At 57.1% G+C, this 55,045-nt stretch carries 60 protein-coding genes, 1 other RNA gene and 1 other annotated feature (2 of these 62 cut by a window edge); of the genes, 36 read left to right on the forward strand and 25 right to left on the reverse strand.

All coding sequences use genetic code 11. The annotated features are described in order from the left end of the window. A protein-coding gene (pfkB, locus tag SOM40_RS09310) for a 6-phosphofructokinase II (protein ID WP_320457009.1) crosses the window boundary here: on the reverse strand, positions 1–415 show its start. 518 nt of this gene lie to the left of the window's left edge; the window shows 415 of its 933 coding nt (coding positions 1–415); it begins with the start codon at positions 413–415; its stop codon lies beyond the left edge, outside the window. Positions 416–708: 293 nt separating this feature from the next. Between pfkB and SOM40_RS09315 the strand changes: the two genes are divergently transcribed. Together SOM40_RS09315 and SOM40_RS09320 are read left to right on the forward strand one after the other, a co-directional pair. Further along, positions 709–1,467 carry a DUF481 domain-containing protein gene (locus SOM40_RS09315; RefSeq protein WP_106993631.1) on the forward strand — a complete coding sequence of 253 codons (759 nt, stop codon included), beginning with the start codon at positions 709–711 and terminating at the stop codon, positions 1,465–1,467. Between the two features lie 256 nt (positions 1,468–1,723). Continuing rightward, positions 1,724–1,957, forward strand: a complete 234-nt coding sequence (locus SOM40_RS09320) for a hypothetical protein (RefSeq protein WP_106993632.1) — start codon at positions 1,724–1,726, stop codon at positions 1,955–1,957. A gap of 185 nt (positions 1,958–2,142) precedes the next feature. Here SOM40_RS09320 and yniD read toward each other — a convergent pair whose 3' ends face one another. Further along, positions 2,143–2,250, reverse strand: a complete 108-nt coding sequence (gene yniD / locus SOM40_RS09325) for a small membrane protein YniD (protein ID WP_225759002.1) — start codon at positions 2,248–2,250, stop codon at positions 2,143–2,145. Positions 2,251–2,350: 100 nt separating this feature from the next. Continuing rightward, complete coding sequence (yncL, locus tag SOM40_RS09330; protein WP_312078419.1) at positions 2,351–2,536, reverse strand: stress response membrane protein YncL; 186 nt, start codon at positions 2,534–2,536, stop codon at positions 2,351–2,353. Between the two features lie 233 nt (positions 2,537–2,769). On the opposite strand from yncL, the gene thrS reads away from it, so the two are divergent. The 14 genes from thrS to selO all read left to right on the forward strand — a co-directional run bounded on the left by thrS (position 2,770) and on the right by selO (position 15,384). Continuing rightward, on the forward strand, positions 2,770–4,698 hold the full coding sequence (gene thrS / locus SOM40_RS09335; protein ID WP_106993633.1) for a threonine--tRNA ligase: 1,929 nt from the start codon (positions 2,770–2,772) through the stop codon (positions 4,696–4,698). A gap of 3 nt (positions 4,699–4,701) precedes the next feature. Beyond that, positions 4,702–5,244 (forward strand): translation initiation factor IF-3, encoded by a 543-nt coding sequence (infC, locus tag SOM40_RS09340; RefSeq protein ID WP_106993634.1) that lies wholly within the window; start codon positions 4,702–4,704, stop codon positions 5,242–5,244. A gap of 95 nt (positions 5,245–5,339) precedes the next feature. Next, positions 5,340–5,537 carry a 50S ribosomal protein L35 gene (rpmI, locus tag SOM40_RS09345; protein WP_003030583.1) on the forward strand — a complete coding sequence of 66 codons (198 nt, stop codon included), beginning with the start codon at positions 5,340–5,342 and terminating at the stop codon, positions 5,535–5,537. A gap of 51 nt (positions 5,538–5,588) precedes the next feature. Continuing rightward, positions 5,589–5,945, forward strand: a complete 357-nt coding sequence (gene rplT / locus SOM40_RS09350) for a 50S ribosomal protein L20 (RefSeq protein ID WP_012017122.1) — start codon at positions 5,589–5,591, stop codon at positions 5,943–5,945. A gap of 116 nt (positions 5,946–6,061) precedes the next feature. Next, positions 6,062–6,185 (forward strand) — a sequence feature (Phe leader region). Further along, on the forward strand, positions 6,067–6,111 hold the full coding sequence (gene pheM, locus SOM40_RS09355) for a pheST operon leader peptide PheM (RefSeq protein ID WP_001386830.1): 45 nt from the start codon (positions 6,067–6,069) through the stop codon (positions 6,109–6,111). (Overlaps the previous feature by 45 nt.) Positions 6,186–6,225: 40 nt before the next feature. Beyond that, positions 6,226–7,209, forward strand: a complete 984-nt coding sequence (pheS, locus tag SOM40_RS09360) for a phenylalanine--tRNA ligase subunit alpha (protein ID WP_106993635.1) — start codon at positions 6,226–6,228, stop codon at positions 7,207–7,209. 15 nt (positions 7,210–7,224) lie between these two features. Then, positions 7,225–9,612, forward strand: a complete 2,388-nt coding sequence (gene pheT / locus SOM40_RS09365; protein ID WP_320457008.1) for a phenylalanine--tRNA ligase subunit beta — start codon at positions 7,225–7,227, stop codon at positions 9,610–9,612. 4 nt (positions 9,613–9,616) lie between these two features. Then, a complete protein-coding gene (gene ihfA, locus SOM40_RS09370; RefSeq protein ID WP_006820203.1) occupies positions 9,617–9,916 on the forward strand; it encodes an integration host factor subunit alpha in 300 nt (99 codons plus the stop codon). 101 nt (positions 9,917–10,017) lie between these two features. Beyond that, the gene (gene btuC / locus SOM40_RS09375; protein ID WP_313824573.1) at positions 10,018–10,998 is read left to right on the forward strand and encodes a vitamin B12 ABC transporter permease BtuC; all 981 of its coding nucleotides are present in this window, start codon (positions 10,018–10,020) and stop codon (positions 10,996–10,998) included. 36 nt (positions 10,999–11,034) lie between these two features. Continuing rightward, a complete protein-coding gene (locus SOM40_RS09380; protein WP_106993638.1) occupies positions 11,035–11,586 on the forward strand; it encodes a glutathione peroxidase in 552 nt (183 codons plus the stop codon). Further along, complete coding sequence (btuD, locus tag SOM40_RS09385) at positions 11,586–12,341, forward strand: vitamin B12 ABC transporter ATP-binding protein BtuD (protein ID WP_166182235.1); 756 nt, start codon at positions 11,586–11,588, stop codon at positions 12,339–12,341. Before SOM40_RS09380 ends, btuD begins: the two co-directional genes overlap by 1 nt. Before the next feature lie 72 nt (positions 12,342–12,413). Next, positions 12,414–12,878, forward strand: a complete 465-nt coding sequence (locus SOM40_RS09390) for an NlpC/P60 family protein (protein WP_106993640.1) — start codon at positions 12,414–12,416, stop codon at positions 12,876–12,878. A 288-nt stretch (positions 12,879–13,166) separates the two neighbouring features. Then, positions 13,167–13,880 (forward strand): EAL domain-containing protein, encoded by a 714-nt coding sequence (locus SOM40_RS09395; protein ID WP_166182236.1) that lies wholly within the window; start codon positions 13,167–13,169, stop codon positions 13,878–13,880. 61 nt (positions 13,881–13,941) lie between these two features. Further along, positions 13,942–15,384, forward strand: coding sequence for a protein adenylyltransferase SelO (selO, locus tag SOM40_RS09400; protein ID WP_320457007.1), 1,443 nt, complete (start codon positions 13,942–13,944; stop codon positions 15,382–15,384). On the opposite strand, the gene SOM40_RS09405 is transcribed toward selO, so the two are convergent. The 8 genes from SOM40_RS09405 to ppsR all read right to left on the reverse strand — a co-directional run bounded on the left by SOM40_RS09405 (position 15,381) and on the right by ppsR (position 23,476). Next, a complete protein-coding gene (locus SOM40_RS09405) occupies positions 15,381–16,160 on the reverse strand; it encodes a heme ABC transporter ATP-binding protein (protein ID WP_320457006.1) in 780 nt (259 codons plus the stop codon). The genes selO and SOM40_RS09405 overlap by 4 nt on opposite strands. After that, entirely contained in the window at positions 16,153–17,145 is a 993-nt protein-coding gene (locus SOM40_RS09410) for a FecCD family ABC transporter permease (protein ID WP_320457005.1), read from the reverse strand. Before SOM40_RS09410 ends, SOM40_RS09405 begins: the two co-directional genes overlap by 8 nt. Continuing rightward, on the reverse strand, positions 17,145–17,966 hold the full coding sequence (locus tag SOM40_RS09415) for a heme/hemin ABC transporter substrate-binding protein (RefSeq protein WP_166182240.1): 822 nt from the start codon (positions 17,964–17,966) through the stop codon (positions 17,145–17,147). The genes SOM40_RS09410 and SOM40_RS09415 overlap by 1 nt, the downstream gene beginning before the upstream one ends. Continuing rightward, entirely contained in the window at positions 17,963–18,991 is a 1,029-nt protein-coding gene (gene chuS / locus SOM40_RS09420; protein WP_320457004.1) for a hematinate-forming heme oxygenase ChuS, read from the reverse strand. The genes SOM40_RS09415 and chuS overlap by 4 nt, the downstream gene beginning before the upstream one ends. Before the next feature lie 48 nt (positions 18,992–19,039). Beyond that, a complete protein-coding gene (locus tag SOM40_RS09425) occupies positions 19,040–21,025 on the reverse strand; it encodes a TonB-dependent hemoglobin/transferrin/lactoferrin family receptor (RefSeq protein ID WP_320457003.1) in 1,986 nt (661 codons plus the stop codon). Between the two features lie 70 nt (positions 21,026–21,095). Continuing rightward, a complete protein-coding gene (gene hemP, locus SOM40_RS09430) occupies positions 21,096–21,332 on the reverse strand; it encodes a hemin uptake protein HemP (protein ID WP_320457002.1) in 237 nt (78 codons plus the stop codon). Between the two features lie 110 nt (positions 21,333–21,442). Further along, complete coding sequence (gene aroH, locus SOM40_RS09435; RefSeq protein WP_320457001.1) at positions 21,443–22,489, reverse strand: 3-deoxy-7-phosphoheptulonate synthase AroH; 1,047 nt, start codon at positions 22,487–22,489, stop codon at positions 21,443–21,445. A 153-nt stretch (positions 22,490–22,642) separates the two neighbouring features. Next, a complete protein-coding gene (ppsR, locus tag SOM40_RS09440; RefSeq protein WP_106993648.1) occupies positions 22,643–23,476 on the reverse strand; it encodes a posphoenolpyruvate synthetase regulatory kinase/phosphorylase PpsR in 834 nt (277 codons plus the stop codon). A gap of 338 nt (positions 23,477–23,814) precedes the next feature. Here ppsR and ppsA point away from each other — a divergent pair, with 338 nt between their 5' ends. Beyond that, on the forward strand, positions 23,815–26,193 hold the full coding sequence (ppsA, locus tag SOM40_RS09445; RefSeq protein WP_225758992.1) for a phosphoenolpyruvate synthase: 2,379 nt from the start codon (positions 23,815–23,817) through the stop codon (positions 26,191–26,193). A 112-nt stretch (positions 26,194–26,305) separates the two neighbouring features. Here ppsA and rprA read toward each other — a convergent pair. Both rprA and ydiK read right to left on the reverse strand, forming a co-directional pair. After that, positions 26,306–26,416, reverse strand: an RNA gene (gene rprA, locus SOM40_RS09450) — antisense sRNA RprA. A 188-nt stretch (positions 26,417–26,604) separates the two neighbouring features. After that, the gene (ydiK, locus tag SOM40_RS09455; protein WP_225758991.1) at positions 26,605–27,717 is read right to left on the reverse strand and encodes an AI-2E family transporter YdiK; all 1,113 of its coding nucleotides are present in this window, start codon (positions 27,715–27,717) and stop codon (positions 26,605–26,607) included. A gap of 207 nt (positions 27,718–27,924) precedes the next feature. Here ydiK and ydiJ point away from each other — a divergent pair, with 207 nt between their 5' ends. The 9 genes from ydiJ (at position 27,925) to ldtE (ending at position 38,731) form a co-directional block, all read left to right on the forward strand. Next, positions 27,925–30,981, forward strand: coding sequence for a D-2-hydroxyglutarate dehydrogenase YdiJ (gene ydiJ, locus SOM40_RS09460; protein WP_320457000.1), 3,057 nt, complete (start codon positions 27,925–27,927; stop codon positions 30,979–30,981). After that, on the forward strand, positions 30,978–31,388 hold the full coding sequence (gene menI, locus SOM40_RS09465) for a 1,4-dihydroxy-2-naphthoyl-CoA hydrolase (RefSeq protein ID WP_106993653.1): 411 nt from the start codon (positions 30,978–30,980) through the stop codon (positions 31,386–31,388). Before ydiJ ends, menI begins: the two co-directional genes overlap by 4 nt. A gap of 723 nt (positions 31,389–32,111) precedes the next feature. Beyond that, the gene (gene sufA, locus SOM40_RS09470) at positions 32,112–32,480 is read left to right on the forward strand and encodes a Fe-S cluster assembly scaffold SufA (protein ID WP_106993654.1); all 369 of its coding nucleotides are present in this window, start codon (positions 32,112–32,114) and stop codon (positions 32,478–32,480) included. Positions 32,481–32,488: 8 nt separating this feature from the next. Beyond that, entirely contained in the window at positions 32,489–33,976 is a 1,488-nt protein-coding gene (gene sufB, locus SOM40_RS09475; protein ID WP_106993655.1) for a Fe-S cluster assembly protein SufB, read from the forward strand. Positions 33,977–33,992: 16 nt separating this feature from the next. Next, on the forward strand, positions 33,993–34,739 hold the full coding sequence (sufC, locus tag SOM40_RS09480) for a Fe-S cluster assembly ATPase SufC (protein ID WP_106993656.1): 747 nt from the start codon (positions 33,993–33,995) through the stop codon (positions 34,737–34,739). Continuing rightward, positions 34,714–35,985 carry a Fe-S cluster assembly protein SufD gene (gene sufD / locus SOM40_RS09485; protein ID WP_312077683.1) on the forward strand — a complete coding sequence of 424 codons (1,272 nt, stop codon included), beginning with the start codon at positions 34,714–34,716 and terminating at the stop codon, positions 35,983–35,985. Before sufC ends, sufD begins: the two co-directional genes overlap by 26 nt. Next, positions 35,982–37,202, forward strand: a complete 1,221-nt coding sequence (sufS, locus tag SOM40_RS09490; RefSeq protein ID WP_320456999.1) for a cysteine desulfurase SufS — start codon at positions 35,982–35,984, stop codon at positions 37,200–37,202. The genes sufD and sufS overlap by 4 nt, the downstream gene beginning before the upstream one ends. 13 nt (positions 37,203–37,215) lie before the next feature. Next, positions 37,216–37,632 (forward strand): cysteine desulfuration protein SufE, encoded by a 417-nt coding sequence (sufE, locus tag SOM40_RS09495; RefSeq protein ID WP_166182252.1) that lies wholly within the window; start codon positions 37,216–37,218, stop codon positions 37,630–37,632. 97 nt (positions 37,633–37,729) lie between these two features. Then, on the forward strand, positions 37,730–38,731 hold the full coding sequence (ldtE, locus tag SOM40_RS09500; protein ID WP_320456998.1) for a L,D-transpeptidase LdtE: 1,002 nt from the start codon (positions 37,730–37,732) through the stop codon (positions 38,729–38,731). A 63-nt stretch (positions 38,732–38,794) separates the two neighbouring features. Here ldtE and SOM40_RS09505 read toward each other — a convergent pair whose 3' ends face one another. The 3 genes from SOM40_RS09505 to ynhH all read right to left on the reverse strand — a co-directional run bounded on the left by SOM40_RS09505 (position 38,795) and on the right by ynhH (position 41,067). Beyond that, entirely contained in the window at positions 38,795–39,031 is a 237-nt protein-coding gene (locus SOM40_RS09505) for a major outer membrane lipoprotein (protein WP_012017161.1), read from the reverse strand. A 310-nt stretch (positions 39,032–39,341) separates the two neighbouring features. Next, positions 39,342–40,763 (reverse strand): pyruvate kinase PykF, encoded by a 1,422-nt coding sequence (gene pykF, locus SOM40_RS09510; RefSeq protein ID WP_320456997.1) that lies wholly within the window; start codon positions 40,761–40,763, stop codon positions 39,342–39,344. 7 nt (positions 40,764–40,770) lie between these two features. Next, a complete protein-coding gene (ynhH, locus tag SOM40_RS09515) occupies positions 40,771–41,067 on the reverse strand; it encodes a protein YnhH (protein WP_422655539.1) in 297 nt (98 codons plus the stop codon). A gap of 281 nt (positions 41,068–41,348) precedes the next feature. On the opposite strand from ynhH, the gene SOM40_RS09520 reads away from it, so the two are divergent. From SOM40_RS09520 to fumD, 4 genes are all read left to right on the forward strand, one after another. Further along, on the forward strand, positions 41,349–42,371 hold the full coding sequence (locus SOM40_RS09520) for a methionine ABC transporter ATP-binding protein (RefSeq protein WP_312191285.1): 1,023 nt from the start codon (positions 41,349–41,351) through the stop codon (positions 42,369–42,371). Beyond that, entirely contained in the window at positions 42,364–43,032 is a 669-nt protein-coding gene (locus SOM40_RS09525) for a methionine ABC transporter permease (protein WP_032617773.1), read from the forward strand. Before SOM40_RS09520 ends, SOM40_RS09525 begins: the two co-directional genes overlap by 8 nt. Positions 43,033–43,060: 28 nt before the next feature. Then, positions 43,061–43,873 (forward strand): MetQ/NlpA family ABC transporter substrate-binding protein, encoded by an 813-nt coding sequence (locus SOM40_RS09530; protein ID WP_261643011.1) that lies wholly within the window; start codon positions 43,061–43,063, stop codon positions 43,871–43,873. A gap of 110 nt (positions 43,874–43,983) precedes the next feature. Continuing rightward, complete coding sequence (fumD, locus tag SOM40_RS09535; RefSeq protein ID WP_032617775.1) at positions 43,984–44,193, forward strand: fumarate hydratase FumD; 210 nt, start codon at positions 43,984–43,986, stop codon at positions 44,191–44,193. Here the strand turns inward: fumD and SOM40_RS09540 are convergent. Genes SOM40_RS09540 through SOM40_RS09555 form a run of 4 tightly spaced genes read right to left on the reverse strand, consistent with a single transcriptional unit; the run spans position 44,174 to position 47,253 of the window. Next, positions 44,174–44,860 (reverse strand): amino acid ABC transporter permease, encoded by a 687-nt coding sequence (locus SOM40_RS09540; RefSeq protein ID WP_106993664.1) that lies wholly within the window; start codon positions 44,858–44,860, stop codon positions 44,174–44,176. The two genes, fumD and SOM40_RS09540, sit on opposite strands and share 20 nt — an antisense overlap. Next, positions 44,845–45,621, reverse strand: coding sequence for an amino acid ABC transporter permease (locus SOM40_RS09545; protein ID WP_225758982.1), 777 nt, complete (start codon positions 45,619–45,621; stop codon positions 44,845–44,847). The genes SOM40_RS09540 and SOM40_RS09545 overlap by 16 nt, the downstream gene beginning before the upstream one ends. After that, positions 45,621–46,433, reverse strand: coding sequence for an amino acid ABC transporter ATP-binding protein (locus tag SOM40_RS09550; RefSeq protein WP_320456996.1), 813 nt, complete (start codon positions 46,431–46,433; stop codon positions 45,621–45,623). Before SOM40_RS09550 ends, SOM40_RS09545 begins: the two co-directional genes overlap by 1 nt. Position 46,434: 1 nt before the next feature. Beyond that, a complete protein-coding gene (locus SOM40_RS09555) occupies positions 46,435–47,253 on the reverse strand; it encodes an ABC transporter substrate-binding protein (RefSeq protein WP_320456995.1) in 819 nt (272 codons plus the stop codon). Between the two features lie 163 nt (positions 47,254–47,416). Between SOM40_RS09555 and SOM40_RS09560 the strand changes: the two genes are divergently transcribed. The 4 genes from SOM40_RS09560 to SOM40_RS09575 all read left to right on the forward strand — a co-directional run bounded on the left by SOM40_RS09560 (position 47,417) and on the right by SOM40_RS09575 (position 50,242). Next, a complete protein-coding gene (locus tag SOM40_RS09560) occupies positions 47,417–47,578 on the forward strand; it encodes a hypothetical protein (RefSeq protein WP_312077677.1) in 162 nt (53 codons plus the stop codon). A 159-nt stretch (positions 47,579–47,737) separates the two neighbouring features. After that, on the forward strand, positions 47,738–49,066 hold the full coding sequence (locus tag SOM40_RS09565; RefSeq protein ID WP_320456994.1) for a sensor histidine kinase: 1,329 nt from the start codon (positions 47,738–47,740) through the stop codon (positions 49,064–49,066). Then, a complete protein-coding gene (locus tag SOM40_RS09570; RefSeq protein WP_262673315.1) occupies positions 49,059–49,682 on the forward strand; it encodes a response regulator transcription factor in 624 nt (207 codons plus the stop codon). The genes SOM40_RS09565 and SOM40_RS09570 overlap by 8 nt, the downstream gene beginning before the upstream one ends. A gap of 77 nt (positions 49,683–49,759) precedes the next feature. Continuing rightward, positions 49,760–50,242 carry a GlcG/HbpS family heme-binding protein gene (locus tag SOM40_RS09575; RefSeq protein WP_320456993.1) on the forward strand — a complete coding sequence of 161 codons (483 nt, stop codon included), beginning with the start codon at positions 49,760–49,762 and terminating at the stop codon, positions 50,240–50,242. Positions 50,243–50,304: 62 nt separating this feature from the next. On the opposite strand, the gene SOM40_RS09580 is transcribed toward SOM40_RS09575, so the two are convergent. Further along, positions 50,305–50,445, reverse strand: a complete 141-nt coding sequence (locus SOM40_RS09580) for a hypothetical protein (RefSeq protein WP_032617828.1) — start codon at positions 50,443–50,445, stop codon at positions 50,305–50,307. Between the two features lie 127 nt (positions 50,446–50,572). Between SOM40_RS09580 and SOM40_RS09585 the strand changes: the two genes are divergently transcribed. Beyond that, a complete protein-coding gene (locus SOM40_RS09585) occupies positions 50,573–51,385 on the forward strand; it encodes an MBL fold metallo-hydrolase (RefSeq protein WP_320456992.1) in 813 nt (270 codons plus the stop codon). Positions 51,386–51,428: 43 nt separating this feature from the next. Next, positions 51,429–52,064 carry a carbonic anhydrase gene (locus tag SOM40_RS09590; protein WP_106993672.1) on the forward strand — a complete coding sequence of 212 codons (636 nt, stop codon included), beginning with the start codon at positions 51,429–51,431 and terminating at the stop codon, positions 52,062–52,064. A 40-nt stretch (positions 52,065–52,104) separates the two neighbouring features. Here the strand turns inward: SOM40_RS09590 and SOM40_RS09595 are convergent, their stop codons facing one another. The 4 genes in view from SOM40_RS09595 to SOM40_RS09610 are tightly spaced (at most 12 nt apart) and all read right to left on the reverse strand, a layout consistent with a single transcriptional unit that may run on beyond the window. Next, positions 52,105–53,271 carry a cupin domain-containing protein gene (locus SOM40_RS09595; protein WP_320456991.1) on the reverse strand — a complete coding sequence of 389 codons (1,167 nt, stop codon included), beginning with the start codon at positions 53,269–53,271 and terminating at the stop codon, positions 52,105–52,107. 12 nt (positions 53,272–53,283) lie between these two features. Then, entirely contained in the window at positions 53,284–54,072 is a 789-nt protein-coding gene (locus tag SOM40_RS09600) for an HpcH/HpaI aldolase family protein (RefSeq protein ID WP_320456990.1), read from the reverse strand. Further along, positions 54,065–54,787 carry an alpha/beta fold hydrolase gene (locus tag SOM40_RS09605; RefSeq protein ID WP_320456989.1) on the reverse strand — a complete coding sequence of 241 codons (723 nt, stop codon included), beginning with the start codon at positions 54,785–54,787 and terminating at the stop codon, positions 54,065–54,067. Before SOM40_RS09605 ends, SOM40_RS09600 begins: the two co-directional genes overlap by 8 nt. An 8-nt stretch (positions 54,788–54,795) precedes the next feature. Next, positions 54,796–55,045 carry the end of an SDR family NAD(P)-dependent oxidoreductase gene (locus tag SOM40_RS09610; protein ID WP_166182270.1) on the reverse strand. It continues 515 nt past the right edge of the window, so only the last 250 of its 765 coding nucleotides appear in the window; its start codon lies beyond the right edge, outside the window; it ends in the stop codon at positions 54,796–54,798.

Genomic DNA, 55,045 nt, shown 5'->3' on the forward strand with positions numbered 1-55,045 from the left:
TGCCGCTGATAACCAGCAGTGCGCCGCTCTCGATGGCCAGCACTTTCTCTTCCAGCTGGCGAAACTCATCATCGCTCAGCGTCGCACCGGGCATCACAAAGCGGTACTGCTCGTGGGTGGATTCAACATGCACGTGCAGGTTTTGCCGGGTCCAGTCGTGGGACTCAATCGTGTCCACGGCGACTTGCTCATCAGCCAGAAGCGAGACCAGATGCTCGCCTGTGGCGCCGCCCGCGGGAAAAATGGCAGTGGCTTTTCCGCCGAGGTGCACAATGGCGCGCGCCACGTTAATCCCACCGCCGCCGGGTTCAAATACCGGCGCGCTGCAGCGGAGTTTACCTTCAGGATAGAGTTGTGCCGTCAGGGTTGCGCTGTCCAGAGAAGGGGAGAGCGTCAACGTAAAGATACGATCCATGCTGATCTCCTTTGAATGAGGATAGCCTTAAGCCTGGCACCTAACCCGCGGAAGGGAAAGTAAATAACAATATGATTTTAAATATGAATATCGTTACGTACCCTGACGTTTATTTATAAATAACCGGCTGGTTTAAGATCGTTCTTATTCCAAAAATGAAACAAGAAATCATTGCTATGTTATTTGAGCCTTTTTATAATTTGTTACCTTTCGTGGGATCTCATGGCATTGATCCGCAAGAAAGTTTCCGGGACCGTAATGGTCTCTTTTTTTGTTGTACGGACTCTTTATAAATGAAGCTTTTAAAGACAGTACCCGCTGCAATGATGGTAGCGGGAGGCCTGTTTGCGTCAATGCATGCAACAGCCGATGATTCCGTTTTTACTGTCATGGACGATCCCTCCACTGCACAGAAACCTTTTGAAGGCAACCTGAACGCAGGTTATCTGGCGCAATCAGGCAATACCAAAAGCTCCTCCCTGACCGCTGACACCACTATGACCTGGTACGGCACCAGCACCGCCTGGTCGCTGTGGGGTAACGCCAGCAATACCTCATCTAACGATGAGCGCTCTTCCGAGAAATATGCGGTGGGTGGGCGTAGCCGTTACAACATGACTGACGTTGACTACCTCTTCGGCCAGGCAAGCTGGTTGACCGACCGCTACAACGGCTATCGCCAGCGTGATGTAGCAACGGCCGGTTATGGTCGTCAGTTCCTGAACGGCCCGGTACACAGCTTCCGCTTTGAATTTGGTCCGGGTGTACGTTACGACGAATATACCGACGGCGACACCGAAACCCAGCCGCTGGGCTATGCGTCCGGGACCTATGCCTGGCAGATGACCGATAACGCCAAATTTACCCAGGGCGTCTCTGTCTTTGGCGCTGACGACACTACCGTCAACTCTGAGACTGCGCTGAACGTGGCGATTAACGCCCATTTCGGGCTGAAGGTTGCCTACAATGTGACCTGGAACTCTGAGCCACCCGCCTCTGCACCGGAACATACCGATCGCAGAACTACCGTCTCTCTGGGCTACAAGATGTAATCGCAGCGGGCCAATAATATATTGGCCCGTTTTTTAATTTTTGTGCTGATAAATAACAAACAGTGTTTTAAAATATAGCCGCAGCCGATATCTCCATATTTTCTCCATAATTCCCCGCTTTGTTAACATTCAGTTTATTTGACACGAATTGATAAATATTTTGACTATGCAAAAGTGTGATCTAGATCTAAACTATGAGGACAAGTTAGATATTGCTCTAAGTTGGTCTGTATTAATTCAGTAAGAGAAAAACATCATGAATAAAATCACAACTGCTTCTGCAGCAATAGTGCTTTCTGCACTGTCGTTCGGCGCATTTGCCGCTGATTCTGCATATAACTCTGCCAGTGACACGTCTACACAAATTGGCATCACGAAAGCCTCTGATGTAGAAGCCGGATCGAACATCGCCCCGGGCTCGCAATCTACCGGGCAATCCATGGATGACGCGTTCGACGTGCATAAACTGGTTGCCGGTGAATGGTCCTGATTGATTCGTCAAACACGATAAATTCATTTGCTGGTTGTTATTGCCGCTAAAAAAAACCGGATTCTGATGTACCGGTTTTTTTATTTCTGTATTTTGTGTAAAGATAATTAAAACGTAAGTTTATATTCGTTGGGATTACGCAAAAAAGCGTAACAACGTTAACTTACAGAAGAGGGAAGATGAGATTAACCCCAAAGCATGGCTGCCCAACGGAATAACATCAGGGCAGCACAAAGGGTGATTAACACAATCACCATCTTCCAGTATTTTTTTGAAAAGCGTTTCGTCGGCATCAAATCATCCTTGTTCTTTGGTGGCGGTAGTTTACCAAAGAGCAAAAATAATTGCGCTTCGCCGGGATGTCAAAGCGTCAGGCGCTTGCAACTATGAGCTTCAAAACCAGTGAAACTTATCTGCCAGAATCACGAGTAATGCGGTGGCAGAAAGAATGTTGAGGATAACGACTGTTCTGCTGGATACGTTCATAATATGCCCCATAGCGTGTTGAAGGACCTGTTCAAGAATAGCCCAGCCCCCCGGTATTGCGAGAAGCTGTTTGAATTTCAACGTTAAACTCATGCAAAAGTACTAACGCGTTCAATCTGCCCGTAAGGGTGTTTTCACCCTGGCGTTAGTGTTACCATCAACAGGCTGATCGTAAATTGCCATTTTTCTGATTTCGATCCTGTGCATGATTGCGGGCCAATTTGACGATTGTTGGTCAGATGGCTTTGCAATTCACTGTAAATTAAAGATTATTTTCTTTGCATATGCTCTTATGTGTGGGGCATCACTGCAAATAAGGACATAAAATGCCTGTAATTACTCTTCCTGATGGCAGCCAACGCCATTTCGACCGCGCCGTCAGCCCAATGGATGTTGCGCTGGATATCGGCCCGGGTCTGGCGAAAGCCACTATTGCTGGCCGCGTAGACGGTGCGCTGGTTGATGCTTCCGATTTAATTGAAAACGATGCGAAGCTGTCGATCATCACCGCGAAAGACGAAGAAGGTCTGGAGATCATTCGTCACTCGTGCGCTCACCTGCTCGGTCATGCGATCAAGCAGCTGTGGCCTAACACCAAAATGGCTATCGGCCCGGTTATCGACAACGGTTTCTACTATGACGTTGACCTTGACCACACGCTGACCCAGGAAGATATCGAAGCCCTCGAAAAGCGTATGCACGAGCTGGCTGAGAGCAACTACGACGTCATCAAGAAGACCGTCAGCTGGCACGAAGCGCGTGAAACCTTCGTGAAGCGTGGCGAAAACTACAAAGTCACTATTCTTGACGAGAACATTGCTCATGATGACAAGCCTGGCTTGTATCATCACGAAGAATACATCGACATGTGCCGTGGACCGCACGTGCCGAACATGCGCTTCTGCCATCACTTCAAACTGATGAAAACCGCAGGCGCTTACTGGCGTGGCGACAGCAACAATAAAATGTTGCAGCGTATCTACGGTACCGCCTGGGCTGACAAAAAAGCCCTGAACGCGTATCTGCAGCGCCTGGAAGAAGCGGCGAAGCGTGACCACCGTAAAATCGGTAAACAGCTCGACCTGTATCACATGCAGGAAGAGGCGCCGGGTATGGTCTTCTGGCACAACGATGGCTGGACTATCTTCCGCGAACTGGAAACTTTTGTGCGTTCCAAGCTGAAAGCGTACCAGTATCAGGAAGTGAAAGGCCCGTTCATGATGGACCGTGTGCTGTGGGAAAAAACCGGCCACTGGGACAACTACAAAGATGCGATGTTCACCACCTCCTCTGAGAACCGTGAATACTGCATCAAGCCAATGAACTGCCCGGGGCACGTTCAGATCTTTAACCAGGGTCTGAAATCCTATCGCGATCTGCCGCTGCGTATGGCAGAGTTCGGTAGCTGCCACCGTAATGAACCATCAGGCGCACTGCATGGTCTGATGCGTGTGCGTGGCTTTACGCAAGATGATGCGCATATCTTCTGTACTGAAGATCAGGTACGTGATGAAGTTAACGCCTGTATTCGTATGGTCTACGATATGTATAGCACCTTTGGCTTCGAGAAGATCGTGGTCAAACTCTCAACGCGCCCGGAAAAACGTATCGGTAGCGATGAGACCTGGGATCGTGCTGAGGCGGATCTCGCCGTGGCGCTGGAAGAGAACGGTATCCCGTTCGAATACCAGCTGGGCGAGGGCGCATTCTACGGTCCGAAAATTGAATTTACCCTGTATGACTGTCTCGATCGTGCATGGCAGTGCGGTACTGTACAGCTGGACTTCTCCCTGCCGCAGCGTTTAAGCGCCTCTTATGTTGGCGAAGATAACGAGCGTCAGGTGCCGGTAATGATTCACCGTGCTATCCTCGGTTCACTGGAGCGCTTCATCGGCATCCTGACCGAAGAGTTCGCGGGCTTCTTCCCAACCTGGCTTGCGCCAGTGCAGGTGGTAGTGATGAACATTACTGATTCTCAGGCTGATTACGTTAAAGAATTGACGCAGAAACTACAAAATGCGGGCATTCGCGTAAAAGCAGACTTGAGAAATGAGAAGATTGGCTTTAAAATCCGCGAGCACACTTTACGTCGTGTCCCGTATATGTTGGTCTGTGGTGATAAAGAGGTGGAAGCAGGCAAAGTTGCCGTTCGCACCCGCCGTGGTAAAGACCTGGGCAGCCTGGACGTAAATGAAGTGATTGAGAAGCTGCAACAAGAGATTCGCAGCCGCAGTCTTCAACAACTGGAGGAATAAGGTATTAAAGGCGGAAAACGAGTTCAAACGGCACGTCCGAATCGTATCAATGGCGAGATTCGCGCCCAGGAAGTTCGCTTAACAGATCTGGAAGGTGAGCCACTGGGGATTGTGAGTCTGAGAGAAGCGATCGAAAAGGCTGAAGAAGCTGGAGTAGATTTAGTTGAAATCAGCCCTAACGCCGAACCGCCAGTTTGTCGTATCATGGACTACGGCAAGTTCCTTTATGAAAAGAGTAAGTCTTCTAAGGAACAGAAGAAGAAACAAAAAGTTATCCAGGTTAAGGAAATCAAATTCCGTCCTGGTACCGACGATGGCGATTATCAGGTAAAACTCCGCAGCCTGATACGCTTTCTCGAAGAGGGCGATAAGGCCAAGATCACACTGCGTTTCCGCGGTCGTGAGATGGCCCACCAACAGATCGGCATGGAAGTGCTTAACCGCGTCCGCGACGATCTGAGTGAACTGGCTGTAGTCGAATCCTTCCCTACGAAGATCGAAGGCCGCCAGATGATCATGGTGCTTGCTCCTAAGAAGAAACAGTAGGCCTTCAAGTAGCAATTTCTGTGGAGCCGAAAGGCTTCACAGATTTTGTTCGCCTTTGTTTCGTTTATTAACAATGCGAAGTGGAAGTTATTAAAATGCCAAAAATTAAGACCGTACGCGGTGCTGCTAAGCGCTTCAAAAAAACCGGTGGTGGTGGATTTAAGCGTAAGCACGCAAACCTGCGTCATATTCTGACCAAAAAATCTACTAAGCGTAAACGTCACCTGCGTCCAAAAGGCCTTGTTTCTAAAGGCGATCTGGGCCTGGTAATCGCGTGCCTTCCGTACGCATAAGTCGTTAACGTTTTTTAACTTTTTAATTAGAATAGATACAGGAGAGCACATATGGCTCGCGTAAAACGTGGTGTAGTTGCCCGTGCACGTCACAAGAAAATTTTGAAACAAGCCAAAGGCTACTACGGTGCGCGTTCACGCGTATACCGCGTTGCCTTCCAGGCAGTTATCAAAGCTGGTCAGTACGCTTACCGTGACCGTCGTCAACGTAAACGTCAGTTCCGTCAACTGTGGATTGCGCGTATCAACGCAGCAGCACGTCAGAACGGTATTTCTTACAGCAAATTCATCAACGGCCTGAAAAAAGCCTCTGTTGAAATCGACCGTAAGATCCTGGCTGACATCGCAGTATTCGACAAGTTAGCGTTCACCGCGCTGGTCGAAAAAGCGAAAGCAGCTCTGGCATAAGCCAGTTGAAGAGGGAGCTCTGCTCCCTCTTTTCGTTTCAACAGCATCAAAACGTTGACAATTTTTCGCCGACCCTTTTCAATAAGGCGTTAGGTCCCTTACCATACAAGGTAATGCAAGCATGAATGCTGCTATTTTCCGCTTCTTCTTTTACTTTAGCACCTGATATCAGGGGGCTAGCGCGTGAAAGACGAAACGGAAAACAGCGCCAGAAAGCCTCCTGATGGAGGCTTTTTTCGTATCTGCCGCTTGTAAATATCGCTACATAACGAGGAAAACCATGTCACATCTCGCAGAGCTGGTTGCCAGTGCAACGGCCGCCATTAACCAGGCCTCAGATGTTGCCGCGTTAGACAACGTCCGCGTCGAATATCTGGGCAAGAAAGGGCACCTGACCCTTCAAATGACTACCCTGCGTGAGTTGCCGCCAGAAGAGCGCCCGGCTGCAGGTGCGGTGATTAACGAAGCCAAAGAGCAGGTTCAGCAGGTACTGAACGAGCGTAAAAACGCGCTGGAAAGCGCCGCGCTGAACGCACGTCTCGCTGCCGAAACCATCGATGTCTCCCTGCCAGGGCGTCGTATTGAGAACGGTGGTCTGCACCCGGTCACCCGCACTATCGACCGTATTGAAAGTTTCTTCGGTGAGCTCGGCTTTACCGTGGCGACTGGCCCGGAAATCGAAGACGATTACCATAACTTCGATGCCCTGAATATCCCAGGCCACCACCCGGCACGTGCTGACCACGACACTTTCTGGTTTGATGCTACCCGCCTGCTGCGTACCCAGACCTCTGGCGTGCAGATCCGTACCATGAAGGAGCAGGAGCCGCCGATCCGCATCATCGCCCCGGGCCGTGTCTATCGTAACGACTACGATCAGACCCACACCCCAATGTTCCATCAGATGGAAGGCCTGATCGTTGATAAAAACATCAGCTTCACCAACCTGAAGGGCACGCTGCACGATTTCCTGAACAACTTCTTTGAGGAAGATCTGCAGGTTCGTTTCCGCCCGTCCTATTTCCCGTTCACCGAACCGTCCGCAGAAGTTGACGTGATGGGTAAAAACGGCAAATGGCTGGAAGTGCTGGGCTGCGGCATGGTGCACCCGAACGTCCTGCGTAACGTTGGCATTGACCCGGAAGTGTACTCCGGCTTTGCGTTCGGTATGGGGATGGAGCGTCTGACCATGCTGCGTTATGGCGTGACCGACTTACGCGCTTTCTTCGAAAACGATCTGCGTTTCCTCAAACAGTTTAAATAAGGGCAGGACAGAACAATGAAATTCAGTGAACTGTGGTTACGCGAATGGGTGAACACCGAGCTCGACAGCGAGGCGCTCTCTAACCAGATCACCATGGCAGGCCTGGAAGTGGACGGCGTTGAGCCGGTTGCCGGCGCCTTTAACGGCGTGGTTGTCGGTGAAGTCGTGGAGTGCGGTCAGCACCCGAACGCAGACAAACTGCGTGTCACCAAAGTTAACGTGGGCGGCGAACGCCTGCTGGATATCGTCTGCGGGGCGGCAAACTGCCGTCAGGGCCTGAAAGTGGCCGTGGCCACCGTTGGTGCGGTGTTGCCGGGCGATTTCAAAATCAAAGCGGCAAAACTGCGTGGCGAGCCGTCTGAAGGCATGCTGTGCTCCTTCTCCGAGCTGGGTATTTCCGACGATCACTCCGGCATCATTGAGCTGCCAGCGGATGCGCCAATTGGCACCGACCTGCGCGAATACCTGAAGCTCGACGACAATACTATCGAGATCAGCGTCACCCCGAACCGTGCCGACTGCTTAGGCATTATCGGTGTGGCCCGCGACGTAGCGGTACTGAACCAGACCGCACTGAACGCGCCTGAGATCGCCCCTGTTGCGTCCACTATCACCGACACCCTGCCAATTCAGGTTGAAGCTGCTGACGCCTGTCCGCGCTACCTGGGCCGTGTAGTGAAAGGTATCAACGTTAAGGCGCCAACGCCGCTGTGGATGAAAGAGAAGCTGCGCCGCTGCGGCATCCGTTCTATCGATGCGGTGGTTGACGTAACCAACTACGTCCTGCTGGAGCTGGGTCAGCCGATGCACGCGTTCGATAAAGATCGTATCGAAGGCGGGATCGTCGTGCGCATGGCGAAAGAGGGTGAAACGCTGGTCCTGCTGGACGGCAGCGAAGCCAAACTGAATGCCGACACCCTGGTCATTGCCGATCACGGCAAAGCCCTGGCGATGGGCGGTATCTTCGGCGGCGACCACTCCGGCGTGAATGATGAAACCCAGAACGTACTGCTGGAGTGTGCCTTCTTCAGCCCGCTGTCTATTACCGGCCGCGCACGCCGTCATGGTCTGCACACCGATGCGTCACACCGCTATGAGCGTGGCGTGGATCCGGCCCTGCAGTACAAAGCGATGGAACGTGCCACCCGCCTGCTGATCGACATCTGCGGCGGCGAAGCCGGTCCGGTGATCGATGTCACCAGCGAAGCCCATCTGCCGAAGCCTGCGACCATCACCCTGCGTCGCAGCAAGCTGGATCGCCTGATTGGTCATCACATTGCCGATGCGCAGGTGAGCGACATTCTGCGCCGTCTGGGCTGTGAAGTGACCGAAGGACAGGACCAGTGGACCGCCGTGGCACCGAGCTGGCGTTTCGATATGGAGATCGAAGAAGATCTGGTGGAAGAAGTGGCCCGCGTTTACGGCTACAACAACATTCCTGATGAGCCGGTGCAGGCTGGCCTGGTGATGGGTTCACATCGTGAAGCCGACCTCTCTCTGAAGCGTGTGAAAACCATGCTGAACGACAAAGGCTATCAGGAAGTGATCACTTACAGCTTCGTTGATCCAAAGGTGCAGCAGCTGATCCACCCGGGCCAGGAAGCCTTGATCCTGCCAAGCCCAATCTCCAGCGAAATGTCCGCCATGCGTCTGTCCCTGCTGACCGGCCTGCTGAACACCATCGTCTACAACCAGAACCGTCAGCAGAGCCGCGTGCGCATCTTCGAAAGCGGTCTGCGCTTTGTGCCGGACACCCAGGCTAACCTCGGCATCCGTCAGGATCTGATGCTGGCAGGCGCTATCTGCGGCAACCGCTATGAAGAGCACTGGGATCTGAGCAAAAACAGCGTTGATTTTTATGACCTGAAGGGCGATCTGGAATCGGTGCTCGATCTGACCGGTAAATTGTCTGAAATTGAGTTCCGTGCTGAAGCTATTCCAGCCCTGCATCCGGGCCAGAGCGCCGCGATTTATCTGAAAGGTGAACGCGTTGGTTTCATTGGTGTTGTGCACCCGGAGCTGGAGCGCAAGCTGGATCTTAATGGCCGTACGCTGGCGTTCGAACTGGAGTGGAACAAGGTCGCAGACCGCGTCATTCCTCAGGCTCAGGACATTTCTCGCTTCCCGGCGAACCGTCGTGATATCGCCGTTGTAGTGGCCGAAAATGTGCCTGCCGCAGATATTTTGGCCGAATGTAAGAAAGTTGGCGTAAATCAGGTAGTTGGCGTAAACTTATTTGACGTGTACCGCGGCAAGGGCGTAGCAGAGGGCTTTAAGAGCCTGGCTATCAGCCTGATCCTTCAGGATACCAGCCGTACACTCGAAGAAGAGGAGATTGCCGCTACCGTCGCCAAATGTGTAGAGGCATTAAAAGAGCGATTCCAGGCATCATTGAGGGATTGAACCTATGGCGCTTACAAAAGCTGAAATGTCCGAATATCTGTTTGATAAGCTTGGGCTTAGCAAACGGGATGCCAAAGAGCTGGTTGAGCTGTTTTTCGAAGAGATCCGTCGCGCTCTGGAAAATGGTGAGCAGGTAAAACTCTCCGGCTTTGGTAACTTTGATTTGCGCGACAAGAATCAACGTCCGGGTCGTAACCCGAAGACGGGTGAGGATATTCCCATTACAGCCCGCCGCGTGGTGACCTTCAGACCCGGCCAGAAGTTAAAAAGCCGTGTCGAAAACGCTTCACCCAAAGCAGAGTGATATGATCTAACCAAAAAGGCCGCTGATGCGGCCTTTTTTCTTTGCGCTGCCGTAAACCCGCCGTAAAATCAATTACATCATTCACCCGCAAAATGACTCCGATGCCCGAATTTGCCCGTCAGCAGTACCGCTCCGATCTGCGTAAATTGCTCTTTCTGTCACTGGCGCTGGTGATCGCGCTGGGCGTGAGCCTGTGCGCCGGCGATCGGTGGATCGGGCCTGAGGCATGGTTTACTCCCCGGGGGGAGCTGTTTATCTGGCAAATCCGCCTCCCGCGTACCCTGGCCGTGGTGCTGGTAGGCGCGGCGCTGGCGCTTAGCGGAACCATCATGCAGGCCCTGTTCGATAATCCGCTGGCAGAGCCAGGATTATTAGGCGTCTCGAACGGCGCCGGGGTCGGGCTGATTGCCGCCGTGATGCTCGGTGGCGGGGCACTATCGGGCTGGAGTTTAAGCCTCTGCGCTATCGCCGGGGCGCTGATTATTACCCTTATTTTGCTGCGTTTTGCCCGTCGTCATCTCTCCGTGAGCCGCCTGCTGCTTGCCGGGGTGGCGCTGGGGATCATCTGTAGCGCCCTGATGACCTGGGCGGTCTATTTCTCCACCGCCTTCGATCTCCGTCAGCTGATGTACTGGATGATGGGCGGCTTCGGCGGCGTGGACTGGGGGCAGGGCTGGCTGATGCTGCTGCTGGCACCGGCTATCGTCTGGGCCTGCTTTCAGGCCGCGCCGCTGAACATTCTGGTGCTGGGGGAGATTTCCGCCCGCCAGCTCGGCCTGCCGCTCACCTTCTGGCGCAACACGCTGGTGGTCGCCATCGGCTGGATGGTGGGGGTGAGCGTGGCCCTGGCTGGCGCGATTGGATTTATTGGTCTTGTCATCCCCCATATGCTGCGTTTGTGTGGTATTACCGATCACCGGCTGTTGCTGCCCGCTGCGGCGGTGACAGGGGGCGCAACGCTGCTTTGCGCTGATATTATCGCGCGCCTGGCACTCAACGCCGCGGAGCTGCCCATTGGGGTAGTGACCGCAACGCTGGGCGCACCCGTGTTTATCTGGCTACTCTTAAAAGCCGGACGTTAAGTACAGCCCATCTGAACCACAACCTGAGAGAATGCTATGCCGAACGATATTCTGAACACTGAAGTAACGACCATTGATGGCAAAACCACCACCCTGGAAGAGTTCAAAGGCCAGGTACTGCTGGTAGTGAACGTGGCATCGAAATGTGGCCTGACGCCGCAGTATGAGCAGCTCGAAAACATCCACAAAGCCTGGGCAAAGGATGGCTTTACCGTGCTCGGTTTCCCGTGCAACCAGTTCCTCGGCCAGGAGCCAGGTAGCGAAGAGGAGATCAAAACCTTCTGCAGCACCACCTATGGCATCACCTTCCCGATGTTCAGCAAAGTCGAGGTCAACGGCGAAGCGCGCCATCCGCTGTATCAAAAATTGATTGCCGCCGCACCGGTGGCTGTCGCGCCTGAAAGCAGCGGTTTTTATGAGCGTCTGGCGAGCAAAGGTCGCGCGCCGCTCTATCCGGATGACATCTTATGGAATTTCGAAAAATTCCTGATTGGTCGCGATGGGGAAGTGGTGCAGCGTTTTGCGCCGGATATGACGCCTGAAGACCCGATCCTGATGGAAGCGATTAAGCTGGCACTCGCGAAGTAATGTCGATTCTGATGCAGCTCAATGGCGTGGCGGAACACGGGCGTCTGCAGCCGCTTTCCGCCCAGGTGAATGCGGGGGAGATCCTGCACCTGGTCGGCCCGAACGGAGCAGGCAAAAGCACATTGCTTTCGCGTATGGCCGGGCTGAGCGCCGGGCAGGGCGAAATCCTGTTGCAGGGGGAATCCCTTTCCCGGTGGTCCTCCGCGTCGCTGGCCAGCCGCAGGGCCTATCTGGCGCAGCAGCAAACTGCGCCCTTTGCCATGCCGGTCTGGCACTATCTGACGCTGCATCAGTACGACAGTCAGCAAAAAACGCTGTTAAGCGAGGTAGCAGCGGCGCTGGGGATTGAGGATAAGCTGTCGCGACACGTCAGCCAGCTCTCCGGCGGGGAGTGGCAGCGCGTGCGGCTGGCTGCGGTGATCCTGCAAATTCACCCCAGCGGCAACCCGCACGGCCAGCTGTTGCTACTGGACGAGCCGATGAACAGTCTCGACGTCGCCCAGCAGGTGGCGCTCGACCGGCTGTTAAGCGCGCTGTCCCGCCAGGGCATTGCGGTGGTGATGAGCAGCCACGATCTGAACCACACGCTGCGCCACGCCCATCGTGTCTGGCTGCTGAAGCGGGGTCAGCTGATCGCCAGCGGCACGCGCGACAGCGTGTTGACGCCGCCGAATCTGGCCAAAGCCTACGACATGTCCTTCCGTCGGCTGGATATCGAAGGTCACAGAATGATCATTTCGACGTCGCAGGAATAGCCGCTTGTTGCAGAGCGACATATTCACAGGCTAAATTACAGAAAGCACAAAAAACCAGAGGATTCGTCAGGAATGCGATTCTGTTTTCTCCTTGTGGCCGCGCTATTTCTTGCAGGATGCAGCAGCCATCGCGCACCGCCGCCGAATGCGCGGCTGTCTGATTCTATTGCCGTGATTGCAGGCCTGAACGATCAGCTGCATAACTGGGGCGGCACCCCTTATCGCTACGGCGGCATGTCGCGTGGTGGAATTGATTGTTCGGGTTTTGTGCTGCTGACTTTCCGCGATCGGTTTGCGCTCAAGCTGCCGCGCGAAACGCGCCAACAGGCAACTATCGGCACCGAAATTGATAAAGACGACCTGCTCCCGGGCGACCTGGTATTCTTTAAAACCGGTTCCGGCGAAAGCGGGCTGCACGTCGGGATTTACGACACCGATAACCAGTTTATTCATGCCTCCACCAGCCGGGGAGTGATGCGTTCCTCTCTTAATAACGTCTACTGGCGCAAAAATTTCTGGCAAGCCCGACGTATTTAGTCCTGTCGCGCTTCCTGGCGCGACATTTTCTTTCATCTGAAAATGAAATTCATTAGCCGGCCTTAATTGTGGAGAAATAGTTAGTCGCTGAATTAATTTGATGCAATTCTTATTGTTAGCGACAACTGGCTATTAAGCAGTATCCAGGATAAGATTATTTCAGGACTAAGGAAAATCCGAATATTTAATGGAACGAATGAAATTAATCTTATTAAAATCCATAAAGTTGAATTGCTTCAGCATATGTTTCAGGATGTCTTGTATCGTTTTTAAACCGGGTCGGACGCCATGATTGTGATGCTGGATATTGCTTATCAGTCTGAATTGTTATTACTCCCTGCGCGACATGATTCTGGGGCGCTTACCGGCCTTGAAATAGTCGTGAACTTTGTCGGAGTAGATAATCAGGTCCGTATTCCGACGGAGCTGGTGCGCCCGTACCTGTCTCCCGCGCAAGAGCTGACGCTGTTTCAGGAACAACTGGCAATGCTCGACAGCTGCAAACTCTTTTTTATTCAGCAACAGCTGACGGCATGGATAAATATCTCTCCGGTCATTGTTGAATACCTGTTAACGGAAGAAAACGGGGTTGCAATAGGTGAGCAACATCCGTGGCTGGAGTTCTGCATTAATGAGAATTATCCGGATCTGAATAAAGGCAATATGAATACGGCTCTGATGGACTTTGCTCTGCGTTTTCCTCTGGTACTGGGCAATTTTGGCGCCGGGGATGCCTCCACTAAAGCCATTTTTGATGGCATGTTTAAACGTGTGGCGCTGGATAAAAACTTCATTCAACAGCATTTAAATGATAATACATTCGAACTGTTATTACGGGCGATCATGACTCAGGTTTCGCCTTACTGTCAGTCGTTGATGGTGGCGGGCGTGGACGATGAGCTTGTCCTGCAGCGCCTGTCGGCATTTGGCTTTAGCGCCATGCAGGGCGGGTTATGGCCTGCCGTTCCCCTTGAACGCATTACCACCCTGGTGCAGGGATAACCCTTTTCTTGCCTGGTGTTTAACATCTGATAAACCCACTACACTAAAAGCAGGAGGACCTATGACCCTGTCTTTTACCGCGCACTGGCATGACGAATTACCCGGTTTTTATACGGCTCTGAAACCCACTCCCCTGAATAATGCTCGCCTGATCTGGCATAACACAGCGCTGGCCGCCGAACTGGCGATCCCGGACTCGCTGTTTAGCCCCGAGCAGGGCGCTGGCGTCTTTGGCGGCGAAACCCTGCTGCCGGGCATGCAGCCGCTGGCACAGGTCTACAGCGGCCATCAGTTCGGCGTCTGGGCCGGACAGTTGGGGGACGGGCGGGGGATCCTGCTCGGCGAACAGCAGCTGGCCAACGGGCAAACGATGGACTGGCACCTTAAAGGGGCCGGACTAACCCCTTATTCACGGATGGGCGACGGGCGCGCCGTGCTGCGCTCAACCATCCGCGAAAGCCTGGCCTCAGAAGCCATGCACTATCTCGGGATCCCCACCACCCGCGCGCTGTCGATCGTCACCAGCGACACGCCGGTGGCGCGTGAGACTATGGAGCAGGGGGCGATGCTGATCCGCACCGCTCAGAGCCACGCCCGCTTCGGTCATTTCGAGCACTTCTACTATCGCCGCGAGCCGGAGAAAGTTCGCCAACTGGCGGATTTTGTCATCAAGCATCACTGGCCGCAGTTGCAGGACGACGCCGATAAATACATCCTCTGGTTCCGGGATGTGGTGGCGCGGACCGCCGCGCTGATCGCCAGCTGGCAGACGGTCGGCTTTGCTCACGGGGTGATGAACACCGATAACATGTCGATCCTCGGTCTGACGATGGATTACGGCCCGTACGGTTTCCTTGACGACTACCAGCCGGGCTATATCTGTAACCACTCCGACTATCAGGGCCGCTACAGCTTTGATAACCAGCCGGCAGTGGGTATCTGGAACCTGCAGCGTCTGGCGCAGTCCCTGTCACCGTTTATCGATGTTGACGCTCTCAACGATGCGCTGGATGGCTATCAGGAGGTCCTGCTGCAGCAGTACGGCAAACTGATGCGCCGCAAGCTGGGGCTGATGACTCAGGAGAAGGGCGACAACGAGCTTCTGAATACCCTGTTTGCGCTGATGGCGCGGGAAGGCAGCGACTACACCCGCACCTTCCGTATGCTGGGGCAAACCGAGCAGCACAGCGCTGCCTCACCGTTACGTGACGAGTTTATCGACCGGCAGGCCTTTGATGACTGGTTTGCGACTTATCGCACGCGTCTCCAGCAGGAGAACATCGCCGATGATGAGCGTCAGGCGCAGATGAATGCCGTTAATCCGGCAATGGTGCTGCGCAACTGGCTGGCGCAGCGGGCGATTGAGCAGGCGGAGAAAGGGGATTACGCCGAGCTGCACCGGTTACACGAAGCCCTCCGGACACCGTTTGCCGATCGCAGCGATGATTATGTCAGCCGCCCACCCGACTGGGGTAAGCGGCTGGAAGTGAGTTGCTCGAGTTAGGGCGCGAGAAACACCTGGGGGGTAGCGTTCAACGGATGCTGCCCCACATGCACCTGCGCCCCGTACCAGCGTGCCAGGTCATCAGCCTGCAGCACCGCTGGCGGCGTTCCCTGAGAGACAATTCGCCCCTCATGCAGGAGCACAATCCGGTCGGCCCATAAGGCGGCCAGATTGAGATCGTGCAGCACTACGCAGACGTGCAAATTCCTTTGCGCAGTCAACGCCTTCAGCAGCCGCAGCAGATGCTGCTGGTGGTAAAGATCCAATGCCGAGGTCGGCTCATCGAGAAACAACCAGCCCCGCGGTGCGCCGTGGCACCACAGCTGTGCCAGCGCCCGGGCGAGCTGAACGCGCTGCTGCTCTCCCCCCGACAGGGCCCCATACTGACGACCGGCCAGCGGCTCACAGCCGGTAAGCTGCATCACCTCGCTGACGATCTGCGGCTCAGGCTGACTCGTCCAGGGAGAACGTCCCATCCCGATCACCGCTTCTACCGGCCAGTCAAAGCCCAACTGAGTTTGCTGGCGCATCACCGCCCGCTGGCGCGATAGCGCCTGGGTGCTCCACCCCGTCAGCGGCTTTCCGTCCAGCAGACAGCGCCCGGCATCCGGCTTAAGAAAGCCGGTTAACAGGCGTAGCAGGGTCGATTTCCCCGCGCCGTTGGGACCGATAAGCGCTAGCAGCTCGCCCCGGGCGAGCGACAGCGTGACGTCACGCACTACCGCCCGGTCTGCCACGCGATAAGACAAGCCTTTAGCAATAAAGGATTCACCCATGCTGACCTCCACGGCTGAAAATTAGCCACAGGAACCAGGGGGCACCAAGAATGCTGGTCAGTAATCCTACCGGCATCTCCGCCGGGGCGACCAGCGTCCGCGCGGCGGTATCAGCGATCAGCAGCAGAAACGCCCCCGCCAGCACCGAACCGGGGATCACCGCCCGGTGATCGGAGCCCAGCCACATCCGCATCAGGTGCGGTACCACCAGGCCAATAAAACCGATCACTCCGCTGACCGCCACCGCAGCGGCCACCAGCAGGGCGCTGCACAGAAGCAACACACGCTGAACGAGCCGCACGTCAATACCCAGATAGTGCGCTTCCTCCTCGCCCAGTTGCAGCAGATTAAGGGCCGATGCCAGCCGCCAGATCACCAGCACGGTGGGGATCATCAGCGAGGTGACCGCCAGCAGAGTGGACCACTGGGCCTGGCCGAGGCTGCCCATTCCCCACAGTGAGAGCTGGCGCAGCTGGGCGTCGTTACTGACCCAGGAGAGCACGCCCACCGCCGCGCCGCACAGGGCGTTGATGGCGATCCCCACCAGCAGCAGCCGCGAGAGCGAACTCTCCCGCTGCTGGCTGAGCAGGAAGATCACGATTGTTGCCGCCAGCGCGCCGAGAAAGGCCGCCAGCATCGGGGCGTAAAGCATCAGCAGGGCGGGGAGGGTTATTGGCAACACCACCCACAGGGCGACGGCGCAGGCGGCACCGCTGCTGATCCCCAGCAATCCAGGATCGGCGAGCGGATTGCGGAACAGCCCCTGCATCACACAGCCCGCCAGCGCCAGCGAGCCGCCAATCACCAGCGCCAGCAGCACCCGGGGCAGGCGAATGGTGAGCCAGATCTGGCGCAGCGCCTCGTCACTGTTGCTCCACAGCAGGGATACCGGCAGGCGCAACGCGCCAAAACCGGTGGCCAGCAGCGTCATCACCGCCAGCGCCATTGCCAGTCCCCACAGGGAATAGCCGATCCGGCGAGGCATCAGGGCAACTGCCCGGCTTTGCTGCGCAGCTGCCCGATGGCCTGCGGGGTGCGCACGCTAAACCCGAGCAGCGCCATATCGTCAATCTGCAACACCTGTTTATTACGCCCGGCCGGGGTTTGCGCCAGACCTGGCAGCTTCCACAGATTCGCCTCTCCGCCCATCGCCTTTACGCCATCCTGTGAAATCACCACCAGATCGGGCTGGCTGGCAATCACCCCTTCCTGGGAGAGCGGCTGATAGCGGGAGAACCCCTGCATGGCGTTTTGCAGACCGGCCGCGCGGATCGCCGCATCAGCACCGGTATCCTGCCCGGCGGCCATAGCGGTCATCCCACCATGGTTGAGGATAAACAGCACCCGCTTATTGATCGGTGAGGTGGGCAGTGCGGCCAGCTCCTGCTGCAGGCGCTGGCGCAGGGCTTCCCCTTGTGCAACGCGGTGCGTCGCCTGGGCCACCACCCGCACTTTCTCGTCGATTACGCTGAGGGCGTTACTGCCCGGCACCGTCACCACATTAACCTGACTCTGCCCGACCTGTTTCAGGGCCAGAGACGGCTGCGCCTGGGCGCTGGCTAACACCAGCGTAGGGCGCATCGCCAGGATCCCCTCGGCATTGAGCTGGCGCAGGTAGCCCACGTCCGGCAGGGCGGTGACCTGCTCCGGCCACTGGCTGGTGCTGTCGCGCGCCACCAGCGAACCTTCGGCCCCCAGGGCGTAGACAATCTCCGTCACGTCGCCGCCAAGGGCAACGATCTTCTCCTGCGCGGCGCCAAAGGCGGCCAGCGGGAGCGCGACAAGGACGGCGAGCAGTTTTCTCATGCGGCCAGCCCTTTTACCGTCAGGGCGTCGATCTGCGAACGCCACTGGCTCTGCTCAGGCTCGCCTTCCGTGCGCTGACCGTACAGCTGGGCGATCTGGGTTCCGTCGGCGGCAAAGAGTTCGAGGCTGGTGACATGGCCATCGGCGGTGGGTTTGCGCGTCACCCAGCTTTCGGCGATGGTCTCCTCCAGCAGATGCAGGGTAAAAGCCGGGTTGAAGATATTCAGCCAGCCCTTCATCGGCACCACTTTCTCGACCGCGCCGGTGAAGATCTGTACGCAACCGCGGTTGCCGACGAAAATCATGATTTCGTTGCCATCCTCACGGGCGCTGTTCAGCAGCCGGGACAGGGCGCTGTTATCCACCTGACAGGCCAGATCGTCACCCACCAGACGGAACGCCTGCTGACGGGTCAGGCTGTGGCGCTTCAGCAGGCCAAAGAACTGGTGCACGTCGGTCATGGCGCGCCACTCGCTGTCTACCGTTGGCGCATCAGCGCTGGCCACGTTGACTGCCGGATCGGTAGCTTTCAGCGCCAGCGGCGGGTTATCGGCAAAGATAAAGCGCGACAGCACGTCGCCCCAGGCGGAGACGTCGGTGTTATCGGTGGTGTAGACCTTCAGCAGGGCGTCGCCCTGATGGTCGAAAAACTGGATACTCTGACGTTCGCCACGGGCGGTGGTCTCGGTGATATGAAACGCGCTGGCCCACTGGTGGAGGAACAGACGCAGATCCAGGGCGCGCGGGTTGAGTACCAGTCCGGCGTGGCCATTCAGGTGCTGATGGGTAAAGGTGCCTACCTGCTCGTGGACCGCGTATTGGTTACGGCAGATGCATTTGGTTTCACCCACGGCTTCCAGCGCGCCGAGGATCTCGCGGATTTCGCCGTGCAGACGCCACGCATCGTGGCCTACCCGGGCCCAGGTCAGTTCGGCTTCACTGATGTTCATCAGGGCAGCGATATCACGCGCGTATTTCCCGGGATTCTGTTCTTTTAGTTCAAGCCAGCGTGTGTAGTGATTCATTGTCTCTTCCTTCGGGATAAATGCCCCGGCCGAACCGGGGCAGGGTAATTACCACTGATAACTCACGAAAATCTTGCCGTTGCGGCCATCCTGCGGGATGCCCTGCGGAGACCAGTACTCTTTGTCGAAAGCGTTGCCGAGCACCAGGGTGGTGGTCACACCTTTCAGCGCCTGCTGCCCCTGATAGCTGACGTAGAAATCATTCACCGCGTAGCCCGGCTGGTGGCTGTAGCTGCTGCTCACGTGGGTGGAACGATCGGCGAAGGTGCCGATCCAGCCGACGCTAAAGCCGCTCTGCGCCAGCGGGACATCCAGCTTGCTGGAGACGGTGTCCGGGCTGATGCTGGAGATGTACTCGCCGGTGTCGCTGTCTTTGCCGCGGGTGCGGTTATAGGCCAGGTCGAGGTTGAACAGGCTGGCGGAGTATTTCGCCATCAGGTCCCAGCCCCAGATTTTGGCGTTCGGCACGTTGTACGACATGGTGGTCGCAGCGGCAAAATCGACGGTGGTGGAGATGTAATCTTTGGCATGGGTATCAAAGTAGCTGGCTTTAAACTCCAGTGCATCGTTTGCCAACAGTAGATCGTCAAAGCGCAGACCAAACCCGTACTCCTGGGTTTCGTTAGTTTCCGGGCGCAGGTTCGGGTTCGGCACCCAGTAGTTGGTGTAGAACCGGCCAATGGAGAAATGTTTGGCGTCGTTATACATTTCGCCCATCGTCGGGGCGCGGAAGGCCTGGGCATAAGAGCCGAACAGCATCAGCCAGTCCGCGGGGGAGACGGTGATCCCGGCGCGCGAGGACCATTTATCGGCGTCCACATCGTCATAGCCATCGCTGCTGCCGCGGTAGTTATCGTAGCGGGTACCGCCCAGCAGGGTGATCGGCAGATCGCGCAGGGTGATCTCATCCTGGATCCAGCCTGAGCTGAAATCGATGCTCGCATCCGGGAAGCCGGTGGTGGCACCGGACGGCTCCTGCTCCTGACGGTAATACTCCCCGCCGTAGGTCAGCAGGTGCGAGGCGAAGGAGTCGGTGAACAGGCGGGTGCGGTTCTCCACTTTGCCGCCTTTGGTGGTCTGCTGGCGGAATTCGCCGCTGCCGTCGATATTCTGGGCATTGATACGCGCTTCAGACCAGTAAAGGCGGGCATCGGCGTTCAGCCAGTCGTTGCCTGCCGGGGCTAGGTGATACCCGAGCTGCACGTCCCGCTGAATGGTGGAGCGGTCGGTCATCGGATTGCTATTGTCGTCCGCCTCGATGGTCTGCGGGTTTTTCGGCTCCTGCGCGGCGTTGTTGTAGTAACGCAGCGAGCCGCTCAGGGACTGGGCCTGATCCATCTGCCAGCTGCCTTTCGCCAGCATATTGTTGATCGATTCGTCATTCGGCGCGGTACCGCCGCCACCCTGGCGGATATCTCCGCGATCCCGGCTCGACCAGGCCACCAGACCGTCGAGGGTGTCGGTACGGCCAAAGGCGCTGGCCCCCATGCCGAGGCTGTGATCGCCGGTGGCGGCGGTACCAAATACGCGGTAGCCGCTGGTTTGTCCGGCCTGGAGCAGATCTTTCGCGTCGGCGGTGTCATAGGCGATCACCCCGCCCATCGCGCCGCTGCCGTACAGCAGCGCCGAGGGTCCGCGCACGATCTCGATACGCTTGATCAGCGCCGGGTCGAGGAAGGTACTGTTCAGGTGACCGGTATCGGTGCCCTGACGCACGCCGTCCACCAGCACCAGTACGCCGCGACGATCGTATCCGCGCAGATTGACGTCCTGGCCGTTGGTGCGCCCGGTGCCGTCCAGAGTCAGGCCGGGCACGTGGCGCAGCAGATCGGCGGCGGAGCTGGCGGTTTGATTTTCCGGGTCGGTAGCATCAATGACGCTGACCATCATCGGGGCTTCAAAGGCGCTGCGGGCATTGCCGGTGGCGGTAACGGTCATGTCGTCGGTGGCGGCAACCGCCGCTCCCGGCAGGGCACTGACAATCGCCAGCGCCAGCAGCGACGGGCGTAAAGACGCGGTATTCAGGTATGGCATGAGCCACTCTCCATTTAAAAGTGAAAAGCGCTGGCTGCCTGGGGGAACCTGGGTGGCTGGCGGGGGGAACTTATTTTGTGAGGATCAATTTTCCGGCATGTGTCTGACGCAGCAGGTAGTGCTGGCCGTCATGCTCAATTATGACGCGGCCTTCCTCGCCCAACAGCTGTTTACTGTTGATGCGACGGTCGGTTGCGCCTGGGGCAGGCTGTGTTTTGTCTTCAGGACGAGTGAGCGTTGCTGCAGTGTTATCCATACGTGACATAATGTTTTTCAAAATAGCAATCAATGTAACAATGATAATCATTATCAACAAATCGATTTTGACGGCAAGCGTTTTATGAAAAAACAGTGAGGTGGGAATGGTGCGGCCTGGGAAAAAGCCGGGTAAGGCGAAGCCGCCACCCGGCAGGGTTTTTAAAAACGACTATCAACTGCAGAGGCAAGTTTATCCAGCAACACCTCGGTATCTTCCCAGCTCAGGCAAGGGTCGGTAATTGACTGACCGTAGGTGATGGGCTGACCGACCACCACTTTTTGCGTGCCTTCGCGCAGGAAGCTTTCGGCCATGATCCCGGCGATAGCGGTTGAGCCGTTGCGGATCTGCTGGCAAATCTCATCGCAGACGTCCAGCTGACGGCGGTGCTGTTTCTGGCAGTTGCCGTGGCTGAAATCCACCACTAGCTGCTCGGGCAGGTCGAACTCACGCAGGGTATCGCAGGCTTCCGCCAGATCCTGAGAGTGATAATTCGGCTGTTTGCCGCCGCGCATGATGATGTGCCCGTACGGGTTGCCGCTGGTCTGATAGATAGTCATCTGACCGGTCTTGTCCGGAGACAGGAACATATGGCTGGCCCGCGCGGCGCGGATGGCGTCCACCGCGATACGGGTATTACCGTCGGTACCGTTTTTAAAGCCCACCGGGCAGGAGAGCGCCGAGGCCATTTCACGGTGGATCTGGCTTTCGGTGGTGCGGGCGCCAATGGCCCCCCAGCTAATCAGATCGGCGATAAACTGTCCGGTCACCATATCGAGGAATTCGGTGGCGGTAGGCACGCCCAGCTCGTTGACCTGCAGCAGCAGCTTGCGCGCCAGCTGAATGCCGTGATTCACCCGGTAGCTGCCGTTCAGATCGGGATCGGAGATCAGCCCTTTCCAGCCCACAACGGTGCGCGGCTTCTCAAAGTAAGTGCGCATCACGATTTCCAGACGGGAGTGGTGTTTATCCCGCAGTTCTTTCAGGCGCTGGGCATAGTCCATTGCGGCATCAAGGTCGTGAATAGAGCAGGGGCCAACAATCACCAGCAGGCGGCGATCTTCCCCGTTAAGGATTTTTTCAATACGTTTGCGTGACGTTGTCACGTTTTCTGCCACTGCCGCAGAAACAGGGTACCGCTGGGCCAGTTCAGCTGGCGTGACCAGACTATCGATACGCGCTGTGCGGAGTTCATCGGTTTTATTCATGGTATTTCTCAGAATGTAGTGCTTCATCGGTAGCTTACCGGGAAGTGATGGGCATCACCTTAAACCAATCCCCGCTGAATTCAAGTGCAGGGCACCTGCGTGCCCTGTGATGGAGTGGGAGTATAAAGGATTATGGACTTGTGTACTAGCCTGTTAGTACATGCGGCGGTTGAGGCCCATAATGTCGAGGATTTTGGTGGCGATCTCTTCTACCGAATAGTTGGTACTGTTCAGCCACGGAATGTTGTTCTTGCGGTACAGGGCTTCGACTTCGGCGACTTCCAGACGGCACTGGCGCATTGAGGCGTAGCGGCTGTTCTCCCGGCGCTCTTCGCGGATCGCCGCCAGCCGCTCCGGGTTAATGGTCAGGCCGAAGAGCTTATGCTGCAGGGGTTTCAGCGCTGCCGGGAGGACGAGATTGTCCATGTCGTCGGCAATAAAGGGGTAGTTCGCCGCGCGGATCCCGAACTGAAGCGCCAGATAGAGGCTGGTGGGGGTTTTACCGCAGCGCGAAACGCCGAGCAGAATGACCTGGGCCTGATCGAGATTACGCATTGAGATACCGTCATCGTGGGCGAGGGTGTAATCAATGGCGGCGATACGGGCGTCATACTTGATGATATTCGCCGGGTTCAGGCCGTGGGTACGGTGTGCCACCGGGGTCGGATCCAGCTTCAGCTCCTCCTGCAATGGGGCCACCAGCGCCTGGACAATGTCCTGACAGAAGCCTTCACTTTGCAGAATGATATTGCGGATTTCCGGGATCACGATCGAGTAGAACACCAGCGGACGTTCACCGGTCTGCTGGAAAATGGCGTCAATTTGATCTTTCACCGCTCGGGCACGGCTCTCGTTTTCCACGAACGGCAGCGTGATGCTGTTGATAGAGACCGGGAATTGCGACATCACCGCATGGCCCAACACTTCGGCGGTGATTGCCGTACCATCGGAAATATAAAAAACGTGGCGATCGACAGCATTATCCATTTTGCACACTCTGTATATCAGATGTAATTGACTGAAAGCATAAATTAAAGAAGTAAAATACAACAGTCAACGCCGGACGGAAATTAAAAATGAAACGCTATTTTTATTTTTAATGAAAGGGGTGTTTCATTTTTCAAAATCACCCTAAAGTCTGAGTTTTTTTGTGGGATTCCATAAGAATCATCAGGTTAGGATTTAAGCGGGAACAGTCTGAAAAGCTAAAAAATAAAAGTGCTTACACGATTCACCGTTTTTTTAGCGCGAATAAATATGACAGTATAAATACGCAGTAAGGAGTTTCTTAAAACCCGTTCATATATCACAAAAGGATTGTTTCGATGTCCAACAATGGCTCGTCACCGCTGGTGCTTTGGTATAACCAACTCGGCATGAATGATGTAGACAGAGTTGGAGGCAAAAATGCCTCCCTGGGTGAAATGATTACGAATCTGTCCAGTATGGGTGTCTCCGTACCGAATGGATTTGCGACTACCGCCGATGCCTTTAACTATTTTCTGGACCAAAGCGGCGTAAACCAGCGCATTTACGAACTACTGGATAACACGGACATTGATGATGTCTCTGAGCTTGCAAAGGCCGGGACCCAAATCCGCCAGTGGATCATCGATACACCTTTCCAGCCTGAACTGGAACAAGCCATTCACGACGCCTACAACCAGCTCTCTGCTGATGATGCGCAGGCCTCCTTTGCCGTGCGCTCCTCTGCTACCGCAGAAGACATGCCGGACGCCTCGTTCGCCGGGCAGCAGGAGACCTTCCTCAACGTGCAGGGCTACGATGCCGTGCTGGTGGCAGTAAAACATGTGTTTGCCTCCCTGTTTAACGACCGCGCGATCTCCTACCGCGTGCATCAGGGTTATGACCACCGCGGCGTGGCGCTGTCGGCAGGCGTGCAGCGCATGGTGCGTTCGGATCTGGCCTCGTCAGGCGTGATGTTCTCTATTGATACCGAATCGGGTTTCGATCAGGTGGTCTTTATCACCTCCGCCTGGGGTCTGGGCGAGATGGTGGTGCAGGGTGCCGTTAACCCGGACGAGTTCTACGTTCACAAGCCAACTCTGGCAGCGGATCGCCCGGCTATCGTGCGTCGCACCATGGGCTCGAAAAAAATCCGCATGATCTATGCTCCGACTCAGGAGCATGGCAAGCAGGTGCGGATTGAAGATGTGCCGCAGGAGCAGTGCGACCGCTTCTCGCTGACCGATGCCGAAGTGCAGGAGCTGGCGAAGCAGGCGGTGCAGATCGAGAAGCACTATGGCCGTCCGATGGATATCGAATGGGCCAAAGATGGCAACACCGGCAAACTGTTTATCGTCCAGGCGCGTCCGGAAACCGTGCGTTCCCGCGGTCAGGTGATGGAGCGTTATACGCTGCATGCCCAGGGTAACATCATCGCGGAAGGCCGCGCCATCGGCCACCGCATCGGCGCTGGCCCGGTGAAAGTCATCCACGACATCAGCGAAATGAACCGTATCCAGCCGGGCGACGTGCTGGTGACCGACATGACCGACCCGGACTGGGAACCGATCATGAAAAAGGCGGCGGCGATTGTCACCAACCGTGGCGGGCGTACCTGTCACGCAGCGATCATCGCCCGCGAGCTGGGCATCCCGGCCGTGGTGGGCTGCGGTGACGCCACCGAGCGCATGAAGGACGATCAGAACGTGACCGTCTCCTGTGCCGAAGGCGATACCGGCTACGTCTACGCCGAGATCCTCGACTTTAGTGTGAAGAGCTCCAGCGTGGACACCATGCCGGACCTGCCGCTGAAGATCATGATGAACGTCGGTAACCCGGACCGCGCCTTTGACTTCGCCTGTCTGCCAAACGAAGGCGTTGGCCTGGCGCGTCTGGAGTTCATCATCAACCGTATGATTGGGGTTCACCCGCGCGCGCTGCTGGAGTTTGACGACCAGGATCCGAAGCTGCAGAAAGAGATCCGCGAGATGATGAAGGGTTACGACTCGCCGAAAGAGTTCTATGTTGGCCGTCTGACCGAAGGGATCGCCACTCTGGGCGCAGCCTTCTACCCGAAACGCGTCATTGTGCGTCTCTCCGACTTCAAATCTAACGAATATGCCAACCTGGTGGGCGGCGAGCGTTATGAGCCGGAAGAAGAGAACCCGATGCTGGGCTTCCGCGGCGCCGGTCGCTATGTCTCTGACAGCTTCCGCGACTGCTTTGCGCTGGAGTGCGAGGCGGTGAAACGCGTGCGTAATGACATGGGGCTGACCAACGTCGAGATCATGGTGCCGTTCGTGCGTACTGTCGATCAGGCGAAAGCGGTTGTCGACGAGCTGGCCCGTCAGGGGCTGAAGCGCGGCGAGAATGGCCTCAAAATCATCATGATGTGTGAGATCCCGTCCAACGCCCTGTTGGCCGATCAGTTCCTGGAACACTTCGACGGCTTCTCTATCGGCTCCAACGATATGACGCAGCTGGCGCTGGGTCTGGACCGTGACTCTGGCGTAGTCTCTGCGCTGTTTGATGAGCGTAACGAAGCGGTGAAAGCGCTGCTGTCGATGGCCATCCGCGCGGCGAAGAAACAGGGTAAATACGTTGGCATCTGCGGTCAGGGACCTTCCGACCATGAAGACTTTGCAGCCTGGCTGATGGAAGAGGGGATCGACAGTCTGTCCCTGAACCCGGACACCGTGGTGCAGACCTGGCTGAGCCTGGCGGAACTGAACAAGTAACGTCACGTTTCTGCAACGCATAAAGGCGAGGACTTCGGTCCTCGCCTTTTTTATTCAGAGCGCACTAACCCGCTGTAATGACGAGTTTTTCTTTATAGTTGCCGAATTCTGGATAAAAAAAAGCCCACCGTGGGAGGCGGGCAAAGACTACACACAGCAATTCGTTGTTTCACTCAGGGGATTTCCATGCTTATAAATCAAGGTGTTGTTGATTCATAACCGTGACCTAATAGTAGGCATGGTGAATTTTTGCGTCGATCAGATTCGTCTCAATAGTTTAAAGAAAGTGAAGATTTTATGAGGGGAATGAGGCAATTGCAGATAAAAGCGGGTTAAGCCGCGCTTAAGGGAAATCCAAATGATAAGTGGCGCTTAACATTCTGGTGGGCGAACCCACCAGAACGAGGGAAATTACTTTCTCAGCTCTCGCTCGTCCTGAAGCCTCTGGAGCAGGACATCCGGGTCAGTTGGCGGGAGCGGCACTTCCTGCACCCATGCGGAGAACAGCCGCCAGGAGACCGCCAGCAGCACCGGCCCGATAAACAGACCGATCATCCCGAAGGCAATCAAGCCGCCAATAACGCCGGAGAGGATCAGGATTAACGGCAGGTCGGCACCCATCTTGATCAGGATCGGGCGAATGACGTTATCCATCGTACCCACCACGCAGCTCCAGACCAGCAGCACCGTGCCCCAGGTGGTATCACCGCTCCAGTAGAGCCAGACAATCGCCGGGACCAGTACCAGCAATGGACCCAGCTGCATCAGACAGGTTAACAGCATCAGCACCGTAAACAGGGTGGCGTACGGCACGCCGGCGATCGCCAGACCAATCCCGCCCAGCACCGACTGCACCAGCGCCGTTACCACCACGCCTAACGCCACCGCGCGCACGGCCTGCGCCGCCAGCAGCATCGCCGCATCGCCACGGGCCGACGCCAGACGTGTCGCAAAATGACGAACCCCGAGCGCCACCTGCTCGCCGCGCCAGTAGAGCAGGGCGCTGAACAGCAGCATCAGCACGCAGTGGACCACAAAGCGGCCCAGGTGCGCGGCGGTACCGACAAACCAGGTGGTGGTTGCGCCAATGTAGGGCCGCACTTTTGCCATGATCGCGCTGCCGCCCATGTCCAGCAGGTTATGCCAGCCTGCATAGAGCTTATCGCCAATCAGCGGAATGTCGTTCAGCCAGTCCAGCGTCGGGAGCGTCATCTCCCCGCTGGTGAAGTTAGCGATCAGCGGACCGCTGCCGTCCACCAGGCTGTTAACGAGTAAGGCGACAGGAATAACAAACAGCAGCACCAGCAGCAGCGTCATTACCAGCACGGCCAGCGCACGGCGACCAAACAGCAAACGCTCCAGCCGGAGAAAAAGCGGCCAGGTGGCGATAACCACCGTCCCCGCCCAGGCGAAGCCAAGAATGAAGGGTTGAACAATCCACAGACACGCAATAATCATGATTGCCAGAAACAGCACCGACAGCAAAACTTGTGCAACGTCCCTGGGCTGGTGTCGATTGACCATAGTTGAAATTTACCTTTGAAATACACCGGAAAGGCCGGTGAGAACAGGAAACCGCATCACTCTAATCATTAGTGATTTCAGCGATTTTTAACAGGCTGATTCTGCCTGTAATTCTGTCGGGCGCATATGAATAAAATGTGATACAAAATGTGAGATACAACGCAAACGATTATCTACAACAATTCAGATGGGGCAGGGTCGACAGTAATGATCCCACAAATTTCTCAGGCACCTGGCGTCGTTCAGCTGGTGGTCAATTTTTTGCAGGCTTTGGAGCAACAGGGTTTTACCGGCGATACCGCCACCAGTTATGCCGACAGGCTGACTATGGCGACCGACAACAGTATCTACCAGCTACTTCCCGATGCCGTCGTGTTTCCCCGTTCTACCGCTGATGTGGCCCTGCTGGCCCGTCTGGCCTCCCAGGAGCGTTTCGCTTCGCTGATCTTTACCCCCCGCGGTGGCGGCACCGGCACCAACGGCCAGGCGCTGAACACCGGCATCGTTGTCGATATGTCCCGCTATATGAACCGCATCATCGAGATCAACCCGGAAGAGGGGTGGGTGCGGGTAGAAGCCGGGGTGATCAAGGATCAGCTCAACCAGTATCTGAAGCCCTACGGCTACTTCTTTGCCCCGGAGCTCTCGACCAGTAACCGCGCCACCCTCGGCGGGATGATCAACACCGACGCCTCGGGTCAGGGCTCGCTGGTGTACGGCAAAACCTCCGATCACGTCCTCGGCGTGCGGGCGGTGCTGCTGGGGGGCGATATCCTTGATACCCAGCCCGTGCCGGTCGAACTGGCCGAGACGCTCGGTAAGGACAACACCACCGCCGGGCGCATCTACCGCACCGTGCTGGAGAGCTGCCGTGATAACCGTCAGCTGATTATCGATAAATTCCCGAAACTGAACCGCTTCCTGACCGGCTACGATCTGCGCCACGTCTTTAATGACGACCTGAGCCAGTTCGATCTGACCCGCATCCTGACCGGTTCCGAAGGCACACTGGCCTTTATCACCGAGGCGCGTCTCGACATCACCCGTCTGCCAAAAGTACGCCGTCTGGTGAACGTGAAGTACAACTCCTTTGATTCCGCGCTGCGCAATGCCCCCTTTATGGTGGATGCCCGCGCGCTGTCGGTTGAAACCGTCGATTCGAAAGTGCTCAACCTGGCGCGGGAAGATATCGTCTGGCACTCGGTCAGCGAGCTGATTACCGACGTGCCCGACAAAGAGATGCTGGGCCTGAATATCGTTGAGTTTGCCGGTGATGACGCTGCGCTTATCGAAAGCCAGGTCGAGGCCCTGTGCCAGCGGCTGGACGAGCTGATCGCCCGGGGCGAGGGCGGGGTGATTGGCTGGCAGCTGTGCAATGAGCTGGCCGGTATCGAGCGTATCTATGCGATGCGTAAAAAAGCGGTGGGCCTGCTGGGTAACGCCAAAGGCGCAGCCAAGCCGATCCCCTTTGCCGAGGATACCTGCGTTCCGCCGGAACACCTTGCCGACTACATTGTGGAATTTCGCGCCCTGCTCGACAGCCACGGCCTGAGCTACGGCATGTTCGGCCATGTCGACGCCGGGGTGCTGCACGTTCGTCCGGCGCTGGACATGTGCGATCCGCAGCAGGAGATGCTGATGAAGCGGATCTCCGATGAGGTCGTCGCGCTCACCGCGAAGTACGGCGGTCTGCTGTGGGGCGAGCACGGGAAAGGGTTCCGCGCAGAGTACAGCCCGGCCTTCTTTGGCGAGGCGCTGTTTGGCGAGCTACGCAAAATCAAGGCGGCCTTTGATCCGGACAACCGCCTTAATCCGGGTAAAATCTGCCCGCCAGCGGGCGTCGATGCCCCGATGATGCAGGTGGACGCGGTTAAACGCGGCACCTTCGATCGTCAGATCCCGATTGCGGTGCGCGCCTCCTGGCGCGGCGCGATGGAGTGTAACGGCAACGGCCTGTGCTTTAACTTCGATGCCAAAAGCCCGATGTGCCCCTCAATGAAGATCACCAGCAACCGTATCCACTCCCCGAAAGGGCGTGCGACCCTGGTGCGCGAGTGGCTGCGTCTGCTGGCCGACCGCGGCGTGGATCCCCTGGCGCTGGAGAAAGAGTTGCCGGAAAAACGCGCCAGCCTGCGCACCCTTGTCGAACGCACCCGCAACAGCTGGCATGCGCGCAAAGGGGAGTACGATTTCTCCCACGAAGTGAAAGAGGCGATGTCGGGCTGTCTCGCCTGTAAAGCCTGCTCCACCCAGTGCCCGATTAAGATCGACGTGCCGGAGTTCCGCTCGCGTTTCCTGCAGCTCTATCACAGCCGTTACCTGCGCCCGGTGCGCGATCACCTGGTGGCGACGGTTGAGAGCTATGCCCCGCTGATGGCCCGCGCACCGAAGACCTTCAACTTCTTTATCAACCAGCCGCTGGTGCGCAAGCTGTCCGAGAAGCATATCGGCATGATTGACCTGCCGCTGCTCTCCACCCCGTCCCTGCAGCGTCAGCTGGTGGGCCACCGCTCCGCCAATCTGACTCTGGAGCAACTGGAAGCCCTGAGTCCGGAGCAAAAAGCGAAAACCGTGCTGGTGGTGCAGGATCCCTTTACCAGCTATTACGATGCGCAGGTGGTGGCTGACTTTATCCGCCTGGTCGAGCGGTTAGGCTATCAGCCGGTACTCCTGCCGTTCTCACCGAACGGCAAAGCCCAGCACATCAAAGGATTCCTCAATCGTTTCGCCAAAACGGCGCAAAAAACCTCTGACTTCCTCAGCCGGGTGGCGCTGCTGGGAATGCCGATGGTCGGGGTCGATCCGGCGCTGGTGCTCTGCTATCGCGACGAGTACAAGCAGACCCTCGGCGACAAACGTGGTGAATTCCACGTGATGCTGGTGCATGAGTGGCTCCCGACGATTGTCGACGCGCAAACCACCCAGGAGACCAGCGGCGAATCCTGGTATCTGTTCAGCCACTGCACCGAAGTGACCGCGCTGCCGGGCGCGCCTGCCCAGTGGGCGACGATCTTTGCCCGCTTTGGGGCGAAGCTCGAGAGCGTGAGCGTCGGCTGCTGCGGGATGGCCGGGACCTACGGCCATGAGGTGGTGAATCATAAAAACTCGCTGGGGATCTATGAGCTCTCCTGGCACCAGGCGATGCAGCGCCTGCCGCGCAATCGCTGTCTGGCGACCGGCTATTCGTGTCGCAGCCAGGTCAAGCGCGTCGAGGGTAGCGGCGTGCGCCATCCGTTGCAGGCCTTACTGGAGATTATGGGATGATCTGGAAACGTGCGGTGACTCTGCAGGCGTTAAACGCCATGAGCGACGGGAACATGGTGGGGCTGCTGGACATTCAGTTCACCCGCATCGGCGAGGATGAGCTGGAGGCGACTATGCCGGTGGACAGCCGTACTCATCAGCCCTTTGGCCTGCTGCACGGCGGCGCATCGGTGGTGCTGGCCGAAACCCTGGGCTCGGTGGCAGGCTATCTCTGTACCGAAGGGGAGCAGAAGGTGGTGGGGCTGGAGGTGAATGCCAACCACATCCGTTCCGTGCGCAGCGGGCGGGTACGCGGTGTCTGTCGCGCGCTGCATACCGGCGGGCGGCATCAGGTGTGGCAGATTGACATCTTCGATGAACAGCAGCGTCTGTGCTGCTCGTCGCGGCTCACCACCGCGGTGGTATAAAACGAAAGGACGCTGTCGCGGCCTTTTTTCTTTTCTATCTTCTTGAAATTGCACCGCTTCCTGGCGGGCAGCAATTTATGTTAATTCGCGCCTCAAAGTTTATGAGACTATTCCTATGCTCCTTCAAGAGCTAAGCCAGTATGAGTGCCGGAGATAAGCGCCGGATGGAGCAAGAAGCCCTTAAGATTACCTTTGGTAGTCTTAAGGGCTTTCTTTTTTGTGCACCCCACTCGCGATCTTTTCCCTTCAGTAATCGTCTCTTACATCCTGCATGGCAGACACAATAACCAGACCCGTAATGACCACGGCAAGGATGGCGACTATCAATAGTGCTGTAAGCATATCCCCCTCCTGATGCTGGTCCTGAATAACAAGGATAGCGCACCCGAAGGCCATCCATCGCCAGTGCCCCGGCCCTTTCAGAATACGCTTACAGGTATGAGCAGCCGCGTCGGCCAACTCCCTATCTCAAAAATTGGTATTTTCTATACATATTTTGCATTTATCCCATTCAGCCGCGAATAACGGGGAAATAACGCTTTTTATCAGTCGCTTAAGTAAATGTGATCAACCCTGTTAACCCCCGTAGCAGGGTCTATGCTTAATGAAAGTAGCCAAAAAGGGCGGTTAAGCCGAATGCCCCTGCAACTGAGGGGTTGAAGTGATAATCATTATCACTAACATGGTGTTATGCCCTGGGGGCGCACTACAAGAGGTGAATATATGCAACAGCATTCAGAAACATTTGATCCGACGGAATTTGCGTGGCGTGGATTGTCGCTAACACCTGCCGCAGCGGCGCATATTCGCGAGCTGGTAAGCAAGCAGGCGGGCATGCTGGGCGTGCGGTTAGGCGTTAAGACGACCGGGTGCGCCGGTTTTGGTTATGTACTGGATACCGTCAGCGAACCGGCTAAGGACGATCTGCTTTTTGAGCAGGACGGCGCCCGACTCTATGTCCCCTTGCAGGCGATGCCGTTTATTGACGGTACCGAAGTGGACTACGTGCGCGAAGGCTTAAACCAGTTATTCAAATTCAATAACCCGAAAGCCCAGAACGAATGCGGCTGCGGCGAAAGTTTTGGGGTATAGGCGGTATTATGTCTCGACATACTGAAGCAAGTGACGACGTCAACACCTGGTCCGGCGGCCACATTAATTACAAAGAGGGCTTCTTCACCCAATTGCAGACCGATGAGCTGGCAAAAGGGATCAATGAAGAGGTCATCCGCGCCATTTCTGCAAAACGTAATGAACCTGACTGGATGCTGGAGTTCCGTCTCAATGCCTTTAAAGCCTGGCTGGAGATGGAAGAGCCCCACTGGCTGAAGGCGCACTACGACAAGCTGAACTATCAGGATTACAGCTACTACTCGGCGCCGTCGTGCGGCAACTGCGACGATACCTGCGCCTCGGAACCGGGTGCGGTGCAGCAGACCGGGGCCAACGCCTATTTAAGCAAAGAGGTGGAAGAGGCCTTCGAGCAGCTCGGCGTGCCGGTGCGGGAAGGGCGTGAGGTGGCGGTAGATGCTATCTTCGACTCCGTCTCGGTGGCCACCACCTACCGGGAAAAGCTGGGCGAGCAGGGGATCATCTTCTGCTCCTTTGGCGAAGCCATCCACGACCACCCGGAACTGGTGAAGAAGTACATCGGCACCGTGGTGCCCAGCAACGATAACTTCTTTGCGGCGCTCAACGCGGCGGTGGCTTCCGACGGCACCTTTATCTATGTGCCGAAGGGCGTGCGCTGCCCGATGGAACTCTCGACCTATTTCCGCATTAACGCCGAGAAGACCGGTCAGTTTGAACGCACCATTCTGGTGGCGGATGAGGGCAGCTACGTCAGCTATATCGAGGGTTGTTCCGCCCCGGTTCGCGACAGCTATCAGCTGCACGCGGCGGTAGTGGAAGTGATCATCCATAAAGACGCCGAGGTAAAATACTCGACGGTGCAGAACTGGTTCCCGGGGGATAACAATACCGGCGGCATACTGAACTTCGTCACCAAGCGCGCCCTGTGCGAAGGCGAAAACAGCAAGATGTCCTGGACCCAGTCGGAAACCGGCTCGGCCATCACCTGGAAATACCCAAGCTGCATTCTGCGCGGGGATAACTCCATCGGCGAGTTCTACTCGGTGGCGCTTACCAGCGGACATCAGCAGGCCGACACCGGCACCAAGATGATCCACATCGGCAAGAACACCCGATCGACCATCATCTCGAAAGGGATCTCGGCGGGTAAAAGCCAGAACAGCTACCGCGGACTGGTCAAGATCATGCCGACGGCGACTAATGCGCGCAACTTTACCCAGTGTGATTCGATGCTGATTGGCCCGGACTGCGGGGCGCATACCTTCCCGTACGTCGAGTGCCGGAACAACAGCGCCCAGCTGGAGCACGAAGCCACCACCTCGCGAATCGGGGAAGATCAGCTCTTCTACTGCCTGCAGCGCGGCATCAGCGAAGAGGATGCGATTTCAATGATCGTGAACGGCTTCTGTAAGGATGTGTTCTCTGAACTGCCGCTGGAATTTGCCGTTGAAGCGCAGAAATTACTGGCGATTAGCCTTGAACACAGCGTCGGTTAAGGATTAAGGAAAGCACATGTTAAGCATTAAAGATTTACAGGTCAGTGTGGAAGATAAAGCGATCCTGCGCGGCCTGAGCCTGGAGGTTCGTCCGGGTGAAGTCCATGCCATTATGGGGCCGAACGGCTCAGGGAAAAGTACGCTCTCGGCGACCCTTGCCGGGCGCGAAGATTACGAAGTGGTGGGCGGCTCGGTAGACTTTAAGGGTAAAGATCTGCTGGAGATGTCGCCGGAAGACCGTGCGGGGGAAGGCATTTTTATGGCCTTCCAGTATCCGGTGGAGATCCCTGGCGTCAGCAACCAGTTCTTCCTGCAGACCGCGCTGAATGCGGTGCGCAAATACCGCAGCGAAGAGGAGCTGGATCGCTTTGATTTTCAGGATCTGATGGAAGAGAAGATCCAGCTGCTGAAGATGCCGGAAGACCTGCTCACCCGCTCGGTCAACGTTGGTTTCTCCGGCGGGGAGAAGAAGCGTAACGACATTCTGCAGATGGCGGTACTGGAGCCGGAGCTGTGCATTCTCGATGAAACCGACTCCGGGCTGGATATCGACGCCCTGAAGATTGTCGCCGACGGCGTCAACGCCCTGCGTGACGGCAAGCGGTCATTCATTATCGTCACCCACTACCAGCGTATTCTCGATTACATCAAGCCGGACTACGTGCACGTGCTTTATCAGGGGCGGATTGTGAAATCCGGTGATTTCACGCTGGTGAAACAGCTGGAGGAGCAGGGCTATGGCTGGCTTAGCGAACAGCAGTAACGCGCTGCAGCAGTGGCACCGTCTGTTTGAGGCCCAGGGCGGGACGCGCTCTGAGCAGGCCCAGCAGCACCTGCAGCAGATGCTGCGCCTCGGCTTGCCGACGCGTAAGCATGAGAACTGGAAATACACCCCGCTGGATGGACTGCTTAACGGCGAGTTCGTTACCCGGCCTGCCAGCGTAACCTCTGCCGATCGGGATGCACTGGCGCTGACCCTTGATGCCACCCGGCTGGTATTTGTGGACGGGCGCTTCAGCCCCGAACTGAGCGACAGCCCTGACGATAGCGGGTTTGAGGTCATTATTAATGATGAGCGTCAGAGCCTGACGGCACCGGTGCAGCCGGAGCTGTTTCTGCACCTCACCGAGAGCCTGGCCCGGAGCGTGACCCATATCCGCGTGAAGCGGAATACACGCCCGGCGAAGCCGCTGCTGCTGATGCATATCACCCAGGGGCTCGACGGGGAGGAGATCAACACCGCCCACTATCGTCACCATCTGGAACTGGGCGAAGGGGCGGAGGCGACGGTTGTGGAACACTACGCCAGCCTGACCCCGGCACGGCACTTCACCGGCTCGCGCCTGACCATGAACGTGGCGGCCAACGCTCAGCTGCACCATATCAAGCTGGCGTTTGAGAATGCGGTAAGCCACCACTTCGCCCATAACGATCTGCTGCTTGCCGCCGATGCGGCGGCCTACAGCCACAGCTTCCTGCTGGGCGGGGCGGTACTGCGCCATAACACCAGCACCCAATTGAACGGCGAAAACACCACGCTGCGCATTAACAGCCTGGCGATGCCGGTGAAAACCGAAGTGTGCGACACCCGCACCTGGCTCGAGCACAACAAGGGCTACTGCAACAGCCGTCAGCTGCACAAAACCATCGTCAGCGATAAGGGCCGGGCGGTCTTTAACGGGTTGATTAACGTGGCGCAGCACGCCATCAAAACCGACGGGCAGATGACCAACAACAATCTGCTGATGGGTCGGCTGGCGGAGGTGGACACTAAACCGCAGCTGGAGATCTATGCTGATGATGTGAAATGTAGCCACGGGGCAACGGTGGGTCGGATTGATGACGAGCAGATGTTCTATCTGCGCTCCCGCGGGATCGACAAGCAGGCGGCAGAGAAGATGATCATTTACGCCTTTGCCGCCGAGCTAACCGAAGCGCTCGGGGATGAAACCTTAAGACAGCAGGTGCTGACGCGTATCGGTCAGCGTCTGCCCGGAGGTGTGGCATGAGTTTTCCTGTAGAGAGAGTGCGGGCGGATTTTCCGGTCCTGACCCGTGAAGTGAACGGTCTGCCGCTTGCCTATCTCGACAGCGCCGCCAGCGCGCAAAAGCCCGTGCAGGTGATCGAGGCCGAGGCAGAGTTTTACCGGCACGGTTATGCCGCGGTGCACCGGGGGATCCACACCCTCAGCGCCGAAGCCACGCAGCGGATGGAGAACGTCCGTACCCGGGCGGCGGCGTTTTTGAATGCCCGCTCCCCGGAAGAGCTGGTGTTTGTCCGCGGCACCACCGAAGGGATCAACCTGGTGGCCAACAGCTGGGGCAGTGCCGAGGTCCATGCGGGGGATAACATCATCATCACCCAGATGGAGCACCACGCTAATATCGTCCCGTGGCAGATGCTGTGCGAACGCGTCGGAGCCGAACTGCGGGTGATCCCGCTCAATCAGAACGGCACCCTACAGCTTGAACGGCTGGAGACGCTGCTGGACGAGCGCACCCGGCTGGTGACCCTCACCCAAATCTCCAACGTGCTGGGTACCGAAAACCCGGTGGCGGAGATCATTGCTAAAGCTCACCAGGTCGGCGCAAAAGTGCTGGTGGACGGGGCCCAGGCGGTGATGCACCACACCGTGGACGTGCAGGCGCTGGACTGCGATTTCTACGTCTTCTCCGGGCATAAGCTGTACGGCCCGACCGGGATCGGCGTGCTGTACGTTAAAGACGACATCCTGCAGAAGATGCCGCCGTGGGAAGGGGGCGGATCGATGATCGCTACCGTCAGCCTGAGCGAAGGCACCACCTATGCCCGGGCGCCGTGGCGCTTTGAAGCCGGGACGCCCAACACCGGGGGGATTATCGGCCTCGGGGCGGCGATAGAGTATGTCTCGTCCATTGGCCTGGATGCCATTGCCGAATATGAGCAGACGCTGATGCACTACGCGCTGGCAGAGCTGGCCAGCGTGCCGGATCTGACCCTGTATGGCCCGGCAGACCGTCAGGGGGTGATCGCCTTTAATCTGGGGAAACACCACGCCTATGACGTCGGCAGTTTTCTCGATAACTACGGGGTGGCGGTGCGTACCGGACACCACTGCGCCATGCCGCTGATGGCATTTTATCAGGTACCGGCGATGTGCCGCGCATCGCTGGTGATGTACAACACAATGGAAGAGGTCGACAGACTGGTGGCAGGGCTGAAACGGATCCACCATCTGCTGGGCTGAAAGAGGGGAAAAGATGGCTGCGTTGCCAGACAGAGACAAATTGCTGCGTAACTTTACGCGTTGCGCAAACTGGGAAGAGAAATACCTCTACATTATTGAGCTGGGGCAGCGTCTGCCTGAGCTAAGCCAGGAGGCGCACAGCCCGGAAAACAGTATTCAGGGCTGTCAGAGCCAGGTGTGGATAATAATGCACCAGAATGACGCCGGAATGATTGAATTAGCGGGCGACAGTGATGCGGCAATAGTGAAAGGCCTTATTGCTGTCGTGTTTATTTTATATCAGCAGATGTCCCCGCAGGATATTGTCGCCTTTGACGTGCGCCCGTGGTTTGAAAAAATGGCGCTGGCCCAGCATTTAACGCCTTCCCGCTCTCAGGGGCTTGAGGCAATGATCCGCGCAATCCGCACCAAAGCCGCCAACATTAGCTAAACTTACCAGACAGCTATCATTCTGTTTCACGAGGCGGTTCCCGCCTCGTGGGTTTTTCAGCTTTCTGACGTTCAGTCAGTGAATAAGGAATCTCAGTATGAAGCGCGCGTCCCTGGTCTCTCTCATTTTCTTTGGTTCGCTCAGCGCGATTAATAGCGCCCTGGCGATGGATTATCCCTTGCCACCGGCGGGCAGTCGGCTTATCGGGCAAAACCAGACGTATGTCATTCAGGAAGGGGATAATAACCTGCAGGCCATTGCGCGCCGGTTTAATACCGCTGCGCACTTAATACTCGAAACCAATAATACCATCGCCCCGGTCTACCCGGCCCCGGGCACGGTAATCACCATCCCCTCGCAAATGTTGCTCCCGGACACCCCACGTGAAGGGATTGTAGTGAATCTGGCAGAACTGCGGCTTTACTACTATCCACCGGGTGAAAACAGCGTCCAGGTCTATCCGCTGGGCATTGGTCAACTGGGGCTGGATACGCCGGTCACCGTCACCCGCATCAGCCAGAAAATTCCCAATCCAACCTGGACCCCCACAGCGGGCATCAGAGCACGCTCGCTGGAGCAGGGCATCAAACTGCCCCCGGTGGTGCCGGCAGGGCCCAATAACCCGTTAGGGCGCTTTGCAATGCGTCTGGGCGTGGGTAACGGCGAATACCTCATTCACGGCACCAGCGCACCGGATAGCGTCGGGCTGCGCGTCAGCTCCGGCTGTATGCGTATGAATGCCCCGGATATCAAGGCGCTATTCGCCCAGACGTCGGTGGGTACACGGGTGCAGATCATCAATGAGCCGGTGAAGTTCTCGGTGGAGCCGGACGGTAAGCGCTATGTTGAAGTGCATCGTCCGCTGGCGACGGCGGAGGGGGAAAACCCACAAACCCTGACTATCGCGCAATCTGCCGGGTTAAGCTCGTTTATCACGCAGGACGGAAGCGATAAGCAGCTGGTGAATAAAGCCCTGGCGCGTCGGGCGGGGATCCCGGTGGTGGTCTCGGCAGGTGGCGAGTCGCAGGTACAGAGCGGTAGCTTGTCAGCGCAGAACAGTCGCTTGCCGGAAGGCGGGCATGAACAGGCGATTCAGTAAAGCGAAATACGGGGCAAAAAAAAATGGCGCACAATGTGCGCCATTTTATTAACACAGGTACTATTACTTACGGTATTTAGTAGCCTGGTTGTCCAGACGCTGGTTAGCGCGTGCTGCGTCGTCTTTAGCAGCCTGAACGTCAGAACGCATTGCGTTCACGTCGTTGCTCAGCTGGTCAACTTTAGCGTTCAGAGTCTGAACGTCAGAAGACAGTTGGTCGATTTTAGCATTGCTAGAACAACCAGCCAGCATAGTAGAAGCCAGGATTACCGCGCCCAGTACCAGTTTAGTACGATTCATTATTAATACCCTCTAGATTGAGTTAATCTCCATGTAGCGTTACAAGTATTACACAAAGTTTTTTAGGTTGAGAATATTTTTTTGATGGGAATATGCCTATTTTTGATCGTTCGCTCAAAGAAACACCTGTTTTGACTATTTCGTGAAAAATATTGTGCAAAAACAGACAATTTTCATCGGATTCATCTTAGATTACGTGCCCGTTAAATAGAAAAACCCGATTTGCTTTTTTAATAAGTTTGGTTGATAGCGGAAATAAAAAAAGCGCCCCGAAGGACGCTTTTTAAACAAATTAATTCGTTCGGTATTATTACAGGACGTGAACAGATGCGGTATTAGTGGTGCCGCTTGGTACCAGCGCACCGGAAACCATCACCACAATGTCACCTTTCTGCGCCAGGCCACGCTCAACCAGCTGCAGGGCAACTTCTTTACCCAGACGGTAGAAATCATCCGTAGAGGCGATCTCTTTCACCAGGTGTGGCACAACGCCTTTGCTCAGTACCAGCTGACGAGCAGTGATCTCGTTAGTGGTCAGAGCCAGGATGGTCGCGTTCGGGAAGTATTTACGCACGGCTTTCGCAGATTTACCGCCCTGGGTGGCAACCACGATCAGTGGTGCTTCCAGTTTCTCGGCAGTTTCTACCGCGCCACGGCACACCGCTTCGGTGATACGCAGTTTACGGCTGTCGTTGTTGTTATCCAGACGGCTTGGCATCACGCGGTCGGTACGCTCGCAGATGGTGGCCATGATGGAAACAGCTTCCAGCGGGTATTTACCCTTCGCGGACTCACCGGACAGCATTACTGCATCGGTACCGTCGAGGATGGCGTTCGCCACGTCGCCGGCTTCAGCGCGGGTTGGACGTGGGTTTTTGATCATCGAGTCCAGCATCTGGGTAGCGGTGATAACCACTTTACGTGCGCGAACGCACTTCTCGATCATCATCTTCTGCGCGAAGATCACTTCTTCAACCGGGATTTCAACACCCAGGTCACCACGTGCAACCATGATGCCGTCAGACGCTTCGAGGATCTCGTCGAAGTTGTTCAGGCCTTCCTGGTTTTCGATTTTGGAGATGATCTGGATGTGCTCGCCGCCGTGCGCTTTCAGGTGCTCACGGATTTCAACCACGTCAGAACGTTTACGGATGAAGGAGGCAGCAACGAAGTCAACGCCTTGCTCGCAACCGAAGATCAGGTCCTGTTTGTCTTTCTCTGCCAGCGCAGGCAGGGCAATAGAAACGCCTGGCAGGTTAACGCCTTTGTTTTCACCCAGGTCGCCGTTGTTCAGCACTTTACAAACAACGTTTTTGCCTTCGATAGCGGTGACTTCCATACCGATCAGGCCGTCGTCCACCAGTACGGTGTTGCCAACGGAGAGGTCGCTGGTGAAGCCTTCATAGGTTACAGCAACGATGTCGCTGTTGCCGACAACGGACTTGTCAGTGGTGAAGGTGAAGGTCTGTCCCGCTTTCAGCGAAACGTCATTACCGCCTTCCAGTTTAATGGTACGAATTTCTGGACCTTTGGTATCCAGCAGGATTGCTGCTTTTTTACCGGTCTTGCTCATCACGTTGCGCAGGTTCTGGATGCGCTGACCGTGTTCAGCATAGTCACCGTGAGAGAAGTTCAGACGCATAACGTTCATGCCGGCTTCCAGCATTTTGGTCAGCATCTCTTCAGATTCGGTTTTCGGGCCGATGGTGCAAACAATTTTCGTCTTTTTCATGACAGTCTTAGTCTTTAAGTTGAGAAGGATATGGAAATCTCGCTCCGGGGGCGCAGGGCCTCAGAGTCAAACCTGTGTTGCGAAATTTTTTGTGACACGCACTAAGGATAGGAGACATCAAATGAGCGTGCAGAAGAATGTGTGCCTGTGGTTCAGCCCAGGGAGAGAGGGAAAGTTGATTGCGTTGTTTTTTGTAGTCCAAGCGCTGAAACCATTCATCAGGGATTAGGCGCGCATTATACGCTGAAAGATGCGCAAAAGGGAAAGAAAAACAGCGTTTCAAAAATTTTATATGGCGTTTCACAATAGATTGTTATCAATGCGTTAAGGTTCCCCCCCAGGATGTTGCGCCAGTAGAAATCCCTACGTCAAACGCCGCAAAGTGTTTGGGCGAGTCCACATATTCATTCCGTAACTATTGATTGCCGAAAATTCGCTTTACGGTTATTACCAGTGCGCACGGGGTATATCGCTGTAAGTTATAAGATATTCCTTTTCAGTCGTTTAAAAGCTAATAACGGCTGTTTACTATCGTTTGGACATCCATACTGCTAAACCGCCACAGGCGAACGGATTACTCTAAGAATGATAGTACTCAGCAATATTTCGAAGATTTTTGACAACGGAAAAGTGGCGCTGACCGCCGTTGACAACGTAAACCTGGCGATAGAGCAGGGACAGATTTATGGAATTATTGGCTACAGCGGCGCAGGTAAAAGTACCTTAATCCGTCTGCTGAATGGTCTGGAAAAACCGACCACCGGCAGCGTGACCATTAACGGCCAGGATATCTCTGCGGCGAAAGGCGAGGCTCTGCGCCAGGCGCGGCTGAAGATCAGTATGGTGTTTCAGCACTTCAACCTGCTGTGGTCCCGCACGGTAAACGAGAACATCGCCTTCTCGATGCAGATCGCCGGGGTGCCAAAAGCCAAAATTAAAGCCCGCGTGGCGGAACTGGTGGAGCTGGTGGGGCTGAAAGGCCGCGAACAGGCCTACCCGTCCCAGCTCAGCGGTGGGCAGAAGCAGCGCGTCGGCATTGCCCGGGCGCTGGCGAACAACCCGGACGTCCTGCTCTGCGACGAGGCCACCTCGGCGCTGGACCCCCAGACCACCGATCAGATCCTCGATCTGCTCCTCGACATTAACCGTCGCTTCAAGCTGACCATCGTTCTTATCACCCATGAAATGCACGTGGTGCGCAAAATCTGTGACCGCGTGGCGGTGATGGAAAACGGCAAAGTGGTGGAAGAGGGTGAAGTGCTGCAGGTCTTTACCCATCCGCAGCAGCCGATTACGCAACAGTTTGTCCGTCAGGTGAGCCAGTACGCCGAAGAAGAGACCTTCAACACCGAGCTGGCGAACGAGCTGGAAGGCACCGTCATCAAGCTGACCTTTACCGGACACAGCACCCACAAGCCGATTGTCGGGGAGCTGACCCTGCGCTACGGCCTGCCGTTTAACATCCTGCACGGCAAAATGACGCAAACCGCCCACGGCGTGTTCGGCCAGCTCTGGCTGCACGTGGTGGCAACAGAAGAACAACTGAACAATATCCTCGCCGATTTGCAGCACAGTGATATTGAAGGCGAGGTAATTAAACATGGCTGAGAATCTCTTCCCGCACCTGAAATGGGACCAGCTCTGGGCGGCAACGCTTGAAACGCTGTACATGACGGCCCTCTCCGGCGTCGCGACCTTTGTCCTCGGGCTGGTGCTCGGCCTGGCGCTGTTTTTAACCGCCCGGGGTGGCATGTTCCACAACCGTACGGTCTACAGCGTGATTTCGATTGTGGTGAACGTGTTCCGCTCGATCCCGTTCATTATCCTGATTGTGCTGCTGATCCCCTTCACCAAAACCGTGGTGGGAACCATCCTCGGGGCGAATGCCGCGCTGCCCGCGCTGATTGTTGGCGCCGCGCCGTTCTACGCCCGTCTGGTGGAGATTGCCCTGCGTGAAGTGGATAAAGGGGTGATCGAGGCGACGCGCTCAATGGGTGCCCGACTGAGCACCTTAATTTTTCGGGTTTTACTGCCGGAATCATCACCCGCTCTGGTCTCAGGGATCACGGTGACGCTGATTGCGCTGGTCAGTTACAGCGCCATGGCGGGGGTGATTGGTGCCGGTGGTCTGGGAAATCTGGCTTATCTGGAAGGATTCCAGCGCAACCATGGTGACGTCACGCTGGTGGCAACGGTGACCATTTTGATCATCGTTTTCATTATCCAGTTCTGCGGCGACATCATCACATCACTGTTAGACAAAAGATAAACACTAATAACACACAGGAACCATCATCATGAAAAAGAGACTGACGTTGATCGCCGCAGCAACCCTCAGCGCCCTGAGCTTCGCCTCCTGGGCTGACACCCTGACCGTGGGCGCGTCCAACACCCCGCACGCGGAAATTCTGGAGCAGGCGAAGCCGATTCTGGCGAAGCAGGGTATCGACCTGGAGATCAAACCGTTCCAGGATTACATCCTGCCGAACACCGCTCTGGCAGGCCGTGACATCGACGCCAACTACTTCCAGCACATTCCGTACCTCAACAGCGTGCTGAAAGATCACGCCGGGGATAAAGAGTACGATTTCGTCAGCGCCGGGGCGATCCACATCGAGCCGATCGGTATCTACTCCAAAAAATACAAGTCGCTGAAAGATCTGCCGGAAGGCGGCAAAATCATCATGCGTGATGCCGTCTCTGAAGAGGGCCGTATCCTCTCTATCTTCGAGAAAGAGGGCGTGATCAAGCTGAAGCCGGGCATCGACAAAGTGACCGCGCGCATCAGCGATATCGTTGAGAACCCGAAAAAACTGCAGTTCACCCCGAACGTTGAAGCCTCTCTGCTGCCGCAGATGTACAACAATGACGAAGGCGCGGCGGTGGTCATCAATGCCAACTACGCCATCGACGCCGGTCTGGATCCGGTTCACGACCCGATCGCGGTAGAGAGCGGTGAAAACAACCCGTACGCCAACATCATCACCGTGCACCGTGGCGATGAGAAGAAGAAGGATATCGTGGCGCTGGTGGACGTGCTGCACTCTAAAGAAATTCAGGACTGGATCCGCACCAAATACAAAGGTGCCGTGATCCCGGTTAACAACTAATCCCCTGATTCTGCTTTTAAAAAGCCCGGTGAGTCTCTCGCCGGGCTTCTTTTTTGTATAAGGCTTATGAATGCTTTAAGCTGACGTTTTCAGGCAATGGAGTGAAGATCATGGGCAATGTAACCAAAGACGAAGCGCTGTATCAGGAGATGTGTCGCGTGGTAGGCAAAGTCGTTCTGGAGATGCGCGATCTCGGGCAGGAGCCAAAGCATATTGTCATCGCCGGGGTCCTGCGCACCTCGCTGGCGAACCAGCGGGTAAAGCGCAGTGAATTGACGACCCAGGCGATGGAAACCGTGGTCAAAGCGCTGGCCGGTTAAACTGCCAGCGTTTTGCCAGCTGTTCAATCCCGCAGCACAGCAGGTAATAGACCACCCCCGTAAAGACAAAAATCGCCGCCGGGTAGATCTGCACCCGGTTGTTCACCTGGCCTGCGACGGTGGTCAGCTCCGGTACGTTGACGATAAAGGCCAGCGAGGTATCTTTCAGCAGGCTGATAAAAATTCCCACCAGCGACGGCAAGATGTTGCGCAACGTCTGCGGCAGCAGCACCCACCCCAGGGTTTGCAGCGCGCCAAATCCCTGCGCCTGCGCCGCTTCAGATTGTCCGACGGGCAATGCCCGCAGTCCGGCCAGCACCGAGTGCATCACCGCCGCCGCGGTAAACCACGCCAGCGCCAGGGTGACGGTCAGCGCCCCCGGCAGATCGCCCCCGGTAATGAGCGGCAGCAGATACCACAGCCAGAAAATAACAAATATCAGCGGGATCCCGCGGATAATCTCGGCCCACAGGAACAGCGCCTTGCGGATCGCGCCTGGAAATCGCCACGCCAGCCCCGCCAGCCCGATCCCGGCGGGTAATGCCAGCGCCGCTGCGCCGAAGGCCATCAGCAGCGTCAGCAGCACGCCGCCGGGCTGACCGGCTGCGGCCCGCCCCCACAGCAGATAATCCAGGTTATCGGTAATTACGGTCAGTCCGGCCAACATTTCTCTTCACTCCGGGTGGTAAGGGCGACTTTTTTACGCCGTTCAGTTGTGGGACCCAGTTTCGTCAACAGTACGCCCATCGCCACGCCGGTGAGCAGATACAGCACCGTGCCGACGCTGAACGCTTCCAGCGCGTGGGCGTTATAGCTCTCTATCTGCCGCACCTGATAGGTCAGTTCCGCAAAGCCAATTCCGCTTGCCAGCGACGAGAGCTTCATCAGGTTGAGATACTGACCCACCACCGGTTGCCAGGCGTTGGCCAGCCCCTGCGGCAGGAGGATGTAGCGCAGCAGCGGCCAGGCGGAAAAACCCTGTGCCAGAGCGGCTTCCCGCTGTCCGGCAGAGACGGCGCGTAATCCGGCGGCGATCTCTTCGGTCAGAAAGGCCGAGGTAAAGACCCCCAGCCCCCAGGCAGAGCAGAGAAATTCGGGTGTAAACCACCAGACCTGGCCCGGCAGCAGCGCCCAGGCATGCTCATCCATCACGAAGGTGCGAAAATCCTGAGGCAGTCCGCTCCATGCGGCGAAATACCAGAACAGGAGCTGCACCAGCAGAGGGGTGTTGCGAAACAGCGAGACCCACAGGACCACGATGTTTGCGCCGATGCGGCCCCCGGCGAGACGCAATCCCAGGCAGGCGAGGGTGATGAGGCTGGCGACCACCATTCCCGCCAGCGTCACCCACAGGGTGGTGAGAAAACCGGAGAGGATCCACTGCAAGGGCTGGCCGGTCAGCACCCCTTGCCAGTCGAGGGCCGGCATCACACCGCTCCCGGATGCAGCGGGTTGAGCACCTTCTGCAGAAAACGCTGGGTGCGCGGATGGGACGGATGCTGAAAGAACTGCTCTGGCGGGGCCACCTCCAGAATGTGCCCGCCATCGATGAACACCACCCGGTCGGCAATCTCCCGGGCAAACTGCATCTCATGGGTGACGACAATCATGGTGATCCCGCTGTGGGCGAGGGCTTTCATCACCAGCAGCACTTCGCCAATCATCTCCGGATCGAGAGCCGAGGTGGGCTCATCAAACAGGATGATCTGCGGGGAGGAGGCCAGCGCCCGGGCGATCGCCACCCGCTGCTGCTGTCCCCCGGACAGCGCCTCGGGGTAGTGGTCGGCTTTATCCGCCAGACCCACCTGCGTCAGCAGCGCTTCGGCACGGGTGTCGGCCTCGGCGGGTCGCCAGCCGTGCACGTGCTTCAGCGCCAGGGCGATGTTTTGCCGCGCCGTCAGATGGCTGTAGAGGTTGAACTGCTGAAAGACAAACCCGACCCGGCTGCGCAGCTGGCGCAACGCCTGGCGGGAGAGCTGACGCGTCGATTTGCCGTCGATCAGGATGTCGCCGGAGGTCAGGGTTTCCAGCTGATTGATAAGGCGGATCAGCGTCGATTTACCGGAGCCCGACGGCCCGAGAATAGCCACCACTTCTCCGGGCGTGACGCTGAGGTTGATGCCCTTCAGCACCGGACGATCGCCGTAGCGTTTTGCCACCTCGCTAAAGGTGACGCTGGCCTGCGCCAGATGTGAAAAATCCGCGGCAGGTGCCGCGGAGCGTGAGAATAAACCTGACATCTTACTGGGCTTCTATTTTAAAGGCGCGAGGCTGCGGGGAGGGGGTTTGCGGTCCAAACCAGACATCGTAGATCCTCGCCGCCTCGCCGTTGCTCTCAAGTTTCACCAGCTCGTCGTTCACCACTTTCAGCAGCGCGGTTTCGCCCTTCTTCACCCCGACGCCGATCTCCTCCTTACTCAGCAGGTCAGGAAGAATTTTAAAGTTCGCTTTGTCCGGCGCCTGGGCCAGCAGCCCCGCCAGAATGGTGCTGTCCTGGGTGATGGCCTGCACGTTGCCGTTGCGCAACGCCGTCAGCGCCAGCGGGATATCGTCATAGGAGAGCACGCGGGACTGCGGGAAACGCTGATGCAGCGCCTGCTCCCCGGTGGTGCCCTTTACCGCCCCGATACGCGCCTTGCTATAGGCATCCAGTTTATCCGCTCCTTTGGCCGGAACCAGGAACTGCTGCCCGGTCACGAAATAGGGGGTGGAAAAATCGATCACCTGCGCGCGCTCCGGGGTGATGGTGATATCCGCCACGATCAGATCCGCCTTGCCCGACTGCAGCAGCGGGATGCGGTTCGCCGGGTTGGTGGCGACCAGCTCGAGCTTGACCCCCAGCGTTTTGGCTAATGCTTTAGCGAAATCCACGTCGTAGCCGACGATCTCGTGGCTTTTGGCATCCACCGAGCCAAACGGCGGGTTGGCATCGAAGGTGGCGACTTTCACCACCCCCGCCGCCTTGATATCGGCCAGTTGATCTGCCTGCGCCTGACCAGAAACGATCCCGCCTGCGGCCAGCAAACCAAGTGCCAGCGCCAGTTTTGTCTGTATTGCCATAAGTTCCTCTGAGTCTGTTTTTTTGTTTTGTCCTGTTACGCTCCCATAACCGACCCCGACCGCCAAATGCCAATATCGTCTTTACTATTGCCGGAATCGGCATTTCCACCGCGGGCAGATTGCTGGTTTACTGCATTCAGGCTGAACAGATGAGGAACAGGCAATGGGCAAACTGATGAGTACGTTACGGCGGTTTTTTGCCGCAAAACCGGAAGAGAACAGCGCGCAGCGTATTATTGAAGCCATTTTGCCGGTTGCCAGCCTGTATGGCGTGGACATCGCCAATATCGATCCGGAGTGGTTCCATGAGCAAACGCAACGCTGAGCACCGCCATGTGCGGGAAACTTACTGGAATGAGGTGTGCGTTCTTTCGCGCACGCCCCGCCATTCTGGACGCTAACATCCAAAAATCTCCGCAAGTTTTGTCCCCGGCTTAGCTTCCTGCTAAGGTCTCTGGCGTCCTTTCCAGCGCCAGTTAACTAAATGAACAACCGAAAATTTTTAAAACGTGGGCTTCTGATCTGGCTGATTGCCTGTCTGCTGAGCAGCGTCCTGCTGTATGCCGAACAGATCCGCCGTCAGTTCTGGGATCTGGACCGGACGTTTGCCACCGCCTTTGCTGAAACCGGGGCGGTCCTCACCCAGAATGAGTCGGTGCTGCCCCTGTTGAATGGCGATGAAGATCTGGCCGCGCTGCGTAAAAAATTCCCGCAAATACGCGACCTGCAAAAGACCCAGGGGCGCGCCCTCGACGCCGCGCGGGTTGAACCTATGAGCGACACGCAATACTGGCTCTATAACCCCTGGCGTCAGATCCGGGTGCTGATCGATACCCGGTCGGTCATCGGTGCCTGGCCGCACTTTACCCGCCTCAGTCTGGATCTGCGTGGCGACGCATCGCCCCCTTCCGAAGAGGCCTTCTGGCACTGGCAGCGGCAGTTCTCCCAACACGCTCAACCCTTTATCCTGCGGGCTGAAGCCCGACCGGCGTGGCTGAACGTTGCCCCGGTGCCGTTTATGCTGCTGTGGCTGGGATGGGCCGGGGTGATTGCGGCGAGTGGGGTGATCCTCTGGCAGCGTAAGCAGCGCCAGAACGCCGACCAGCGCGCACGCTACTATCAGCATGCCCGGCTCAATACCCTTGGGGAGATCACCGCCGGGATCGTGCATGAGATTAACCAGCCCCTGACGGCGGTGCAGACCTGGATCCAGGGGGCCCAGCGCCAGCTGCATCAGGGCAATCCCGAGGCGGTATCCCAGGCCCTCGGCTCGGCGCTGGTACAGACTCAGCGGATAGCCGAGCTGCTGACCCGCTTTCGCGAACATGTCACCGAGGAGAGAGTGGACCTGGGCGAGGTGGATCTGGCCAGCTGCTGGCAGCAGGTCGGCGACTTGCTGGAGCACGAGCGCACCGCCCGACATATTCGTCTCACCCATGATTTTGCCCCCGATGCTCGCACGCTCTGCGCCGATCGGCTGTGGCTGGAGCAGGTGCTGCACAACCTCCTCGGCAACGCCATCCAGGCGCAGCAGGAGCGGGTGGCGGGCTGGGTGCATATCCACAGCCAGCGCAGCGGCGAATTTATCAGGATAGAGATCACTGACGGCGGGCCGGGCTTTACCCCGGAGGCCTTACTCAACGCCTTTATGCCCTTTTACAGCGGGCGGCAGGGCGGCATCGGCCTGGGCATGACCTTAACCGAGTCATTAGTCACCAGAATGAATGGCACCCTGACCCTGGATAATGCCCCGCAGGGCGGGGCCAGGGTCCGGTTGCAGTTTGCTTATCACGGGAGTCAGGAAAATGGATAACGTCATCTGGTTAATTGACGATGATGCCTCGGTCAGGGAGTCGCTGGTTTTTCTGCTCTCCGGGATGCACTGGCGCGTTGAACCTTACGAGAGTATTGCAGCTTTTACCGCCGCCCACGGCGACGAAAAGGCCCTGACCGGCTGCCTGCTGCTGGACATGCGTATGCCGGGCAAAGGCGGTCTGGCCTGGCTGGAGGAGGGGGCCTGGCCCTGGCCGCTGCTGCCGGTGATCCTGATGACCGGCCACGGCACTATCGATGCCTGTCGGCGGGCGTTTCATAACGGGGTGTTTGAGTTTTTCACCAAGCCGCTGGATGCTGACAAGCTGATCGAATCCATTACCGCCGCGCTGGCCGAGAGCCAGCAGCGGGTGGGGCGCTGGCAGGAGGCCAGACGGGTCAGAGCGCTGTTTGAGCAGCTTACCGCCCGGGAACACGAGGTGCTGCTGGCCCTGATGGAAGGGAGCAGTAATAAAGAGGTCGCCGCCCGGCTGAACCTCTCGCCCCGAACGGTGGAGGCGCACCGCGCCGCGGTGTTCGTCAAGCTGGGGGTCTCCAGCCTGGTGCAGGCCATTCGGGAATACGACAAATTGCAATCCGTAGAACTACCAGGGTAACTGCGTAATCGACCGAATAACATTTCAGTACGCATATCGGTACGCTGCATCTGTTTCCACTTACCCGAGGATGTGCGATGAAAAAGTTAATGATGGCAGCAGTGTGTGTAGCCGGGATGGTCAGCGTATCGGCGCACGCCCAGTCCGTGACGCAAAAAAGTCTCTCCCTGACTCAGGCGAACGCTTTAGCCAGCGCGGCCATTCAGGCCTGTACGAGCAAAAATTATCAGGTCAGCGTCACGGTGGTGGATCGTGCCGGGGTGTTTAAAGCGGTTCAGCGCACCGACAACGCCGGTCCGCACACCCTGAAAGCCAGCGAGATGAAAGCCTTTACCGCGCTCAGTACCAAAAATGCCTCGGGTAAAGTGATGGAGTCCGCGCAAAGCAATGCGGGAGCACAGAACCTGCGTGATATCCCGGGCCTGCTGCTGCTGGCGGGTGGTTTACCGGTTAAGGAAGGGGATGAAGTGATTGGTGCCATCGGGATTGGCGGCGCGCCGGGTGGGCATCTGGATGAAGCCTGCGCCCAGCAAGCAATCGACAGTATGACTACGTCGTAATAATTAATTGCTACGGGTGTTGTAGGCCGGGTAAGGCGGCCTACAACACCCGGCTTTTTACATCAGATCTTGCAGGCGTCGCCGCAGTCATCGTCCGCTACAATCGCCTGGGCTTTTTTATCCGCATCTTCAAGGCGTTCTGCGTTACGTTCTTCCGCTTCATCCAGCCCGTCAAACACCAGATTGTTGAGATCAATTTCCATCATTTACCTGCTTTGTTCGGTTTTTGTTCCAGGTCGTATTATAGAGCAAAACCATAGCCTGAGGCACCCCAGCGCACATAAGGATAATCCTTGCCATACTCATCACTTATCCGACAAAGGAGGAGTCATGATCGCCATCTGTAAAACCTGCGGCACGTCTTATGACCTCGAACCGCAACAGTGCGCCATTTGCGAGGATGAACGCCAGTACGTGCCCGCGACGGGGCAGGAATGGGTCGATTTCGCCACCCTGACCACCACCCACACCAATAAGTGGCAACAGCTTGAGGCCAACCTTCTGAGCATCAAAACCGTCCCGGCGTTTGCCATCAGCCAGCGGGCGATCCTGCTACGTACCCCGCAGGGCAATGTGCTCTGGGACTGCATCGCCAACCTCGATCCCGCCACCCATGCCCTGGTGTCGGCGCTGGGCGGGATTGACGCTATCGCCATCTCCCATCCGCACTACTACACCACCATGCAGGAGTGGGCCGCGGCCTTTAATGCCCCGGTGTATCTGCATGCCAGCGATCGGCAGTGGGTGATGCGGGACAGTCCCGCCCTGCGCTTCTGGGAGGGGGATTCCCTCGAGATCGCCTCTGGCGTTACGCTCCTGCGGCTGGGCGGTCACTTTGCGGGTGGGACGGTGCTGCACTGGAATGTCGAGGGGGGCGTATTGCTGGCGGGGGATATCCTGCAGGTGACCCCCGGAAAAGACGCGGTCTCCTTTATGTGGAGCTACCCGAATATGCTCCCGCTGCCGGCAGATGAGGTAAGCGCGATCGCCGCGCGTCTGGAGAATGTGCGCTTTGAACGGCTCTACGGCGCCTTTGAAGGACAGAACATTTCCACCAATGCGCGGGAGATTGTCATGCGGTCGGTCCAGAAATATATTGCTTGTCTGAACTCGGGGACGGTGGGTAAACTCAAAAAACCGTGATCTCGATCATGCCTGTACAATCACAATAAAATGAGACATTGCTATGCAACATATCATTGAAGGTTTTCTCAGCTTTCAAAAAGAAGTTTTTCCGCAACGTAAAGACCTCTTCCGCAGTCTGGCCTCCAGCCAGAATCCCAAAGCGCTTTTCATCTCCTGTTCCGACAGCCGTCTGGTGCCGGAGTTAGTGACCCAGCAGGATCCGGGACAGCTCTTTGTCATTCGTAATGCTGGCAACATCGTGCCGCCGTTCGGGCCTGAGCCAGGCGGCGTCTCCGCAACCATCGAATACGCGGTGGTGGCACTGGGCGTTACCGACATCGTGATCTGCGGCCACTCTAACTGCGGCGCGATGAAGGCCATTGCCGACAACGCCAACCTCGATCCGATGCCAGCGGTATCCCACTGGCTGCGTTACTCCGATGCCGCGAAAGCGGTGGTGGAGAATAAAACCTGGGATAACCCGACTGACAAAGTGAATGCCATGGTGCAGGAAAACGTCTTCGCCCAGCTGAGCAACATCAAAACTCACCCTTCGGTGGCGGTCGGCCTGCGTAACAACGCCATCCGCCTGCACGGCTGGGTTTACGATATTGAAAGCGGGGCAATCCTCGCCCTGGATAAAGATTCGAAAACCTTCATTTCTCTGTCAGACAATCCTGGCGTTTACTTCGAGTAATCGTCAGCGTGCAGGGCGGGTTTTCCCGCCCTGCAACCGTTTAAGGCATCACTTCCAGCCTCATACCTGCCCGCTTCGCCGTCTCCGGCAGCAGATCCGCCGCCGTCACGTAGCCATCCGGATCGAGGCAGCGATTGGCCGCTCTGGCCTGCTCCAGGATCCTCTCATCCCAGTAAACCCGCTTACGCTGATCGCCCTGGGTGGTGAGAATGCACTCCATGTCGCCGTCCAGGGCGCGATAACGCCGCCAGCTGTTCTCCGGGACCGAAATCACCGAGCGTTCCGGGGCGATAATGCTCACCTCTTCGCCCTCCAGGTTCCAGGTCACCTCCAGGGTGCCCTTAAAGACCATGATCACCTGCACGTCCGGGCACAGGTGGCGGCCGACCACATGATCGGATTTCAGGCGCAGCCACTCCACCGAGAAGCCGTGCGGATTGACGATAGCGGGCCCGGCGTGTTTATCCTGGCTGATACCGAAGCCAATCACCGGGGCAATCTCCCCCCCGTGGCCCGGCAGCACCGAATCAAGTAACCCCGCCGCAGACCAGCGGCGATCCTCACCGGTGACCGCCCGCTGGCGCATCTCGTCGACACAGTAGTGGCGCAGGGCAGCGATCTCTTCCGGAGGCAGCGGGGCCAGCAGCCCTCCCGGTTCCGGCAGGGTATCCCCCGCGTTGACGTCGATCAGCATGTTCTCTTTGCTCAGATAGAGGCCGTACTCGCTGGCCGCATTCAGAATTGACGGATGCCAGATGATCCCCCCGGTATTATTCCCGCCAAGCACCGTGTAGACCATGCCGGACGTCTCTTCTTTGCTGACGTTGGTAAAGCCGCGGAAGATCCAGGTCGGAATGGAGAGAATGGCCGGGGCGCTGAACTCGGCTTCGTTTTCGCCATTGGCTCCCCAGCGGAATCGCCAGGTCCCCTCATAGATCAAAAACACTTCGGCGGTGAAGTGCAGATGCAGGTTATTGGTCACCCCTTTCGGCATCGCCGCGGCACCGATGTTAAACCCGTGCGGTTCCGGAATATTCACCACCTGGGCCGAGGACTGGGTCACGCCCGGGCCAATAAAGGAGTAGTTCTGCTTCAGGTGCGAGCCGGGAAGTTTGCAATCGATAAACGCCAGATTGCAGGAGACCATATCTTCGGGGGCAACCAGACGGCTTCTGGCCTGTTCCGGGGTAATGTGACGTGCTTTCATTATTCTCTCCTGTTAATAGCCTGATGCGCCGGTGGTGGGGATCGCGTTGCCGCGCGCCTGGGCGACGGCTTCGCGTGAGGCGCGGCCAAGTTGCATGACATCGTTGGCGGGGGTGACAAACTGGAAGCCTTCGCTGATACGGCGGGCAGCGGCCTCGCCGGAGGTACAAAAGATCCCGGCGATTTTTTGCTGCTGACGACAGCGGCTGACCACCAGCTCAATGGCCGCCAGCATCTCCGGGTGACGGGATTCAGCGCTGGCGCTGCCGGTCAGGGTGAGGGAGAGATCGTTAGGGCCGATAAACACCCCGTCCAGCCCCTCGGTGGCCAGAATGGCATCGAGGTTCGCCAGCCCTTCGCGGGTTTCGATCATCGCCAGGGTCAGAATTTCATCATTGGCGTGCTGAGGGTAATCGGCCCCGCCATACAGCAAGCCGCGGGCCGGACCGAAGGAGCGATTGCCCAGCGGCGGATAGCGGCAGGCGGCGACAAAGCGTCGGGCCTCTTCCGGAGTGGAGATCATCGGGCAGATAATGCCGTAGGCCCCGGCATCCAGCATGCGCATGATCTGCGCCGGATCGTTATCGGCCACCCGCACCAGCGGCACCGCCGGGGTAGCGGAGAGGGCCTGCAGCATGGCGAGCGCGCTGGCGAAGTCGATCATCCCGTGCTGGAGATCGACGGTCACCGCGTCATAGCCCTGATGGCCGAGGATCTCGGCGCTATAGCTGGAGGGGATCGCCAGCCAGCCGTTGATAATGGCGGCGTTTTCTTGCACCGCCCTGAGTCTGTTTTTACGCACTGGAACACTCCTGAATCCACTGGCCTAGCGGGGGCGCGACCTCATCGGGTACTTCGAGAAGGGTGAAGTGCCCGGCCGCGGCGAGGGTAACGCATCTCGCCTGCGGGGCGCTCTGTGCAGCCAGCTGGTGGTGGTGGGGCGTGCAGATCGGGTCGTGCACGCCGTTGATAATAATGATCGGGCAGGCAAGGGCGGCCAGCGCCTCGCGATTGTCCCGTCGGGTAATGGCAATCTCGGTCTGCGTCACTAAGCTATCGAGGCCACTCTCCTCTGCCATCCGGCAGATCAGATCCTGTAAGGCCTGGTCGTCGGTGCGTGACGGCGCGACATACTTCGGCCATAAAGCGCCAGAAAGCCACGTCGTCAGCCCCTGTTGTCGGGCGACGTTCACCGCCTCGCGCCGCAGGGCGCCATTTTCCGGCCTATCGGCAAGGGGGTTGACCGACAGCAGCGCCAGCCCGGCAATGCGTCCGGGAGCGTCGGCGACCATCTGCAGCGCCACAATCGCCCCCAGCGAAAACCCGGCCAGCAGAAAGCGCGGTGGCAGCTGTTCGAGCAGCCGCTGCGAGGCCTGCTCCGCTGACGTGTCCGCCGTCAGCCGGGGGCAGATCACGGCTGACAGATTGAGCCGGGCCAGAACGGGCTGCCAGAGCCGGGCGTTACAGAGCGTGCCGCCGAGCAGGACCAGCGGCAGGGCGTGATTATCTGTCTCCATCTCCGTCCTCACGTTGCGGTCCAGCCGCCGTCGACCATCAGCGCGCTGCCGGTGATCATCCCCGCGGCATCGGAGGCCAGAAACACCACCGGCCCCATGACGTCTTCCACCTTGCCCAGCCGGGGCAGCTTGATGTTGTCCAGCACGTAGCGGCGAAACTCGGGGTCGGCCAGCGACGGTGCCGAGAGCGCGGTCTCGATAAAGGTCGGACACAGGGTGTTGACCCGGATCCCGTCCTCGCCCAGCTCCAGCGCCATG

The organism is Leclercia sp. CFBP8987, from assembly GCF_034044995.2.
Classification (GTDB): Bacteria; Pseudomonadota; Gammaproteobacteria; order Enterobacterales; family Enterobacteriaceae; genus Enterobacter; species Enterobacter tamurae.

Excerpts from the sequence above, each read along its gene's own strand:
- SOM40_RS09425 (WP_320457003.1), bottom strand. The coding sequence starts at position 21,025 with ATGCCATACCTGAATACCGCGTCTTTACGCCCGTCGCTGCTGGCGCTG.
- SOM40_RS09585 (WP_320456992.1), top strand. The coding sequence starts at position 50,573 with ATGATCGCCATCTGTAAAACCTGCGGCACGTCTTATGACCTCGAACCG.
- pykF (WP_320456997.1), bottom strand. The coding sequence starts at position 40,763 with ATGAAAAAGACGAAAATTGTTTGCACCATCGGCCCGAAAACCGAATCT.
- SOM40_RS09315 (WP_106993631.1), top strand. The coding sequence starts at position 709 with ATGAAGCTTTTAAAGACAGTACCCGCTGCAATGATGGTAGCGGGAGGC.
- yncL (WP_312078419.1), bottom strand. The coding sequence starts at position 2,536 with ATGAGTTTAACGTTGAAATTCAAACAGCTTCTCGCAATACCGGGGGGC.
- SOM40_RS09410 (WP_320457005.1), bottom strand. The coding sequence starts at position 17,145 with ATGCCTCGCCGGATCGGCTATTCCCTGTGGGGACTGGCAATGGCGCTG.
- SOM40_RS09570 (WP_262673315.1), top strand. The coding sequence starts at position 49,059 with ATGGATAACGTCATCTGGTTAATTGACGATGATGCCTCGGTCAGGGAG.
- SOM40_RS09595 (WP_320456991.1), bottom strand. The coding sequence starts at position 53,271 with ATGAAAGCACGTCACATTACCCCGGAACAGGCCAGAAGCCGTCTGGTT.
- aroH (WP_320457001.1), bottom strand. The coding sequence starts at position 22,489 with ATGAATAAAACCGATGAACTCCGCACAGCGCGTATCGATAGTCTGGTC.
- yniD (WP_225759002.1), bottom strand. The coding sequence starts at position 2,250 with ATGCCGACGAAACGCTTTTCAAAAAAATACTGGAAGATGGTGATTGTG.
- sufD (WP_312077683.1), top strand. The coding sequence starts at position 34,714 with ATGGCTGGCTTAGCGAACAGCAGTAACGCGCTGCAGCAGTGGCACCGT.
- ldtE (WP_320456998.1), top strand. The coding sequence starts at position 37,730 with ATGAAGCGCGCGTCCCTGGTCTCTCTCATTTTCTTTGGTTCGCTCAGC.
- sufB (WP_106993655.1), top strand. The coding sequence starts at position 32,489 with ATGTCTCGACATACTGAAGCAAGTGACGACGTCAACACCTGGTCCGGC.
- SOM40_RS09555 (WP_320456995.1), bottom strand. The coding sequence starts at position 47,253 with ATGGCAATACAGACAAAACTGGCGCTGGCACTTGGTTTGCTGGCCGCA.
- SOM40_RS09395 (WP_166182236.1), top strand. The coding sequence starts at position 13,167 with ATGATTGTGATGCTGGATATTGCTTATCAGTCTGAATTGTTATTACTC.
- rpmI (WP_003030583.1), top strand. The coding sequence starts at position 5,340 with ATGCCAAAAATTAAGACCGTACGCGGTGCTGCTAAGCGCTTCAAAAAA.
- sufA (WP_106993654.1), top strand. The coding sequence starts at position 32,112 with ATGCAACAGCATTCAGAAACATTTGATCCGACGGAATTTGCGTGGCGT.
- ydiJ (WP_320457000.1), top strand. The coding sequence starts at position 27,925 with ATGATCCCACAAATTTCTCAGGCACCTGGCGTCGTTCAGCTGGTGGTC.
- hemP (WP_320457002.1), bottom strand. The coding sequence starts at position 21,332 with ATGATTATCATTGTTACATTGATTGCTATTTTGAAAAACATTATGTCA.
- ihfA (WP_006820203.1), top strand. The coding sequence starts at position 9,617 with ATGGCGCTTACAAAAGCTGAAATGTCCGAATATCTGTTTGATAAGCTT.
- SOM40_RS09415 (WP_166182240.1), bottom strand. The coding sequence starts at position 17,966 with ATGAGAAAACTGCTCGCCGTCCTTGTCGCGCTCCCGCTGGCCGCCTTT.
- chuS (WP_320457004.1), bottom strand. The coding sequence starts at position 18,991 with ATGAATCACTACACACGCTGGCTTGAACTAAAAGAACAGAATCCCGGG.
- SOM40_RS09520 (WP_312191285.1), top strand. The coding sequence starts at position 41,349 with ATGATAGTACTCAGCAATATTTCGAAGATTTTTGACAACGGAAAAGTG.
- SOM40_RS09530 (WP_261643011.1), top strand. The coding sequence starts at position 43,061 with ATGAAAAAGAGACTGACGTTGATCGCCGCAGCAACCCTCAGCGCCCTG.
- SOM40_RS09605 (WP_320456989.1), bottom strand. The coding sequence starts at position 54,787 with ATGGAGACAGATAATCACGCCCTGCCGCTGGTCCTGCTCGGCGGCACG.
- sufC (WP_106993656.1), top strand. The coding sequence starts at position 33,993 with ATGTTAAGCATTAAAGATTTACAGGTCAGTGTGGAAGATAAAGCGATC.
- sufE (WP_166182252.1), top strand. The coding sequence starts at position 37,216 with ATGGCTGCGTTGCCAGACAGAGACAAATTGCTGCGTAACTTTACGCGT.
- ppsR (WP_106993648.1), bottom strand. The coding sequence starts at position 23,476 with ATGGATAATGCTGTCGATCGCCACGTTTTTTATATTTCCGATGGTACG.
- SOM40_RS09390 (WP_106993640.1), top strand. The coding sequence starts at position 12,414 with ATGCGATTCTGTTTTCTCCTTGTGGCCGCGCTATTTCTTGCAGGATGC.
- ydiK (WP_225758991.1), bottom strand. The coding sequence starts at position 27,717 with ATGGTCAATCGACACCAGCCCAGGGACGTTGCACAAGTTTTGCTGTCG.
- SOM40_RS09505 (WP_012017161.1), bottom strand. The coding sequence starts at position 39,031 with ATGAATCGTACTAAACTGGTACTGGGCGCGGTAATCCTGGCTTCTACT.
- SOM40_RS09525 (WP_032617773.1), top strand. The coding sequence starts at position 42,364 with ATGGCTGAGAATCTCTTCCCGCACCTGAAATGGGACCAGCTCTGGGCG.
- rplT (WP_012017122.1), top strand. The coding sequence starts at position 5,589 with ATGGCTCGCGTAAAACGTGGTGTAGTTGCCCGTGCACGTCACAAGAAA.
- pheS (WP_106993635.1), top strand. The coding sequence starts at position 6,226 with ATGTCACATCTCGCAGAGCTGGTTGCCAGTGCAACGGCCGCCATTAAC.
- SOM40_RS09580 (WP_032617828.1), bottom strand. The coding sequence starts at position 50,445 with ATGGAAATTGATCTCAACAATCTGGTGTTTGACGGGCTGGATGAAGCG.
- SOM40_RS09545 (WP_225758982.1), bottom strand. The coding sequence starts at position 45,621 with ATGCCGGCCCTCGACTGGCAAGGGGTGCTGACCGGCCAGCCCTTGCAG.
- SOM40_RS09320 (WP_106993632.1), top strand. The coding sequence starts at position 1,724 with ATGAATAAAATCACAACTGCTTCTGCAGCAATAGTGCTTTCTGCACTG.
- pheT (WP_320457008.1), top strand. The coding sequence starts at position 7,225 with ATGAAATTCAGTGAACTGTGGTTACGCGAATGGGTGAACACCGAGCTC.
- menI (WP_106993653.1), top strand. The coding sequence starts at position 30,978 with ATGATCTGGAAACGTGCGGTGACTCTGCAGGCGTTAAACGCCATGAGC.
- sufS (WP_320456999.1), top strand. The coding sequence starts at position 35,982 with ATGAGTTTTCCTGTAGAGAGAGTGCGGGCGGATTTTCCGGTCCTGACC.
- SOM40_RS09380 (WP_106993638.1), top strand. The coding sequence starts at position 11,035 with ATGCCGAACGATATTCTGAACACTGAAGTAACGACCATTGATGGCAAA.
- btuD (WP_166182235.1), top strand. The coding sequence starts at position 11,586 with ATGTCGATTCTGATGCAGCTCAATGGCGTGGCGGAACACGGGCGTCTG.
- SOM40_RS09405 (WP_320457006.1), bottom strand. The coding sequence starts at position 16,160 with ATGGGTGAATCCTTTATTGCTAAAGGCTTGTCTTATCGCGTGGCAGAC.
- btuC (WP_313824573.1), top strand. The coding sequence starts at position 10,018 with ATGCCCGAATTTGCCCGTCAGCAGTACCGCTCCGATCTGCGTAAATTG.
- ppsA (WP_225758992.1), top strand. The coding sequence starts at position 23,815 with ATGTCCAACAATGGCTCGTCACCGCTGGTGCTTTGGTATAACCAACTC.
- thrS (WP_106993633.1), top strand. The coding sequence starts at position 2,770 with ATGCCTGTAATTACTCTTCCTGATGGCAGCCAACGCCATTTCGACCGC.
- fumD (WP_032617775.1), top strand. The coding sequence starts at position 43,984 with ATGGGCAATGTAACCAAAGACGAAGCGCTGTATCAGGAGATGTGTCGC.
- SOM40_RS09550 (WP_320456996.1), bottom strand. The coding sequence starts at position 46,433 with ATGTCAGGTTTATTCTCACGCTCCGCGGCACCTGCCGCGGATTTTTCA.
- SOM40_RS09565 (WP_320456994.1), top strand. The coding sequence starts at position 47,738 with ATGAACAACCGAAAATTTTTAAAACGTGGGCTTCTGATCTGGCTGATT.
- SOM40_RS09575 (WP_320456993.1), top strand. The coding sequence starts at position 49,760 with ATGAAAAAGTTAATGATGGCAGCAGTGTGTGTAGCCGGGATGGTCAGC.
- SOM40_RS09540 (WP_106993664.1), bottom strand. The coding sequence starts at position 44,860 with ATGTTGGCCGGACTGACCGTAATTACCGATAACCTGGATTATCTGCTG.
- SOM40_RS09590 (WP_106993672.1), top strand. The coding sequence starts at position 51,429 with ATGCAACATATCATTGAAGGTTTTCTCAGCTTTCAAAAAGAAGTTTTT.
- SOM40_RS09560 (WP_312077677.1), top strand. The coding sequence starts at position 47,417 with ATGGGCAAACTGATGAGTACGTTACGGCGGTTTTTTGCCGCAAAACCG.
- selO (WP_320457007.1), top strand. The coding sequence starts at position 13,942 with ATGACCCTGTCTTTTACCGCGCACTGGCATGACGAATTACCCGGTTTT.